This is a genomic window from Geomicrobium sp. JCM 19037 (assembly GCF_000698105.1).
Lineage (GTDB): Bacteria > Bacillota > Bacilli > Bacillales > Marinococcaceae > Geomicrobium_A.
Window position 1 is genome coordinate 1 of the sequence record NZ_BAWZ01000009.1, and the last position, 52,400, is coordinate 52,400.

At 47.9% G+C, this 52,400-nt stretch carries 79 protein-coding genes and 4 pseudogenes; 6 read left to right on the top strand and 77 right to left on the bottom strand.

The window, feature by feature from the left end; genetic code table 11:
- From JCM19037_RS06690 to JCM19037_RS26880, 27 genes and pseudogenes are all read right to left on the bottom strand, one after another.
- On the bottom strand, window positions 1-450 hold a 450-nt coding region (locus JCM19037_RS06690; RefSeq protein WP_042399211.1), incomplete at its 3' end, for a hypothetical protein.
- 98 nt (window positions 451-548) lie between these two features.
- Window positions 549-674: a hypothetical protein gene (locus JCM19037_RS28305; protein ID WP_255357867.1), complete on the bottom strand. Its 126-nt coding sequence runs from the start codon at window positions 672-674 to the stop codon at window positions 549-551.
- Window positions 674-1,234 (bottom strand): putative phage tail protein, encoded by a 561-nt coding sequence (locus tag JCM19037_RS06695; RefSeq protein ID WP_042399214.1) that lies wholly within the window; start codon window positions 1,232-1,234, stop codon window positions 674-676. The genes JCM19037_RS28305 and JCM19037_RS06695 overlap by 1 nt, the downstream gene beginning before the upstream one ends.
- Window positions 1,221-2,294, bottom strand: a complete 1,074-nt coding sequence (locus tag JCM19037_RS06700) for a baseplate J/gp47 family protein (protein ID WP_052363626.1) — start codon at window positions 2,292-2,294, stop codon at window positions 1,221-1,223. Before JCM19037_RS06700 ends, JCM19037_RS06695 begins: the two co-directional genes overlap by 14 nt.
- Complete coding sequence (locus JCM19037_RS06705; RefSeq protein ID WP_042399217.1) at window positions 2,294-2,731, bottom strand: DUF2634 domain-containing protein; 438 nt, start codon at window positions 2,729-2,731, stop codon at window positions 2,294-2,296. The genes JCM19037_RS06700 and JCM19037_RS06705 overlap by 1 nt, the downstream gene beginning before the upstream one ends.
- The gene (locus JCM19037_RS06710) at window positions 2,731-2,994 is read right to left on the bottom strand and encodes a hypothetical protein (protein WP_042399220.1); all 264 of its coding nucleotides are present in this window, start codon (window positions 2,992-2,994) and stop codon (window positions 2,731-2,733) included. The genes JCM19037_RS06705 and JCM19037_RS06710 overlap by 1 nt, the downstream gene beginning before the upstream one ends.
- A 12-nt stretch (window positions 2,995-3,006) precedes the next feature.
- Window positions 3,007-3,312 (bottom strand): M23 family metallopeptidase, encoded by a 306-nt coding sequence (locus JCM19037_RS28985; protein ID WP_052363627.1) that lies wholly within the window; start codon window positions 3,310-3,312, stop codon window positions 3,007-3,009.
- A gap of 274 nt (window positions 3,313-3,586) precedes the next feature.
- On the bottom strand, window positions 3,587-4,528 hold the full coding sequence (locus tag JCM19037_RS06720) for a hypothetical protein (protein WP_042399223.1): 942 nt from the start codon (window positions 4,526-4,528) through the stop codon (window positions 3,587-3,589).
- A complete protein-coding gene (locus JCM19037_RS06725; RefSeq protein ID WP_042399224.1) occupies window positions 4,528-5,193 on the bottom strand; it encodes a LysM peptidoglycan-binding domain-containing protein in 666 nt (221 codons plus the stop codon). The genes JCM19037_RS06720 and JCM19037_RS06725 overlap by 1 nt, the downstream gene beginning before the upstream one ends.
- Window positions 5,183-7,552: a tape measure protein gene (locus JCM19037_RS06730; protein WP_052363628.1), complete on the bottom strand. Its 2,370-nt coding sequence runs from the start codon at window positions 7,550-7,552 to the stop codon at window positions 5,183-5,185. The genes JCM19037_RS06725 and JCM19037_RS06730 overlap by 11 nt, the downstream gene beginning before the upstream one ends.
- Window positions 7,530-7,757, bottom strand: coding sequence for a hypothetical protein (locus tag JCM19037_RS06740; protein ID WP_042399231.1), 228 nt, complete (start codon window positions 7,755-7,757; stop codon window positions 7,530-7,532). Before JCM19037_RS06740 ends, JCM19037_RS06730 begins: the two co-directional genes overlap by 23 nt.
- Before the next feature lie 2 nt (window positions 7,758-7,759).
- Window positions 7,760-8,134 carry a hypothetical protein gene (locus tag JCM19037_RS06745; protein ID WP_042399234.1) on the bottom strand — a complete coding sequence of 125 codons (375 nt, stop codon included), beginning with the start codon at window positions 8,132-8,134 and terminating at the stop codon, window positions 7,760-7,762.
- Between the two features lie 48 nt (window positions 8,135-8,182).
- Window positions 8,183-8,623: a phage tail tube protein gene (locus JCM19037_RS06750; RefSeq protein ID WP_042399237.1), complete on the bottom strand. Its 441-nt coding sequence runs from the start codon at window positions 8,621-8,623 to the stop codon at window positions 8,183-8,185.
- Between the two features lie 27 nt (window positions 8,624-8,650).
- Window positions 8,651-9,712, bottom strand: a complete 1,062-nt coding sequence (locus tag JCM19037_RS06755; protein ID WP_042399240.1) for a phage tail sheath subtilisin-like domain-containing protein — start codon at window positions 9,710-9,712, stop codon at window positions 8,651-8,653.
- Window positions 9,666-10,208 carry a hypothetical protein gene (locus tag JCM19037_RS06760; protein ID WP_042399245.1) on the bottom strand — a complete coding sequence of 181 codons (543 nt, stop codon included), beginning with the start codon at window positions 10,206-10,208 and terminating at the stop codon, window positions 9,666-9,668. The genes JCM19037_RS06755 and JCM19037_RS06760 overlap by 47 nt, the downstream gene beginning before the upstream one ends.
- Window positions 10,209-10,293: 85 nt before the next feature.
- Complete coding sequence (locus tag JCM19037_RS06765; protein ID WP_042399248.1) at window positions 10,294-10,584, bottom strand: hypothetical protein; 291 nt, start codon at window positions 10,582-10,584, stop codon at window positions 10,294-10,296.
- 1 nt (window position 10,585) lies between these two features.
- A complete protein-coding gene (locus JCM19037_RS06770; protein ID WP_152548977.1) occupies window positions 10,586-10,897 on the bottom strand; it encodes a hypothetical protein in 312 nt (103 codons plus the stop codon).
- Between the two features lie 29 nt (window positions 10,898-10,926).
- Window positions 10,927-11,325: a hypothetical protein gene (locus JCM19037_RS06775; protein WP_042399253.1), complete on the bottom strand. Its 399-nt coding sequence runs from the start codon at window positions 11,323-11,325 to the stop codon at window positions 10,927-10,929.
- 15 nt (window positions 11,326-11,340) lie between these two features.
- A complete protein-coding gene (locus JCM19037_RS22260; protein WP_052363629.1) occupies window positions 11,341-11,808 on the bottom strand; it encodes an Ig-like domain-containing protein in 468 nt (155 codons plus the stop codon).
- A 12-nt stretch (window positions 11,809-11,820) separates the two neighbouring features.
- Complete coding sequence (locus JCM19037_RS29200; protein WP_307189750.1) at window positions 11,821-12,051, bottom strand: DUF5309 family protein; 231 nt, start codon at window positions 12,049-12,051, stop codon at window positions 11,821-11,823.
- Between the two features lie 71 nt (window positions 12,052-12,122).
- Window positions 12,123-12,917, bottom strand: a pseudogene (locus JCM19037_RS06785) (DUF5309 family protein); the annotation flags it as partial.
- Window positions 12,918-12,931: 14 nt separating this feature from the next.
- Window positions 12,932-13,621: a phage scaffolding protein gene (locus tag JCM19037_RS06790; protein ID WP_042399256.1), complete on the bottom strand. Its 690-nt coding sequence runs from the start codon at window positions 13,619-13,621 to the stop codon at window positions 12,932-12,934.
- Between the two features lie 76 nt (window positions 13,622-13,697).
- On the bottom strand, window positions 13,698-14,501 hold the full coding sequence (locus tag JCM19037_RS22265; protein ID WP_052363630.1) for a phage minor capsid protein: 804 nt from the start codon (window positions 14,499-14,501) through the stop codon (window positions 13,698-13,700).
- A 90-nt stretch (window positions 14,502-14,591) separates the two neighbouring features.
- Window positions 14,592-14,915, bottom strand: coding sequence for a hypothetical protein (locus JCM19037_RS22270; RefSeq protein ID WP_052363631.1), 324 nt, complete (start codon window positions 14,913-14,915; stop codon window positions 14,592-14,594).
- A gap of 143 nt (window positions 14,916-15,058) precedes the next feature.
- Window positions 15,059-16,162 carry a phage portal protein gene (locus JCM19037_RS06800; RefSeq protein WP_052363632.1) on the bottom strand — a complete coding sequence of 368 codons (1,104 nt, stop codon included), beginning with the start codon at window positions 16,160-16,162 and terminating at the stop codon, window positions 15,059-15,061.
- An 18-nt stretch (window positions 16,163-16,180) separates the two neighbouring features.
- Complete coding sequence (gene terL / locus JCM19037_RS26875) at window positions 16,181-16,897, bottom strand: phage terminase large subunit (RefSeq protein WP_238544587.1); 717 nt, start codon at window positions 16,895-16,897, stop codon at window positions 16,181-16,183.
- The gene (locus tag JCM19037_RS26880) at window positions 16,894-17,925 is read right to left on the bottom strand and encodes a hypothetical protein (protein WP_238544588.1); all 1,032 of its coding nucleotides are present in this window, start codon (window positions 17,923-17,925) and stop codon (window positions 16,894-16,896) included. The genes terL and JCM19037_RS26880 overlap by 4 nt, the downstream gene beginning before the upstream one ends.
- Window positions 17,926-18,064: 139 nt before the next feature.
- On the opposite strand from JCM19037_RS26880, the gene JCM19037_RS06810 reads away from it, so the two are divergent.
- On the top strand, window positions 18,065-18,613 hold the full coding sequence (locus tag JCM19037_RS06810; protein ID WP_042399504.1) for a tyrosine-type recombinase/integrase: 549 nt from the start codon (window positions 18,065-18,067) through the stop codon (window positions 18,611-18,613).
- Between the two features lie 600 nt (window positions 18,614-19,213).
- Here JCM19037_RS06810 and JCM19037_RS06815 read toward each other — a convergent pair.
- The 13 genes and pseudogenes from JCM19037_RS06815 to JCM19037_RS06880 all read right to left on the bottom strand — a co-directional run bounded on the left by JCM19037_RS06815 (window position 19,214) and on the right by JCM19037_RS06880 (window position 24,967).
- The gene (locus JCM19037_RS06815) at window positions 19,214-19,468 is read right to left on the bottom strand and encodes a hypothetical protein (protein ID WP_042399259.1); all 255 of its coding nucleotides are present in this window, start codon (window positions 19,466-19,468) and stop codon (window positions 19,214-19,216) included.
- Between the two features lie 117 nt (window positions 19,469-19,585).
- Entirely contained in the window at window positions 19,586-19,753 is a 168-nt protein-coding gene (locus JCM19037_RS25620; protein ID WP_193744687.1) for a hypothetical protein, read from the bottom strand.
- 265 nt (window positions 19,754-20,018) lie between these two features.
- Window positions 20,019-20,483 (bottom strand): hypothetical protein, encoded by a 465-nt coding sequence (locus tag JCM19037_RS06820; protein WP_042399262.1) that lies wholly within the window; start codon window positions 20,481-20,483, stop codon window positions 20,019-20,021.
- A gap of 361 nt (window positions 20,484-20,844) precedes the next feature.
- A complete protein-coding gene (locus JCM19037_RS06830; protein ID WP_042399266.1) occupies window positions 20,845-21,156 on the bottom strand; it encodes an ImmA/IrrE family metallo-endopeptidase in 312 nt (103 codons plus the stop codon).
- A gap of 243 nt (window positions 21,157-21,399) precedes the next feature.
- Window positions 21,400-21,642: a hypothetical protein gene (locus JCM19037_RS06835; protein ID WP_042399269.1), complete on the bottom strand. Its 243-nt coding sequence runs from the start codon at window positions 21,640-21,642 to the stop codon at window positions 21,400-21,402.
- Complete coding sequence (locus tag JCM19037_RS06840) at window positions 21,642-22,142, bottom strand: BC1881 family protein (RefSeq protein ID WP_042399271.1); 501 nt, start codon at window positions 22,140-22,142, stop codon at window positions 21,642-21,644. The genes JCM19037_RS06835 and JCM19037_RS06840 overlap by 1 nt, the downstream gene beginning before the upstream one ends.
- 138 nt (window positions 22,143-22,280) lie before the next feature.
- Window positions 22,281-22,709: a hypothetical protein gene (locus tag JCM19037_RS06845; protein ID WP_042399274.1), complete on the bottom strand. Its 429-nt coding sequence runs from the start codon at window positions 22,707-22,709 to the stop codon at window positions 22,281-22,283.
- Complete coding sequence (locus JCM19037_RS28310) at window positions 22,706-22,903, bottom strand: site-specific DNA-methyltransferase (protein ID WP_255357868.1); 198 nt, start codon at window positions 22,901-22,903, stop codon at window positions 22,706-22,708. The genes JCM19037_RS06845 and JCM19037_RS28310 overlap by 4 nt, the downstream gene beginning before the upstream one ends.
- A gap of 206 nt (window positions 22,904-23,109) precedes the next feature.
- Window positions 23,110-23,537 (bottom strand): annotated as a pseudogene (locus tag JCM19037_RS29925) (DNA methyltransferase); the annotation flags it as partial.
- Between the two features lie 201 nt (window positions 23,538-23,738).
- On the bottom strand, window positions 23,739-24,065 hold the full coding sequence (locus JCM19037_RS06865) for a DUF1140 family protein (protein ID WP_042399279.1): 327 nt from the start codon (window positions 24,063-24,065) through the stop codon (window positions 23,739-23,741).
- The gene (locus JCM19037_RS06870; protein WP_042399282.1) at window positions 24,046-24,309 is read right to left on the bottom strand and encodes a hypothetical protein; all 264 of its coding nucleotides are present in this window, start codon (window positions 24,307-24,309) and stop codon (window positions 24,046-24,048) included. Before JCM19037_RS06870 ends, JCM19037_RS06865 begins: the two co-directional genes overlap by 20 nt.
- The gene (locus JCM19037_RS06875; RefSeq protein WP_042399284.1) at window positions 24,309-24,671 is read right to left on the bottom strand and encodes a DUF2493 domain-containing protein; all 363 of its coding nucleotides are present in this window, start codon (window positions 24,669-24,671) and stop codon (window positions 24,309-24,311) included. The genes JCM19037_RS06870 and JCM19037_RS06875 overlap by 1 nt, the downstream gene beginning before the upstream one ends.
- Window positions 24,671-24,967 carry a sigma factor-like helix-turn-helix DNA-binding protein gene (locus tag JCM19037_RS06880; protein ID WP_052363634.1) on the bottom strand — a complete coding sequence of 99 codons (297 nt, stop codon included), beginning with the start codon at window positions 24,965-24,967 and terminating at the stop codon, window positions 24,671-24,673. Before JCM19037_RS06880 ends, JCM19037_RS06875 begins: the two co-directional genes overlap by 1 nt.
- A 181-nt stretch (window positions 24,968-25,148) precedes the next feature.
- Between JCM19037_RS06880 and JCM19037_RS06885 the strand changes: the two genes are divergently transcribed.
- Window positions 25,149-25,367 (top strand): hypothetical protein, encoded by a 219-nt coding sequence (locus JCM19037_RS06885; RefSeq protein ID WP_042399290.1) that lies wholly within the window; start codon window positions 25,149-25,151, stop codon window positions 25,365-25,367.
- Between the two features lies 1 nt (window position 25,368).
- Window positions 25,369-25,761: a hypothetical protein gene (locus JCM19037_RS24075; RefSeq protein WP_042399293.1), complete on the top strand. Its 393-nt coding sequence runs from the start codon at window positions 25,369-25,371 to the stop codon at window positions 25,759-25,761.
- Here the strand turns inward: JCM19037_RS24075 and dcm (JCM19037_RS29930) are convergent.
- The 6 genes and pseudogenes from dcm (JCM19037_RS29930) to JCM19037_RS06920 all read right to left on the bottom strand — a co-directional run bounded on the left by dcm (JCM19037_RS29930) (window position 25,683) and on the right by JCM19037_RS06920 (window position 28,765).
- On the bottom strand, window positions 25,683-26,756 hold the full coding sequence (dcm, locus tag JCM19037_RS29930) for a DNA (cytosine-5-)-methyltransferase (protein WP_373900539.1): 1,074 nt from the start codon (window positions 26,754-26,756) through the stop codon (window positions 25,683-25,685). The genes JCM19037_RS24075 and dcm (JCM19037_RS29930) overlap by 79 nt on opposite strands.
- A complete protein-coding gene (locus JCM19037_RS29935; protein ID WP_081829134.1) occupies window positions 26,647-26,991 on the bottom strand; it encodes an HNH endonuclease in 345 nt (114 codons plus the stop codon). Before JCM19037_RS29935 ends, dcm (JCM19037_RS29930) begins: the two co-directional genes overlap by 110 nt.
- A gap of 308 nt (window positions 26,992-27,299) precedes the next feature.
- A pseudogene (gene dcm, locus JCM19037_RS29940) lies at window positions 27,300-27,722 on the bottom strand (DNA (cytosine-5-)-methyltransferase); the annotation flags it as partial.
- Entirely contained in the window at window positions 27,685-28,176 is a 492-nt protein-coding gene (locus JCM19037_RS26895; protein WP_081829120.1) for a DUF3310 domain-containing protein, read from the bottom strand. The gene JCM19037_RS26895 and the pseudogene dcm (JCM19037_RS29940), both read right to left, overlap by 38 nt.
- Window positions 28,173-28,358, bottom strand: a complete 186-nt coding sequence (locus JCM19037_RS06915) for a hypothetical protein (protein ID WP_042399297.1) — start codon at window positions 28,356-28,358, stop codon at window positions 28,173-28,175. Before JCM19037_RS06915 ends, JCM19037_RS26895 begins: the two co-directional genes overlap by 4 nt.
- Entirely contained in the window at window positions 28,355-28,765 is a 411-nt protein-coding gene (locus JCM19037_RS06920; RefSeq protein ID WP_042399300.1) for a hypothetical protein, read from the bottom strand. The genes JCM19037_RS06915 and JCM19037_RS06920 overlap by 4 nt, the downstream gene beginning before the upstream one ends.
- Before the next feature lie 62 nt (window positions 28,766-28,827).
- Between JCM19037_RS06920 and JCM19037_RS06925 the strand changes: the two genes are divergently transcribed.
- The gene (locus tag JCM19037_RS06925) at window positions 28,828-29,187 is read left to right on the top strand and encodes a hypothetical protein (protein ID WP_042399304.1); all 360 of its coding nucleotides are present in this window, start codon (window positions 28,828-28,830) and stop codon (window positions 29,185-29,187) included.
- Here the strand turns inward: JCM19037_RS06925 and JCM19037_RS06930 are convergent.
- The 25 genes and pseudogenes from JCM19037_RS06930 to JCM19037_RS07025 form a co-directional block, all read right to left on the bottom strand.
- A complete protein-coding gene (locus JCM19037_RS06930) occupies window positions 29,184-29,489 on the bottom strand; it encodes a 3D domain-containing protein (protein WP_052363636.1) in 306 nt (101 codons plus the stop codon). The genes JCM19037_RS06925 and JCM19037_RS06930 overlap by 4 nt on opposite strands.
- Window positions 29,490-29,788: 299 nt before the next feature.
- Window positions 29,789-29,932, bottom strand: a complete 144-nt coding sequence (locus JCM19037_RS25625) for a hypothetical protein (RefSeq protein WP_193744688.1) — start codon at window positions 29,930-29,932, stop codon at window positions 29,789-29,791.
- A gap of 1 nt (window position 29,933) precedes the next feature.
- A complete protein-coding gene (thyX, locus tag JCM19037_RS06935) occupies window positions 29,934-30,698 on the bottom strand; it encodes an FAD-dependent thymidylate synthase (protein WP_052363637.1) in 765 nt (254 codons plus the stop codon).
- Between the two features lie 469 nt (window positions 30,699-31,167).
- Window positions 31,168-31,557 carry a haloacid dehalogenase gene (locus JCM19037_RS06940; RefSeq protein WP_042399306.1) on the bottom strand — a complete coding sequence of 130 codons (390 nt, stop codon included), beginning with the start codon at window positions 31,555-31,557 and terminating at the stop codon, window positions 31,168-31,170.
- On the bottom strand, window positions 31,554-31,820 hold the full coding sequence (locus JCM19037_RS06945) for a hypothetical protein (RefSeq protein WP_202963223.1): 267 nt from the start codon (window positions 31,818-31,820) through the stop codon (window positions 31,554-31,556). The genes JCM19037_RS06940 and JCM19037_RS06945 overlap by 4 nt, the downstream gene beginning before the upstream one ends.
- A complete protein-coding gene (locus JCM19037_RS06950) occupies window positions 31,780-32,286 on the bottom strand; it encodes a hypothetical protein (RefSeq protein WP_042399312.1) in 507 nt (168 codons plus the stop codon). Before JCM19037_RS06950 ends, JCM19037_RS06945 begins: the two co-directional genes overlap by 41 nt.
- Complete coding sequence (locus JCM19037_RS28320) at window positions 32,276-32,407, bottom strand: hypothetical protein (RefSeq protein ID WP_255357869.1); 132 nt, start codon at window positions 32,405-32,407, stop codon at window positions 32,276-32,278. The genes JCM19037_RS06950 and JCM19037_RS28320 overlap by 11 nt, the downstream gene beginning before the upstream one ends.
- On the bottom strand, window positions 32,401-33,051 hold the full coding sequence (locus JCM19037_RS06955) for a PhoH family protein (protein ID WP_042399314.1): 651 nt from the start codon (window positions 33,049-33,051) through the stop codon (window positions 32,401-32,403). The genes JCM19037_RS28320 and JCM19037_RS06955 overlap by 7 nt, the downstream gene beginning before the upstream one ends.
- Before the next feature lie 17 nt (window positions 33,052-33,068).
- Entirely contained in the window at window positions 33,069-34,109 is a 1,041-nt protein-coding gene (locus JCM19037_RS06960) for a ribonucleotide-diphosphate reductase subunit beta (protein ID WP_152548978.1), read from the bottom strand.
- A gap of 11 nt (window positions 34,110-34,120) precedes the next feature.
- Complete coding sequence (locus tag JCM19037_RS06965) at window positions 34,121-34,339, bottom strand: hypothetical protein (protein ID WP_042399317.1); 219 nt, start codon at window positions 34,337-34,339, stop codon at window positions 34,121-34,123.
- Between the two features lie 18 nt (window positions 34,340-34,357).
- On the bottom strand, window positions 34,358-36,658 hold the full coding sequence (locus JCM19037_RS06970; protein WP_081829121.1) for a ribonucleoside-diphosphate reductase subunit alpha: 2,301 nt from the start codon (window positions 36,656-36,658) through the stop codon (window positions 34,358-34,360).
- Between the two features lie 18 nt (window positions 36,659-36,676).
- Window positions 36,677-36,904 (bottom strand): hypothetical protein, encoded by a 228-nt coding sequence (locus JCM19037_RS06975; RefSeq protein ID WP_042399321.1) that lies wholly within the window; start codon window positions 36,902-36,904, stop codon window positions 36,677-36,679.
- A complete protein-coding gene (locus tag JCM19037_RS06980) occupies window positions 36,885-37,160 on the bottom strand; it encodes a hypothetical protein (RefSeq protein WP_042399323.1) in 276 nt (91 codons plus the stop codon). Before JCM19037_RS06980 ends, JCM19037_RS06975 begins: the two co-directional genes overlap by 20 nt.
- Before the next feature lie 239 nt (window positions 37,161-37,399).
- A pseudogene (locus JCM19037_RS29945) lies at window positions 37,400-37,813 on the bottom strand (crossover junction endodeoxyribonuclease RuvC); the annotation flags it as partial.
- Window positions 37,794-38,087 carry a hypothetical protein gene (locus JCM19037_RS06990; RefSeq protein ID WP_042399330.1) on the bottom strand — a complete coding sequence of 98 codons (294 nt, stop codon included), beginning with the start codon at window positions 38,085-38,087 and terminating at the stop codon, window positions 37,794-37,796. The pseudogene JCM19037_RS29945 and the gene JCM19037_RS06990, both read right to left, overlap by 20 nt.
- Window positions 38,084-38,230 carry a cortex morphogenetic protein CmpA gene (locus tag JCM19037_RS24985; protein ID WP_152548979.1) on the bottom strand — a complete coding sequence of 49 codons (147 nt, stop codon included), beginning with the start codon at window positions 38,228-38,230 and terminating at the stop codon, window positions 38,084-38,086. Before JCM19037_RS24985 ends, JCM19037_RS06990 begins: the two co-directional genes overlap by 4 nt.
- The gene (locus tag JCM19037_RS06995) at window positions 38,227-39,255 is read right to left on the bottom strand and encodes a hypothetical protein (protein ID WP_042399334.1); all 1,029 of its coding nucleotides are present in this window, start codon (window positions 39,253-39,255) and stop codon (window positions 38,227-38,229) included. The genes JCM19037_RS24985 and JCM19037_RS06995 overlap by 4 nt, the downstream gene beginning before the upstream one ends.
- 1 nt (window position 39,256) lies before the next feature.
- A complete protein-coding gene (locus tag JCM19037_RS07000) occupies window positions 39,257-39,436 on the bottom strand; it encodes a hypothetical protein (protein WP_042399337.1) in 180 nt (59 codons plus the stop codon).
- Between the two features lie 4 nt (window positions 39,437-39,440).
- Window positions 39,441-39,743 carry a DNA polymerase gene (locus JCM19037_RS28325; RefSeq protein ID WP_255357870.1) on the bottom strand — a complete coding sequence of 101 codons (303 nt, stop codon included), beginning with the start codon at window positions 39,741-39,743 and terminating at the stop codon, window positions 39,441-39,443.
- Window positions 39,680-41,623 (bottom strand): DNA polymerase, encoded by a 1,944-nt coding sequence (locus JCM19037_RS07005; protein ID WP_052363640.1) that lies wholly within the window; start codon window positions 41,621-41,623, stop codon window positions 39,680-39,682. Before JCM19037_RS07005 ends, JCM19037_RS28325 begins: the two co-directional genes overlap by 64 nt.
- 13 nt (window positions 41,624-41,636) lie before the next feature.
- Window positions 41,637-41,792: a hypothetical protein gene (locus JCM19037_RS25630; protein WP_193744689.1), complete on the bottom strand. Its 156-nt coding sequence runs from the start codon at window positions 41,790-41,792 to the stop codon at window positions 41,637-41,639.
- Entirely contained in the window at window positions 41,793-42,065 is a 273-nt protein-coding gene (locus JCM19037_RS07010; RefSeq protein ID WP_052363641.1) for a hypothetical protein, read from the bottom strand. It abuts the gene before it with no gap.
- Between the two features lie 118 nt (window positions 42,066-42,183).
- Entirely contained in the window at window positions 42,184-43,836 is a 1,653-nt protein-coding gene (locus JCM19037_RS22295) for a hypothetical protein (RefSeq protein WP_052363642.1), read from the bottom strand.
- 54 nt (window positions 43,837-43,890) lie between these two features.
- Window positions 43,891-44,688 carry a hypothetical protein gene (locus JCM19037_RS07020; RefSeq protein ID WP_042399342.1) on the bottom strand — a complete coding sequence of 266 codons (798 nt, stop codon included), beginning with the start codon at window positions 44,686-44,688 and terminating at the stop codon, window positions 43,891-43,893.
- 321 nt (window positions 44,689-45,009) lie between these two features.
- Window positions 45,010-45,558, bottom strand: coding sequence for a hypothetical protein (locus JCM19037_RS07025; RefSeq protein ID WP_042399344.1), 549 nt, complete (start codon window positions 45,556-45,558; stop codon window positions 45,010-45,012).
- Window positions 45,559-46,741: 1,183 nt separating this feature from the next.
- Here JCM19037_RS07025 and JCM19037_RS07030 point away from each other — a divergent pair.
- Both JCM19037_RS07030 and JCM19037_RS07035 read left to right on the top strand, forming a co-directional pair.
- Window positions 46,742-46,933 carry a helix-turn-helix transcriptional regulator gene (locus tag JCM19037_RS07030; RefSeq protein WP_042399346.1) on the top strand — a complete coding sequence of 64 codons (192 nt, stop codon included), beginning with the start codon at window positions 46,742-46,744 and terminating at the stop codon, window positions 46,931-46,933.
- Between the two features lie 19 nt (window positions 46,934-46,952).
- Window positions 46,953-47,162, top strand: a complete 210-nt coding sequence (locus JCM19037_RS07035; protein WP_042399348.1) for a helix-turn-helix transcriptional regulator — start codon at window positions 46,953-46,955, stop codon at window positions 47,160-47,162.
- A 107-nt stretch (window positions 47,163-47,269) separates the two neighbouring features.
- Here the strand turns inward: JCM19037_RS07035 and JCM19037_RS07040 are convergent, their stop codons facing one another.
- From JCM19037_RS07040 to JCM19037_RS07070, 6 genes are all read right to left on the bottom strand, one after another.
- Window positions 47,270-48,196 (bottom strand): toprim domain-containing protein, encoded by a 927-nt coding sequence (locus JCM19037_RS07040; protein ID WP_042399350.1) that lies wholly within the window; start codon window positions 48,194-48,196, stop codon window positions 47,270-47,272.
- 349 nt (window positions 48,197-48,545) lie between these two features.
- Window positions 48,546-49,943 (bottom strand): DnaB-like helicase C-terminal domain-containing protein, encoded by a 1,398-nt coding sequence (locus tag JCM19037_RS07045; protein WP_081829123.1) that lies wholly within the window; start codon window positions 49,941-49,943, stop codon window positions 48,546-48,548.
- The gene (locus JCM19037_RS07050; protein WP_042399352.1) at window positions 49,880-50,260 is read right to left on the bottom strand and encodes a hypothetical protein; all 381 of its coding nucleotides are present in this window, start codon (window positions 50,258-50,260) and stop codon (window positions 49,880-49,882) included. Before JCM19037_RS07050 ends, JCM19037_RS07045 begins: the two co-directional genes overlap by 64 nt.
- 246 nt (window positions 50,261-50,506) lie before the next feature.
- Window positions 50,507-50,794 carry a hypothetical protein gene (locus tag JCM19037_RS07055; RefSeq protein WP_042399355.1) on the bottom strand — a complete coding sequence of 96 codons (288 nt, stop codon included), beginning with the start codon at window positions 50,792-50,794 and terminating at the stop codon, window positions 50,507-50,509.
- Window positions 50,791-51,447 (bottom strand): DNA replication protein, encoded by a 657-nt coding sequence (locus JCM19037_RS07060; protein WP_238544590.1) that lies wholly within the window; start codon window positions 51,445-51,447, stop codon window positions 50,791-50,793. The genes JCM19037_RS07055 and JCM19037_RS07060 overlap by 4 nt, the downstream gene beginning before the upstream one ends.
- A gap of 651 nt (window positions 51,448-52,098) precedes the next feature.
- Window positions 52,099-52,293 (bottom strand): hypothetical protein, encoded by a 195-nt coding sequence (locus JCM19037_RS07070; RefSeq protein WP_042399363.1) that lies wholly within the window; start codon window positions 52,291-52,293, stop codon window positions 52,099-52,101.
- Between the last annotated feature and the right edge of the window lie 107 nt (window positions 52,294-52,400).

A 52,400-nucleotide genomic window follows, 5' to 3' on the forward strand; every position in this document is an offset into this window, starting at 1 on the left:
TACTCGGTCAGACATTTCCTGCTGTAAATTGAGCAGAGCCACATCGCGATATAAAGCGTCTACGGTCGTTTTCTTGCCGATACGCTCACCTTTGTATATGAGGTTACCGTCCGTGTCCTCGTTGAGTTGATCGAGGTATATCTTATTGTTGTGGGTGTGATGGATGCCGGTGTTGGCGACGTGCTCATCAAATGACTCCCCGTCCGCCATACGCCTCCACTCACGCCACTCTTGACGGTCACTAGCCCAGTTGCGGTACATGAATACTGCGTCGCTATCAGTGCTTAAGAACGTCTGATAAGCGTAGGCGTTGTCTTGCTGATAATTTGTCGTGACTAGACCGTGCTGCGTCGGCCAACCTGCGTCGGGATTCCATGTGCGGAATGTAGTGATTCCGAGTGGGTATGAAGATGGTGCGTCTGTTGCTGAAGCGAAATCCAGTTCGAGCATGTTTACTGCTTCGCTCGTCGGATCGGGAATTCCGTCCGCAACGGTATCAATATATGTTTTCGCCTGTTCATACGCTTTAGTTGCTTTCTCTTGCGCACCTACCGTGTTTCGACAACGGCATCCAATGTATCGTAATTATCGTTAAAATATTCCCGCTTTACATGTTCGTTTCCGCTACTAAATTTGCGCAAACCTAGTCGTTCTGTATTTTGTCCGTCGGGCATTAGTTATCCCTCCATGTTTCTAATTCGTCCCACGTCAGTGTTTCCACAAAATCCCACGTTAATTTCTCTAACTCGTCCCACGTAAGATACGTAAACTCAAACTCAACCGCAAGATGCGCCGGTATAATCTCGCGCAACGCACGTTCAGTGTCCGCTAAATTTGACGGTACACCACGCGTTCCGACGAACGTAATTGTGACGGTGTAATCTGCGTAATGTTCCGTCACGTCAACGGCCCCGCCGTCGTATGATTCCGCTACCTCTTTAATGTGCGCAACAGTAGCGATACCCGCGCCACGCATACGCGCTCTGATGTTCGACCGTCGTTCCGCGTAAGTTAAGCCGTCACCATCAAGCGCAAATACACGCTCCCAATTGGCGAGACCCCATGTCGCAGTATTGACGCTAAATTGCAGCAAGAGATCACGCGTATCGTCTTGGAGACGCTCAAACATAACGGCTTCCGCGTCGATAATGGCGCGGCTTTCCCGTAGTTCACCGTAATACGACGGCATTGAGTCATACATACTTTGCGCAATGTCACGTTTATACTGCGCCATCTGTAAACGTCACCTCGCCTTTAACTGCGACTTGGTTTACGTCCACTTCGATATTACTTGCGCCGCCGTTTACGGTTAAATCCGTATAGTCAACGACACGCGGCACGCCAAGTAATATCGACGCGATTTGCGTATAACGGACGAGCGTATCTTTAAACGCCAACGTAGACAGATATTCCGTTAGCGCCGTACTAAATTCCGTGACTACTTCATCAACGTTACTGTCTCGCGCAACATGTATGGTAGCCGACACGTTAATAGGCACTTCTTCCGCCGGCTCTACGTAAACGTCTGCGTTAATCGGACGCTCCGCTTCGATATGTTCTTTTACCGCGTCGATAACGTAATCCGATGGCGCTGTTGCTTCTGTATCCAAGATAACGACTAACACCGTGCCCGCGCCGTGATAGGTCGGGTAAACGAGCGCATCGCCTACGCCCGGCACTTCAAGCGCCCACTGGCGATAGTGTGCGGCATTGCCCGACGTTACCGGCTGTCTTGCGCGCTCAAAATAGCGTTGCCGTAAAGATTCGTCGTCCTCTTCGTTACTGCCACCGACAAACTCGGAATCATTACGCACGGATACCACGTCAAATAAGTCGCCGACTAGCGCCTCAATTTCGCCCGGTCCGATATTACCGCTAAGACCACCCCGTTGCGCAGTTACAACGACTTCGGCAAAACCAGCGTCATTAAGCGTAACGTCGGCATCCGTCGTAAAGTATATCGGCGCGTCAGCACCCGCAACCACACGTGACCCCTGCGGCACTAATTGCGCTGGCTCACCGTCAAATTGTACGATACCTTTTGCGGCGACGGCTGGGCGTCGGAATACGCCGAGGTCAACTGTAAGGCGCGCAAGATGGCTACCTTCGGATGTATCCGTAAACCCTAAGCGTTCCGTGGCGTCGAGTTCGATATATGCGTTCTGCAATTCCTGCGCGGCTGGCGTCGCTAAGTCATAAGCGACCGCACCTTGCCGTTTATCGATGTCTTCCGGCATCATTTCGAACATTTGCGCAAGTAGTCTGTCCGCCGTAAATTCGTCGTATCGTCCCACTATAGCGTCACCTCCTCGTCAATAAAAAGACCGTCAACAGTGGCGACGCTGAGGTTAACGTACACCGCGTCTTGTTGACGGTTAATTTCGTTTATAGTTACGGATTCTATCCGGTCATCATATATTAATGCTTCGCGCAACATACGGGGAATTTCCGACTCTAATAACGCGTCTGTCGTGTCTGTTGCGCCCAAAAGATCATACAGCTCATTACCGTAATCTTCGTCGTAAATGGCGTAACGGTCGCGCGCCGTGCCGAGCGCTTTACGTATGTATTGGCGTATGGCGGGCTCGCCGTCGATCGGTCGGCAAATGCGTCCTTGCGCAAAGTTAAGGTGATAAGTCCGCGACGTCTGTATCGTGTCTTCGGCGGCTTCCTGTTCCGCCATGATGTCATCTAAAAATATCGGCTCGTTATCCGGTGTTAGTGGCGCCATTAGTAGCTCACCGCCCGTCCGAGTACATAAAACTTTTGCGCATTAAAATCGCAATAAACTGCCACGGTGTCGCCCGCTGTAACGTTGCGTGCTTCGTATAAAAACTGTAAGTCTTCGCGGTCTAGCTCCAAGTCGTCCGTTAACAAACGTATGACTGGTGTCGGCGGCGCCTCAATGACGCGCGCATTTTGTATCGATTGTCCTTGCGTTTGGATCGCGGCAGTCTGCATACATTGGACGATATTTTCCGCCCATCGCTCCATAAAGACGCCTCCTTAAAAGTTTATATAGTTGCGCGGATTGACCGCGTTAGATTTTGCATTATTCCACGGCCCGCCGCGGTGTATCTCAAAATGCAGATGTTGACCGGTAGACTGACCGGTGTTGCCCATTACGCCGATTTGCTGTCCTTGTGCCACGGATTGACCGGTGCTTACTCTACGACTACCGCTACGCATGTGTGCATAAAGAGTCTCGTATGTGCGCCCGTTAATCGTGTGACGCAGTATGATCGTCTCGCCGTAACCGTTCATCCAACCGCTTCTAGTTACCGTACCACCCGCAGCCGCACGTATCGGCACCTGCCCACCTTGCGCAAGTCAATGCCGTTGTGGCGCCGACCGTTACGCATGCCGAAATTAGACGACACGCGGCCGGCTGACGGGCGGATAAAGCCGTTTGAACTGCTGCCACTGCCACCCGAAATACCGCTATTACTTGGCGCTGCTGGCTCCGGTTGTCTTTCCGGTTCCGGCTCTTGCGGCGGCTCATATTCGATGCGTTCAACGTCTTGATTTCGTTGTACGGTTAGTGACATGGAGTGCGTACCGTCTCCGCCGTAATTGTGCGTATCGTCTAAGATGTAATACCACCGTGTGCGCGTGTCATGCGCGACCGTACGGCAATGCCCGTATTACTAAACGCGCCTTTAATGCCGAGTGCCGTAAACGTAAGTTCGGACGACTCCCCTCGTTGATCGCGCAATAACTGTCGGGCGAGTTCGCGTAATTCGGACGTTGTTTTCGCCTCATTGTCGCTTTCGACCGTTTGGAGGAGGCCCCACTTTTTGCGTCCGTCCGCGTCAGTAGCTTCGCCATATTTCTCGTATGTATCGTTATAAACGCGCACGCGTGTCGCGGTGTCTTCGATGCTGTGGCTGTATGAAAGCGTCTCAAGGTTACGCCCCGGATCGACAACCATCCATGTGACGTTTTTCTTTCGCTCAACTAAACTGACACGCCCCTTGTCGTTAAACAGGCGATACGTCTTGCCGGTTTTCTTCTCCGTTTCCGTGAGCGCAATAATCATAATTTCGTATAGTGACTTCCCCTGGAATATCAACTTTTTTAGGCGATGACCAGTGTCATCGATTTCACCGACCGGCACGTCAAAGTCGCGGCATAACTTACGTATAATTTGCGCGGCTGTTTGATTGCTAAATTTAGCCGACGTCTGATTGCGCTCCAAATACCAGTTGTAATCGTAAGCGCTAAAGCTAATGCCGCCCTCTTCGTCTTCCGTATAATTGACGACGACACCGCGAAAAAGCTCGTCATTGCCGTCGTAAAAACGCGCTTCGCTGCCGTTGAGGTCGCGCAATTCAAGCTGTGGGCGTCGTCCGTTGTTCGTATTAATAAACGAAACGGTTAACTGGCGCATCGCTTGGCGGGACGAGCCGCTTAACGTTGCGCCCGTCCAAAATCCCGCCAAGTCATACGTTTTGTCGACTACTTTAACTACGACGCGTGCCCGCCTAGTTGCGCGATAAAGTGTGCGCTCTTCCGTTTGTGTCGACATTACGGGATCACCAACTTTTGACCGGGCTGTATGAGATGCGGATTACCGCCGATTAACTTACGGTTGGCGGGTTGCTCGTAAATCTGACGCCACTTGTTCGCATCTTTAAGTTCATCGAGCGCAATAGCCGTCAATGTGTCGCCCCGTTTAACGGTGTACGTGCGCGGCTTCGGTTTGTCTTCCTTCGGCGGACGCTTATCTTTCGTTGCGCTATTGCCGCCCGGCGTTATTTCGCGGATTTCCTGCTCGACGAATTCTTTGAGTTCGAAATCCACGTAGACGTCGCCCGGCGAACCGAATCGTTCGAGTTCATGCGGGAAGGCGCGGATGGTAACGTGCGTATTAATGTCCGCGCTACCACCCGTAATAATGAGGCGCGCTTGCGGTGTACGTTCACGCCATTCTTCAAACTTGGCGAGCATGTCCTTCGGCTTCATAAACTGCGAATAGGCGCAATATAACGGATTGTATTCGTACGGCAGAAATGTCGAAAAACTGTACGTTTTGAGTCCGCGAAAACCTTGTACGGTGTATTCGCCCAATTGCGCCACTTGTACGTCGGTAAAATCGTAAGGCGTCGACACCTGTATAGATTCCGGCAACACCGGCAAACGGATACGGAAGTCGCCCCGCTGTAACCATATTTCGATCGGCCTATCTTTCATGAGCGCCCACACCTCCGTTTTGTACTTTCATTAGCCGGCGCGCAATAGAATCGCCGATTTTGTCAATGTCATCATCGTTACGGACGTGATAAACCGGATTGTATATGTTAACGTCGCCACCGCCGCGTCCACCTTTACGATAAGCGTCCGCTTCTTGGCGGTTAAGCACCTTTTCGCCTTTATGCAGCAAATAAGGCGCGTTGTTGTACGGTACGCGGTCTTTACCGTGGTAAGCACTCGTAGCCCTTGCGTCGCCAGCTCCGCTACCAAATCCGCTCGTAAAGTTACTGATGGCGTTGCTTCCGAATTCACGTAAAGAACTTACACCACCGACCGCCATATCGAATACCTTTTTTACGACGCCGGTTAAACCGTTAATTGCGCCAGTGATTCCGTCTTTTATACCGTTAATCATGGAGCGTCCTAATTCCTTCGCCGCGTTAATGATATTAGCGATTCCGGCGCGGATACGACCCGGTATTGACGCGATAAATTCTGCAATTTTTCCAGGTAATTGTTCAATCCATTCAATCGCGTTGTCATACGCCTCTTTAAACCACTCACGCATATCCGACGCAAATTCTTTCACGCGCTCAATCGCATTTACCGCCATCTCGACGATAAAATCACGAATTTGACCGGGTAGTGCTGCGATGGCTTCGACCGCATTTTCACGTGTCGTCGTAAACCATTCGTAAAAATCGAGCGCAAATTGTGTGAGACGTTCAACCGCCCAATCCCGCAGTTGTACCAATAATTCGAGTATTCTGCCGGGCAGTTCGGAGAAAAACGTAACAGCTGTCGTAACTGCGTAACCAAACCAGTAACCGATTGTTTCCGGCAAACCTTGTAGCCATTCGACCAAACCCGTCCATAATTCCTCGATTTTTTCGAGCGCGCCGTCTTTAAGTTCGTTAAATTTTTCGATGGCTTTATCGCGCATTTCAAGCAGCCATGTTGCCACTTTGACCGCCATTTCCTGCACCCATTCGACGACGATTTCGTAGATTTCCGCCACTTTATCGCCTAAGTCATCCCAATTGCGCACAAGCCAAACAATGGCGGCGACTAGCGCAACAATACCGAGGATGATCCAGCCGATCGGGTTCGTCAGCAGAACTTTAAATAGTCCGAGTGCGGCAACTTTTAATAGTCCGAAACCTTTGACGGCAAGCGCGATGGCTTTACCTAGTATCGGGCCGAGGAATTTTCCAATAGCGCCAAATACCTTTAGCAACGGCGGGCCAAACTTCGTGGCGAGTGCGCCAATAGTTTTACCGAGCCACATAAACGGCTTCATCAGCATCCCAATTGTTGAAAATACGAAAAGTAGGGATTTAACGAATAAACTAAAACCGACCGCTAATGGACCGATAACCGACAATAAGAGCAACGCTTTACCGATAAATTCTTGCGTTCCTTGATCGAGATTCAAAAACCATTCTACTAATTCGCTCACTACGTCACGTACGTCGCTTAATACGGATACCATTAATTCACCCGCCGGCTGTAATATCGGCGATATTTCGTAAAGCAGGTCGATTAATTCTTGACCCGCGTCTTTCAACGTGTCAAAACCGCCACTAGCGAGCATGTCTTCACCAATTGATCCAAACGCCGCTTTTACATTCGCCCATATCCCAGGCAAAGTATTCGCAAAGTCGTCCATCGCGCCTTCGAAACCGTCAAAGTGCTCGCTACCCTCTAGTAAATTATCGCCAAGTGCTTGCAATGCATCACGAACTTCGAGTTCACCTTCGGATAACATATCACGAACTGTAGCAGCATCTTCGCCAATTTCTTCGCCGATTCGTCCGAATATATCACCAGCTCCGAGTGTACCAAACATTTGCGCCACATTAAGGTCGATGGTGTCTCTTGCTAACGCCTGCCCAAATATATCGCTAATACGCCCGGCCATCGACTGGTCGCCTTGAAATGAAGCCATTTCCATCGCCACATTAGCGTACAAGGTAGCGTCTTCCTCTGTATGTCCATAACCGAGATTTTGTCCGATCATACTGGCAACATCGTTATAAAGATACGATGTACTATCGGCTAAGTCATATACATTTTGCATGATCCGCTCAAGACCTTCGCCTTCGCCCACCATTTGTTTGATTACGTTTTGCGCCTGCTCCATACCAGTGAGACGTTTTATCCCGCCAGCCAGCGCACCACCGAAGAAACCGGTAAGTGGCGCAAAAGTTTTCGTCGCTTCTTTGCCCCAACTGCCGATGTCATTCGCAGTCTTGCTGATGCCCTCCGCTGTCTTTTTAAAATTTCCAACACTTTTTGCGGCGTTATTCATACCGCCCGAAAATTCGTCGTAAAGTTTAAGCGTCGTCGCCAGTTCCATTTGCGCCACCTCCTTGATAACTGCGATTTATTTTCGCTTTTTTCGGTTTATTCTTTTTTGACTCTGCTTCTTGCCGCTCGTTCTCAGCGATATTTGAAGCTAACCAAAACGCTAGTATGCCGGACGACTTGCGATACACTTCATCGGGAGCTACGTGATGCGTCTGCACGATTGCATGTATTTGATGCGCGTGATCGTCCGACATAATTAGTTTTTTGCTTCCGCAACTTCCTCCGCTGAGGCTGCGCCGAATCCGCTTAGGTTTTTAACTTCGTTTCCAAGCTGCATAATTTCGCCCGGCAGAAAGATTGATTTGATTGCGGCTTCCCGCGAACTTACGCCTAGTTCGTCCAACGCCGCTCCAGTGATTTCCGGCTTAACTAGTCCCTCCGAAATTAGGGCAATCATAATCTTAATTTCGTTGCCCGTGTTGCCGGCAGATTTATGGTCAAACTGTGAAATAATCGACTCAAACTCGTCCATTTGCACAGCCTTGATTTCGTATTCATCACCGTTAATCGTGATTGTTTTATGTAGGTTTTTCTTACGATCTAATAGTTTTTGTAATGTTGCGTTTGTCATTTAATCGCCTCCAATAAAATTAGCGCCCCGTAAGAGGCGCAATGTGATTTACTCCAAGCCTTGAATAATGTCTACGTCTTCAAAGTTAAATTGAAATTCTCTACTAATTAGTGATCCTACCTCATAGTCAATGATAGGTAGGTTTTCGTATTGCACGCCCTTAAAGCGGTAGATTCCTTTACTTCCGTGATCCGCCGAGCCTACTTCAACGCGCAACTCTGTAATATAGTTTAAAGTCCCATCGTCCGACCCTTCTTTGATCTTCTTAATAAGCGCGTCATTAGTATGGTGGACAGTCATTGCCCCCGTACATTCAACACCAGTCGGTCTTTTCGCTTTTTTATTTGTACCTGCGCGCAACACGTCTTCATAGTCCTGTGTGCATTCAGCGTTAAACGATGTTGCCTCGTATAGCCAGCGCCCTTGATCGTCAAACACTTTGGCATTTGCGCCGTCCAAAATTAAGCCTACATCAATCGGTTGGTTCATTTATGTAACCTCCTTATATTTTCAAAATTAGCCTTGACGAGACACCGTGAGCATGACGCGCTCCATGCTGTATACGTCCGTATAATCCACAACAAAAAACGCCACATCTTTCTGCGGCGGGTTTTCTGGGTCAACGTATACGTCTGCGTCCTGGATGATATTTTCCTGTTCTAACGTTTCAAGGTAGCGCAACATCATAGTGATAGCTGTCATCCGCCCCTCTTCGGTATTATCAAGTTGAGCAACGACGTTTTCGCGAAGGATCGCTGGTAAATCGTTAAGTACCGTGTGTCTCGCGCTAACTGACCGTACAAAAGCGCCGCTAGTCGCGATACCTTTCTCGACCTTCACTTGCGCGCCGTCTTTAACAAATGTAAATGTTCCGGCTTCAAGCGCCTCAATAACTTGCGCGTTTCTAAGACGCTTTGTTACGTCGTCCGCTAATACTTGCGCAAAGGTGAGTGTTTGGTTTAACGGGTTGCCCGCGACTAAGCCTGCAACATATGGCGCGAGTTCGGACGGCGTGAGATCGTTCTCGCCGCGCACTAAGCCGGGGCCAATATTAATGACGTAATCGTCGTCAAGTTGCTCACTAAACGTATTAATTCCGTCCATATCTTCGTCAATGCCTGCGACAAACCAAACGTGCTTGCCTTCGCCCTTCCAATTATCGACGGCTAGCGCTAGTTCCTGTTGTAGCTCTTTATCCGCTACACGGTCGAGCGTCAATACATTAAATGGCTCTGTTTCCAACGCGTCAATTACCGCGTCATAATTAACTCCTGAACTGCCACCCTCTTCTCCGTCTTCTCCGCCTGATGCTTGCGGCACCGTATAAACAACGACTTGGCTGGCGCCTCCTTGAAATGCCGCGCGAATTGACGTTACATTGTCTGCGCCAAACTTATCTGCGGCTTCTGTCACCCTCTCGACCGTATAAAACTTTCCGCTGTCAACGTCGCCGCCGTAACTTAACAACGGGATAGCGACGATGCCGCGTGGGCCGCCTTGCGGCATGACTTCGGCGTTATCTCTAAAACGCTCATATACGCCCGGTCTGATCGGTAAATTGCTTGCGCTCCATGACATTAATTATCCTCCTCATTTTTTCGCACACCCGTTTCGTTAATTTTGATGTGCATCGGTAAATCGCGTGGTCTGCGCAATTCTGTCGATATAATACCGACCTTGCGATGTTCCCCGCTTCTGTTTGTGCTATGGTGCCGTATGTTGAATCTTTTAATATAAGCCGGCCACCACTTTCTAACGGCAATTGCAACCGTAAATTAGCCGCGATCATACGTCTCAGTCGCCTAAACTCGACCAATGATTCTTGACCTTTGCTCCAACCGTCTGATTCATTCGTAGGGATACCGCTAAAGTAAACAACTTCGTAATCAATCCGGTCGACGTAAAACATATGCGACTCGCCGGAAGCTGGTTGCGGACCTGTGTCACGCACGCGAATATCGCCCTCTTGTGGTTCTTTCGGTCCGTTTTCAATATAAATACGCGAAGCCGGAAAGACCTCGCGCAAGAAATGTTCTATCGCCATATAGTCGTCAACAAACGTTTCTTCTGCCATTACCAACCCTCCTCGCGCACGGCTTCTAATACGCGCTGATGTATACGATTTAGGTAACGTACGCCGTTGCGCTCTAGTGGATCAGTTAAGTATTGATTGCCGCGGATGTTATGTTGGTAATACGCATAATTAAACCCGTGTCGATAAGCGTTCGAGTCATGCGTCCTTCTAACGCGTCTTCATCTACGCGATCAACGAGTATATTCGGACGAAGGACGTTTTTATCAACTGGCGCGACTTCGCGTGACTGTCGTTGCCAATCGCGCATAGATTCGTGTAATCCTCGGACTGCGCCTCGATGTGCCGCTTCAGGCGTCCGTTGCAGCGCACGGCTTACGGCTGCATCATCAACAGTAAAACTAAAGTTTCGCGCCATTTTAGATATACACCACCGTAATAACCGACTTACCGTTAAAAAAGCGCACCGGCTCGATACGCTTCGGGTTGCCTTGCGTTTTACGTCCGAGTTCGTCTTCGTACAAAATGTGGTCGTTATACTTGATGTCCGCTAAACCTGCGAGCATAATTTCCGCGCTGTAATTCACTTCATCGCCGACAGCGTTCGTTGTCATACCGCTCTGTTCATCGACACGGCAAGGTAGCGTCCATGTTTCGCTAGTCGGTGGTGTCCCGCCCCATCCACCGTCATTTCCGCCAGTATTACGCGTAACAATTACCGTTTGCTTCATCGGTGGTCGCATTTATAACACCGTCCATTTCAGACGACTGCCGTTTGGCTTACGATGTCCAATAATGCTGTAAACACGTGTGGAATCATCTCTACAAGCGTCTCTCTCGACCAATCCTTAAAAGTCGTACTTAATCCTCGTATTGCAAAAGAAGATATACCTTGTTGCGCTAATTTGTTTGTATCGTTATGCCGAAATGCAAGCGTCGCGCTAAAGTAATATACTGCTTCGACTGGTATTTCGATTAACGGGTGCTCGTCGTCTTTGAGAACTAGCGCAAACAAATCTAATAAAGTTTCTTCGGCATTATTGAGGCACGCGACTTTAAACGGCTCTTCACCGTCAAACCAATCATCGTTATCTAACGTATTCCATCGGATATATTCGTCAGCTTCTTCAATATTCCAATTATGCTCAGCGTATGACATTGCGCCACCTCCTTCTTAATCTTCCGAAGGAGGGTCGGCTCCTTCGTCATCGTCGTCATCTTCCGGCGACTCCGGAAGTTCCGACTCAGTAACAGTCACATTCGCACTTGCCGAAACATCTTCGTATTCCGCCGTAATTTGCGCTGAGCCTGCGCCTACTGCGTCAATATTGCCGTTACTGATTTGCGCAATATCACCATTAGACGACGACCAACTTGCGGTGCTTGTTACGTCTTCTTCCGTGCCGTCAGATCTCGTAGCCGTTGCGGTGAGTTGGCGTGTCGCGCCCACTTCGAGATTGTTATTTCGCGGCGTGACAGCGATAGAATCGTATGCAGATCGTACTTGTTTCGCGGCGGAAAGACCGTCAACGACCGCTTGTACGCCGGCGTCAGACGTAGAAAAAACGCCATTGTCAAAACAATAGCGCTCGCCGTCTACGTAAAATGCTAACTCTTTATATTTCGATGTATATTTCGCCAATTAGATCAGCCCTTATTGCGCGTTTTTGATACGAGCGTGTGCGGCTTCTTGGACGAACTCAAGCGTATATTCGCCTACGATCATACCTTTGTAGTAGTCGCCTTGCTTACCGAGGAATTCGTGTGAGAATTCACGTCCTTGTAACGGGCGGATACGCATACGGTTCTTGTCGACGAATAACACTTCGCCTTTTGCAAGGTTATCGTTGATAGAAACTGGGAACTCGCCGAAATCGGTCGTAATAAAGTTGACGACTGTACGCGGGAATTTTCACCTTGATTAAGACGCACTACCTCTTTATCAAACTTAGAGATAACTCGTTTTTGCGCAGCAGGAACAATAATTTCATAGTTTCCGCCATTCTTAAATCCGCCTTTATGGTACACATCTTGAATCGAGTCACTGAGAATGTCGTGCGTTAATTGTTCCCCGTTATCTAAGTCTGTGACGTTAGATTCGATGAAATTACGTGTACCTCTCATTAAGCGCTTAGTTCCGTCTTCATATTTGACGCCGTTAATGAGCGCTTTTTCAAGTTGAAGCGCAAGCTCTAACTGTTTCTTCGCTTGTTCATAAGAATAAAGATCGTCGATACCGTAGTTTGCTACTGCCGCAGAAGTTCCAGTGATAGATACACTATCATCGAAGATTTGAGTTACGTTGTTCTTTCTAACGCGTGGCTTAAAGCGTGACTCTCTCGCGTCTGCACCCTCTTCGCCCTCGACGAACATTACTTCGATATGCGCTCCACTTGCGATGCTTTGTGCATCAGTCCCAGCGTGTCCACGTACAACAGTTAGTTTTTTATCGCCAATATTAACGCCTGTAACCAATAGAAATTCCTCGTCAATTTTTACGATTTGATTTACACGAAATGGCTCTGTATCAGTAACACCAATCTCTGTTGCGCCCGCTTCTACACCTTCTGTAGTGTCAGCGTCAAATGAGTACATCTTATCTTCAAACCAGCTTCGTTCTACGTCATTCACTGACTCACTGAAACCGAGCATAGCAAGCATTGGTGTTTGATGTGGGTTAAGCAATAGAAGCTCATCTTGGATAGATTCTCGTTTACCTACGATTTCTCTTGATAGAATAGTTTGTGGCATTATAATTCCTCCAATTAATTAGATAGTTGTCTTTTAAGTCTTGAATAAGCTGCTCTGTCTTCCGTTCTACCTGTCTCTTTCGCTTTCTGCGCCGCTTCTGCTAACAATTGTTCGCCCGATTTATCGGTTCCCTGCCCGCCATTAGACGCACCACCGCCGACCTGTTTCGGCTGCGGCGTTTCTTTCTGCGCAAGTAAATACGGCTTACTTTCCGTAAGTTGCGCAATAACTGACTCAACGCCTTTTACCACGCCGTCTTCGCCGACTTCCACCGCAGATAAATCCGCTAACTTAATAGCATCGTCTATGTATGCGATATTCGCCGTCGTTGCTTGCGTAATAAACGCGTTGTTAATGCGTTCTTGCTTAACCTGTTCTTGATACGCCGTAAGCTGTTGTGACATTGCGTCTTTCTCCGCTTGATACTTTTGCGCAAGCTCTTCCGCACGTTCCTTTTCGGACATTTCCGCGAGTCGGCGCTCTTCCGCTTCTTTTTCTAAATCGCCTAGTTTCGCTTTCATGTCGTCATAGTCGCCGTACTTTTTGCGTTCGCGTTCCAAACGTTTCGCAACAATATCGTCAAGCTCTGCTTGCGTAAACGACTTCGTTTCTTCTGCGCTTGTCTCCGTAGTTTCTGCCGACGTTTCGGTCGTTGTTTGCGCTTCTGTTTCGTCTACTTGCGTATCTTTAATTTCTTCTGCCATTTCGTACCTCCACCGTTTTTAAGTCCGTCGACTATTAATTGACCGACCTTTTTACGTCATATCGTAGGACAATAAATTAACGCCAGTCAGGATCGCTGACCGGCGTAATTGTACACGCGCAATTCGGATGGTAAAGACCCGCCGAAACTGCGTCATCTAACGTTGGATAAGAAGAATCGCCCGCTTGACCAATGCGTAATATTTGACCGCCATACTGAGCACAACGATCACACGGATCAATACCGTTAAGCACTTCGACGTATAACGCTTCGCTTTCCTCCGCTTGGTTTACCGTTGCCTCGCGGTGTGTTTCCGCCATCTTCGTTCGTACCGCCATTTCTGTATACGTACGCAAGCCCCACTGTCTGCCTGCGCGGTCAACGATAGCCATATCTGCGCTACGGTTAAGTCTGCGCATGATGTCCGCGCGTTGGCTCGTTATTGCTTCGTTACTGCGCATTGTTTCACGCGCGACTTTGCGTACTTCTTGCTTAACGTGTCGGCGCGTATTATAAGTAGCGACAAGCAAGTCTTCCGTACCACTCGCGATTTGATCGGCGACAAAAGTACGGTGTAGGCGGGAAGTACTTGCGCTACTTATAGCGTCGCGTGCTTCCGCGGTGCTTGCGTAAGTGCCTAGCGCAACTAACGCTTCCGTGCGTCCTTGTTCGTAGATACGACGCACACCCGTTTCGAGTTCGCCGACAGTGCGGCGATCAACTTCGTCTAATATTGCGCTAACTTCCGCAATCAAAATGCGCTGCTCTCTGCGCGTCATGGTGGCGTAATCAGCTTCGCGGAGTATACGCCTTACCTCGGACTCGCCAACGCCTACTATGGACGCCACACGTCCGACAAATAGATCAATCGTTTCGCGCATTAATTGCAGCCTCCATTACGTTTGTCTTTCGCTGTCCAAACGCCGATAACCGCGGCGACGTAAAAACTGAGCGCAGTGTATCGTAACTTATTAACCACCTTCCGCATCATCGTCGACCTCCTCCGGTACAGCGTCAAATTGGCGGAATACCGACGGTGACGCAACTGGCGGTGCTTCCCGCACTTCGTCCGATTCAATTGCGGCGAGTATTGCGTCAGCTTCTTCGTCATTAACGCCGTCTAATCGCTTAATAGCGCGTGATTGGTCGAGAGTTGGGCGACCGTCTGTTCTTATGGCGGCAATTTCTGCGTCTTCTTTTTCGTCGCGTGGTACGCCGTCTTTCCACTTAATCACTGGTGATACAGGTGTGTAGTCTACGAAATCTTCAACGCCTTCATTTGCGTAAACTTCCATATGCTGCGCAAGCCATATCGCATTTCTGAGCGCAAAGTCAACGTTGACACGGATACGTTTAACCTTCGATGTGATCGGTAAATAACGTGATTTAATACCTGCGTTTCCGGTATGTGACGTGCCACCTGCGTTGTTACCTTTGCCTATGACGGACGTGCCGAATAACCAGTCGGGTGTTTCGAGCTTTTGGTAAAGTAAGCCGATATAATAATCGAGTTGGCGGAATGCGCTTCAAGCTGTGAATTCCACGTCATGTAACCCGGTGTTATATCGTCCTTTTCGACCTCAAAAATTACACCGCTGGACGAATGAGTTAATTCGCTAGCGTCGGACGGCGGTGCGTACATTGCAGGGTCGCTATGTTTCCATAGAATATAGTCGATCTGCATAAAACGATCCTGTATCGCTCTAATAATCCCCTCTACTTTTTCAATCCCACCAACGCCCTGCCATCGGTCGTCTAACGACTTGTGCGGTATATGGTAGACACACATGTAGTCGACGCCAGTTTCCTCTATTTGCGTTTCCTGTACTCTGTCGCCAATGAGATACGTCGCTACGGCAACGCCATACTCTTTGTTTGCGCTGCTTGGCTTTAACCTAAAGCGATCACGGATAATATAGCCGTGTAAATGGCGTTCAACGTCGAGGTAGTATTCTTTTTTCGGCAAGATGCCGCCGGTACTTACTTCATCGACTTTTGCGATGTTTACCGCCGAAAATTGCTTTACGTTGTTCGGCGCAACTTCCGGGTATACATCGGGCGCAAATACATGCTCGATAATCGGCTCTAATTTCGCCGACTGCGGAATGGGTAGCGCTCTTTCCAGTAGTTCAGTGAAGTCTTGCCGATAACCGTAGCGAACTTTAATCCACGAATCGCCGCGTATACCGCCGCCGATTACAAGCTCATGGACGAGTTTATCTAAATCATTGTTTTGCGCGATTTCATCGACCTTTTTACGTCCCACTGCATCAGCGTCGTGCTTTGCGTCGTATGTCGGCTTTTCGCCAACGAGCATATCGGCAGGCTTAGTAATTAATGTTTCGATGATGGTTATCTCCGTAAACAACGCTTCTAACTGATCGGCTTGCTCACGCTTACCGCTTTTGCGCAATATATCTACAGCACGCTTATACGTTTCGAACGACTTACCGTCAAATATCATAGCCATACGTTTGTATTTTGCCAACCGTTCGATTGACTCGTCATCGGGAAACTTTTTGCCCGGTTCAAATAACGCCATGTAACGACCTCCTTCCAATTAAAAAAACGCAGGCTTATCAACTACGCGTCGCCTACGCTTCTTTAGTGCACTTATCGACATCTCGGTTCCGTCCGGTCCGTCATCGTAATACTTCGTTCCGTAACGCTCAAACTGCTCGATGAGGACGGCGTGATTACGACTGAATTGTATTTTACCGATTTCTACATCGCCTTGAAGTGATTCAATTCGCAATTCCTTTTTATTGCGCTGATATATCTTCTTAACGCGAGTGTTTGCCGGGTAACCTGCCGAATTTAGTTTGTTGCGCAAATCATCAACGATATACTCTTGCGCTGCTTGTGCTTCCGCCGCGATTACGTCCGGCTGCCACTCGATTACTTTCTCGACGACCTTCTCGATGAAGGTTGGCGGTTTAACACGCTCAACAAACGAGTCAATAATGAAGTAGGTATCTGTCGGCTTATGGCGCGCAGTAACAATTAATGCTGAGAAGTCGCCGCGTTCTTTACCCATTGCCACGTCTACTCCGAATCCGATGTCATAGTCGCGATTGTTCTTAAAGTCGCTTTCTTTTACGATGATGTCGTCTGTCCAATATGTAAATTGATCGGGGTTAAATATCATGGACTCTTCATCGATTGGATTATTCATATATTCCGTATTAAACGGTTTAGAGCCTTCATCCCATTTAAATTTCATTAGTTTTAGAATAGGCTGTACCTCCGGCCATAATACTTTTACGCCTTCCTTCATCGCTTCTTCGTTTTGCGCAAAGAATGCCTCGCTTCGTCTTTTCGATTAGGGTTTTTACGGTCTTGATAAATTTCCCGACACTCTTCCCATAGATCGCCGTTAATTGGTGGTTCTATAATTGCCCTATAGACCTGTGTTTTAAAGTCAGAACGTTGGTAAAGTATCCGCATCAACAAAGCATCATGATGTACTGTCGTCCCCATATATACGTAAGCTGTTTTCTCGCCTTTTGGATCGCCTAACGGCATCACTACTGCACTAAACCATTCTCGGAGTTTCTTACGTTGTTCCGGCGTACCGGCGTTCGTTTTCTCATCCTCTAAGTCATCACAGATAATTAAGTCAGGGCGCGTACCATTCCAGTTACGACCTCGCAACCTCTGCCCAGTGGATGACGCTTGTACAAGAGAGACCATGTGTTTCTTTTTATCTCGCTCATGCCACGCGATAAATTCCTCGCCATTATCTTTAATATTCGACTGATCGCTCGGTGACAAAAGCCCGCCAAAGTCAGCGCGCAACTTATCGTTAAATTTCAGTTGATTTCGAATCCACTCCATATTTGCCGTAGACACATTCGGCGTCTCCGAAATGATAATGATGTATTTGCGCAATCTATATACGATCTCACGTATCGGATAACCTTTCGAAAGGTATGACGATTTCGCATGTGCTCGCGGCGCTGCTACGGCGGTTTTGTCGTTACGCCTAACGTGCGATACTTCGTCCATTTCCACGCATATGTCGCGGTGGAATTCCGGCGCTTCGTCTAGTGTAGCGAGATCAAATCCGTCCCAGTTGCCGGGGTTTCCTGGGTTGCGCGTTTCGCTAAAATATTCCCACGCGAAATATAAGAGATCACCTTCCGCTCGCTGTATCCGTTTGAGACGCGTTAGCTCTTCGAGTGTTTCTGCGTATGTGTACGCCAAGTCATCCGGCAAGTCGTCCACCGACGGAAAGTTAACGTCAATCGTTTCGATAATTTCGGTAAGTTCGTCTATGTATTGTTTGCGCTCAGTTGCGGTCAACCAGCGTTCGTTAAGCCATGCGATATTGCGTCACTCCTTTCGTTTAAATTTACGTCAATATAACGTCGAATAACGCTTGCAATTGCGTTTGAATTGTGCGAAAATGAATACAACATAACGAGAATAGGCGGTGGCACTTATGAACGAAGTACAAGCGATAAAAAGCGTACGTCATATTAACCGCATTAAAAAAGCGCTACATGGGCGCAATAAGCTACTGTTTATTGTCGGCATTAATTCCGGCTTGCGTGTGAGCGACATTCTACCGCTACGCGTCAAAGACCTCCGCGATAAAGATTACGTCGACATTATCGAAAAGAAGACGGGCAAGCGTAAACGGTTCGCGTTAAACGCCGCAATAAAGAAGGCGTCTAATGAGCTAATAGAGCCGTCTGCTGACTCCGAGGACTTCGTATTCAAGTCGCGCAAGGGAAACGGCGCTATCGGACGCGTACAGGCGTATATCGTGCTTAATGCTGCGGTGGAACGTGCAGGCTTAGCCGATAAACTCGGAAAAATAGGCACGCACTCTATGCGCAAGACTTTCGGCTACTTTGCGCACAAAAACGGTACAGATATTACGTTGCTAATGCGTATCTTTAACCACCGCGACCAGCGCGAGACGATGCGTTATCTAGGTATCGAGCAAGACGACATTGACGCTGTGTATGCGAAAGTTAATTTATAATAACGTTGCAGGCCGCCTTGACGGGCGGTCTTTTTACGTGTAATATCCGAAGTGAAATTTTGATAATCGCGCAGTAGACGTACAAGAACCGGTGCATAACAGACCACCCCTTAGGGGGCAACCGAATCACCTTCTCGCCTCGGTTTCTCCATGAATACGTTATACATTATGTTGAATAACGTATAAAACAAAACACGCGTTAAGTTTAATACGAATATCAACGAAAGCCTTGCGCTACAAGTGTTACGGCTTTTCTTTTCGCTCACTTTGCGCAACATATAATATACAGTCGCAAACATGCGTTGTAACAACGTTCTTATTTCGCTCACTTTGCGCAAGTTATGTATAAAATACTGCATAAATAACGGCGGTATATGATAGCGGACAGCCAGCGCCAAAGTGTTCGGAGGGGCCGCGCGCCAGTGGGTCGTTGCAGGCGCATGAGCACCGGACGGCTACCGCTACCCTACGTATGCCTCTACACGCCCCACTACACCACTGTGCCCGCCTACCTATCCGTAGGTAGTCCCGCTGCCCTACCGCTTACTACCGTCCCCACACGTGCTCATACCCCGCGTTGCTTCCTATATGTATACTCCCTTACTCCGCGCTATCGGTATTGGACTTATGTTGCGCAATCATCTGACGCACACTTTCCATGTCTTTTGGTCCGCTATCCTTCGACTCTACTTCGTGTTTTTCCGTCAGCATTCCGAGACTCTGCAAGTAAGTACGAGCCATAGCTGCGTTATGTTCTTCGGTAATTGCGTCAACAATTGAATTATAAACCTTCGGTAGATCATCGATTGTATTCGTCACGACTTGTTTCTTAACCGCATCATTAAAATGGTCCATCTTTCGCCATTCTTGTAACGTGCTTCGCGCAATACCTACCGCTCAGCTATTTCCTCATACGTTAAGTTGGCGCGTTGCGGTTGCGCTAATAGCGTTACGGCTGCGTGTTGCTTCTCGCTAAGTTGTTTCTTCGCCATTGTGATACGCCCTCCTCGGTACAAACTCTTCAACTGACGCCATCTTAACGTCGGAGTCCGTAATTTCAATCCTCATGTATGGGTTTTGATTTTCGCGTAGCCAGTCAGATATTTCGGTTGCCTGCGTCAATACTTCGTTAAGTTTCATTTACTCGATCCCCTTTCGTATTCGGCGCGGCGGTCAGATTACCACGCACGCCTGTACTTTCGTACTTATTCTTTTAAGTACCTTTGCGCAAGAAAATATATGTATAAATAAGGTAGCAGTCCGTAAGGGCTGCAATTACTTGTTTCTCTTTTACTACTTGCTCTTTTAAACCTTTCTATCTTTACACGGGTTGTACAGACCGTTTCGAATAGGGTTGTGCAGCCCCCTTCGAATAGGGTCGTACAGACCTATTCGCTATACTAAGCTAAAGTATTCCCCTATAATCCGGTACTCTGCGTTCCCCGTCCGCACTCACCACGTAACCTTCCGCATCAACAAACGCCGCAAACGACACGCGATACCACACGTAATGTTTCATATTGACGCAAACTTTACGCCTTTCCGTTAACAGCCCGTTCGCCATCAGTATTTGCGCAATCTTTCGTTGCCTTTTTTCGGTGATGCCCGTCATCGCGTAAAGCCGTTCTTGCGAAGGAAAGCTGTATCCATAACGGTCATTCAGCGTACCATCCTTGCGCCACTTATTACCGTCAATGTACGACAGTAACGCGTAGTAAAACGTAATCACGTCGCTATGCTTGCCGCGCGGTGTGTGCGCCTGCATCTCGGCAATGATCCGCGGAAAGACGAGCCGCATTAAGTCGCGGTTATAAATTTCGTAATTTTCAGCGTCGAGCAACGCTTGTTTGTCGTTTGGTAGGTCAATCATATCGCGTCATCTCCGTTCATTTATCGTTTGTTGCCGTTTAATTTATACTGTAGTTAACGTAAAGAGCGTTGTTTATACGCTTCGTACCCGCGCAGGGTATGCGACAATCTATCTGTTTGCGCAAATTGCCAAAACTGGCGGCGCGTCTTCGTATGTAGTCCGGTACAAATAAAGTCATGTCCGGACGCTTTTAGAAAGTGGTATAGATTCGTAGAATAGCAGTAGAAGAAATCGTTCATATAGCGCTCACCCTTTCGTTCGTTTACCGCGTTTTCTAATGCGCGTATTCGCGCTTTTACTTCGTTGTCTTTCGGAAAATTTTCGGCTTTTGTAAAAGTCACCTTAAAGTCTCTCGCAGTCCTCACCCGCCGTACCGCTCCACGTCCGCAATCGCCGCTAATTGATCCGGTCGATTATCGCAAAGAAAGCGATGCAATACGATGCCGATGCGGTTTACGAGTTCTTCGTCTTGGTCATCGAATCCAGCTTCCGCGAATATCGCGTGCGCAAGTTCGTGCGTTAGTACTTGCGCTTTACGCTGCGGCGGCAGTTCGTTATCGACGACAATACGCTGTAGGTCGTAACGTATTTCGCCTAGTAAGCCGTCTTCCTCCGGCTTTTCGAAATAAACGTCGTAATCAATGCCGCCGACGTTGTACGTTAATGCTGGCATATGGAAGCCTCCTTATATTTGCGCAAATGAACGTAAAAAAGACCGCCCCAGTGACGCAGGCAGTCCGTAACTATTCCCGTTTCTTTTTTCGGTATCTATAATCGTAAAACTTCGCATGGTGTCGCCGGCTAATACCGACAGCTTCTCCGTTACGCCACGCTTTAAAACGCGTCCATAGGAATGATATTTCGTGCCACGTTAAATATTCGAACCAGCGATTCTTATTGCGATAGTATTTCGGCATTAAGTTGCGCCCACCTTCCGCAAAAATTCGTCAATATCGGTAACAAGCGTAAACTCGCCGAACCAGTAGTCCTTCGCGATCAGCCAGTCATATTCGATACCGGGCGCAGATAGACGGTGAATGCCCATCGGCACGCCTTCTGTTGCGCGAAGAAATTCGATCACTGTACGGTTATCTAAGCGTTCTTTATCAGCGTAATGCCAAGCGTAACCGTTGCGTACAGCTACATAATGATGCGCCATCAGTCCGTCACCACTAAGATACGCGCCGGTCCCGTTGTTGTTACACCTTTTTTAGCCGTATGTACTTGGTACGACTCATACGGCTCAACTTCGTATTCCTCTACGCCCATACGTCGCGCAAGTTCTGCCGTTAGCGCTGCGGTGGATACTCCGTCAAAGTAACGGAATTGGTGTATCATTTCGCCAGTTGTATCGTTAATCACGACGCCGACATCCTTAATTTGTGCGTGAGGCTTAACGCGATATTGCGTTTCCTCCCGCGACAAAACACGCTCTCCTTCGTAAACCTTCTGTATTCTTCGCGAAATCTCATCACCGATACGGTCGAGGTCTGCACCGCTATCTACCGTATAATTTACGTTAATCGTCGTACCACCTTGCGCCTCGGCTTCGCGTACAGACTGCGTTGCTTGGCGCGCCTCGCGTCCAACCGCCTTCAATTGCTTGATTGCGTCCTCTACATCTACGTTAATCTTAACGGTTACTTCGCTATTAGCCATGTGTACCGCCTCCTATTTAATTTAACGCCCACCCTCGCCTATAAGCGTAATAGCACAGACCTTCGACTCGGGCGGGCTTCAATATTATTCGCGTAAACTTCCCGTCAATCTTCTAATACAGCTAATCGGTACTTTTTCCTATATGTAGTACGTTTCTACCGGTTGAATCTTCGTAAATTCGTTATACTTGCGTTGCCTTTCCGCATTCTCAGCGCGCGCATGTTTATTGACGTACCACTCTTCGTAATAGCTCCGTTTTCTGCGGACTGGTTTACGATGTTGTCTACCGTCAGTGGCGTAATCTTTCGCCATTTCTAACGGCAATTCTTTTTTTGCGCGCCTTAACGTTTGGCTTTCGCTGTGAAATGGCGTCTCAAGGAACGTCATTTTGTCCGCATGGCTATAACGTAGTTCTTCGCGCAATATGTACGAATTCAGCGTATCCATTTCGCCGCCAGTCAATTTGCGCTCGTTCAAACGGGCGTCCAGCAGAAACGCCTCTACGTCCGCCATGCGTTGAGTACGGTCTTCTATGTTACGGTCGATTACGTCTTGTACCGTTGTCATTGCGTCACCGCCGTTTCTATACGCTGATTAGCTATCTCTATATACTCTTCCGAAACTTCAAATCCGATATAGTTGCGCCCGTTTAGCGCCGCCATTTTCGCCGTTGTTCCGCTTCCCATAAACGGGTCAAGCACGGTATCACCTTTATTACTAAACGCCTTAATAAAAAAATCAGGGAGTTCTTCAGGAAACACCGCAGGGTGATTTGACTGTATTGTATGTTGATTAGATTTTTGTGGGATATGTAAGTGATTGGAGGCAGCGAAACCTTTGATTTATCCATATTGCTAGTTGTCCTTAGTCCGGCAAATCCACTCCCGTTTTTGCTTGCGTTAGCTCTTTTTCTTTTAGCTCTTGAAACACTTACGTCTTTTATAGGAGTTGCTACAGCATAAGGATTATGCGTAAATTTCTTCTCTTTTGAAAAATGATAAACGGGCTCAAAACCATTTTTAAATCTACCGCTAAATTTTCCAGGAACACCATTCTTTGTCCACGTGAACTCATCGACAAATCGCCAATTTTGCACTCTTTTAAGCGATAAAACAAGATCCATTACGTATAAAACTCTCTCACCATTTAAACAATGCGGTTTTATATTTATAAAAAATGAGCCGTCGGTTTCAGCACTCTTTTCAACTCTGCGGATATAACCATAAACCAATCAACATACTCTGTGTGATGAACACCTCCATATACTGATTTACGTCTTTCTGCATAAGGAGGTGAAGTAAAAATTAAGTCAATACATTCATCAGGTAATTTTCTTAATCCGTCTAAACAATCTTCTTTATGAATTATATTCAAATCCATATTACCACTCCTCATTCATAAATTTGACATCAATTAACCGGAAATTCCGCAACTCTCCACCCATTTTTGCGACTACAACGGGATACGCGAGAACTCCTCCAGAATGACCCCCAACCATTGGCGATCTACTCACTGGCTCAGAATACTGATATATTCCTATATATTCGGCTTTGAACCATTCCTTTTTAATTCGTACACAACAAGACTTGTACACAACTAAACTCCCCTTTCTCTATATTCCGCCAGCACGCCCGCATATTTGGCGCTCATAAACTTAAAGCGGTCTTGATGCAAGTTGTCCGACCATCCCGTAATGGCATCCAATTGCGCCATCTCGTTAAAGCCACGCTCAATTTCCGCGTAATAATGTTCGATTCCTGCCGCTGCACGCCAGTGACGCATCGTACGTACTTCTGCGCCATTCTCCGCCGTTTGTAAAGCGGTATCGGTGGCGCGCTCTTTTTTACGCTGATTTGCCGCGATGTCCGTGACGATCTTTTTAAGTATGATTGCGCAATAACGCCTAAGTAGTTCTTTTTCCATACGCCGCCTCCTCGATTACTATGCCGTGTTTGCCTACTTCGTCCGCCGCCTTTAATTTTGCCCACGCCTCGTCTAAGGTAATGTCGTATGTCGCGCCCGTATAGCGCTCCTCTGCGAAATTGTAATGCGTCAATGTTGCGCCAATCTTTATTGCGTGGGGCGTGCGTTCTTTAATTAGCGCCATTAACGTCTTCTTACGCGTCGGAAGTGCGGTAATATTAAACACGTCCGGATTAGTCGCCATTAGACCGCCTCCGTATCAAATATAATTACTCGTAGCCCTTTATTACGCGCTTCATCGATCATATTCTTAGTACCACGGCTTTTACCGTCCCAAAACGCAGCAAGCGCGTCAGCATTCGCCGCCATTTCCCTGTTTCTAATTGGACCTGCCGCTTTACCGTGTGTTGACCAGTCCGCTGGGTATTTAACAATAATAAGACCGCGCTCATCAGCGTAACGTTCGCCCAACGCATCGGCTCCGCTTGCTCCTCCGGAAACAATCGCTATGTCTTCATTACGCTCATATAACGCCCAGTCTAATCTACTTCGTAAGAACTCATAATTACTGAAATCACGCGAACCTGCCACAATAACTCGAAACATTAAACCGCCTCCCCTTCGTAATAACCTTCGCCGTGTCCGCTCCAATAATAGTAAACCTCCGCGATTTTACGCACCGCCCCCTCGGTAAAGTCGTGTACCCGTCGATAATTTGCGCCCATCTTCGCACCCGCGTCTACTAACGTTAAGTCGCGCAAATAAACGTAATGTAACGCCTCCGCCTGCCGTGGCGACAATTGCGCGCGGGCTATCGCCGTTTCTAAGTCGATCAATATGTCGCAAGCCGCGTAATCGCCCGACGCTTTGCGTAGTTGCAACGCGTGGTAGTCACCGAGCAATTGCCGTACCTGCTTCGGCGTATTTAGCGCGCCGTATCGTTGCTCATGGCGCTTGTGTTGCGCCTGCTTGTCGTATGTGGAAATGCCGATATAAACCGCCTACCTCTCGTTTATTACGTCTTAGTTTCGTTGACAAACGTTGGGTTGATCACTACTATTGAAAGAAAAGGTGGAAACTTTTATGAAATTAGAAGACTTAGCTACTGAATTTCACAAACATGACGAATTCCCAAAAGACGTTGACGGCCGCAATGAATGGCGCAATAAGTACGCTAGATTTATAGAAATGGCATATTACCACGCCGAGGAAAACGGGATCGCCAAAGAAAAATTAGATAAAACGGTTTTAAGTATTACCGATAAATTTATTTATGTTATGAGCAAAAAGGAGGAAATCTAATATGTCGATAAAATGGATCAGCGCCGAACCCGCACGCGGCGCCACGATAACGATAGACTCTGCGCGCCGTATTACGATAAGCGCCGGCGCAACGGAAGTATTAAACGTAAGTAAGGACGGTCAATTTGCGCTATATGTCGGTTATGACAGCGTTAATAAGCGAATCGCCCTCGCCAAGCCGGACGTTGTACGCCAAGCAGAATTACGACCGTACAATTTCGACCGCCGCCGTTATGCTTATGCTAAGAAACTAACGCAAGAAATCGGTATTGCTGACGCTGACTTACCGTTACGCTACGAATACATTGGGCGTGATTATTCCGGTGATCCGAAAGGCGTACATTCGTTTGGCTTGGTCGGACACACGGCGCCAGATGAAGCAGGTTCAATATGACGTAGCAACGCCGGCATTAACGCATCAATAACGTTGACTGTGACGGCATTGCCCGCTTGTTTATAACGTTGACTGTTCGATATGCCGGCGTCTTCCACCGTTGCGTGTGCGGCGTCTGAGAAGCCTTGTAAGCGCCAAGTTTCCAACGGAGTCAGTTTTCGGATGCGATAGCGCGGGTACGCACCGACCGCTATGTCATGACGATCCTGCGCCGTAAGCGTAAAAGATTCTTCACCGTCTTCCTTAAATCTGCGTCCGTTTTGGCGTTTATTCGGACGGTCAGGCGTAAGTACAGGACGCGTTTCTTCTACTACATGTGTCCTCCGACCTTTGCCGACATCTCCAGGCGAAGTACCTTTAGTGTAATTAGCGTCGAGACAATAAGAAATACCGGCACCTTGCGAGAATTGTTCAACCGCAATCTTCGGCTCGCGATGCCCACCGCCTATTGTCGTAAGCGTCGGCGCATAAACACGCTTGATCGAGTCATTTCCGCGCAAATCAACGTGTCCGACCATTTGCGGTTCTTTTGACGGCTTATATGTATCGCTTAATTGCGCCACCAATTTCGCCGTTTTTTCCTCCGATAAGTAATAACGCTCATCCACTTCCGCTTCTAATATGTCCGCTAACTTCGTCGTCACCTCTTTCTGCGCAGACCATTCGAAATTAAACGTCTTTACACCGTCATATTGCGCTATTCTGCGCTTACCTTTCGCGACTACGTTCGTCCCTTCGATTCGCCAATCTTGCGCAGTTACGAGATCGTCACGTACAGCAACGATAAAGATACGTTCGCGATTCTGTGGCATGCCGAAATACTTCGAGTTAAGTACGTTAAAATCAACGGTATATCCGATCTCATTTAGCGCTGTGGTTATAATATCAAGTGTTGGTATTGAGTAAGTATTTTTCTTCCTTTTTATCAAATCTGACAATACCTTTTTCAGTAAGTTCTCCGATAAAAAGGAATGCTTGGTGATGTATACGATTATGTTTGCTTCCATCATTGCAAAGGTGGAGGTTTTCAATTCGGTCATCATTCTTTCGACCGTTAATGTGGTGTACGACCTCTCCGTCTGTAAGTTCTCTCCCGATATGCTCTTCCATAACCGCTCGGCTTCTTTTAACGTAGTCTCCACCTTTTCTAATAAAGACATATCCTCGATTTTCAAACTCTCTATTGAATGTAACAGCCTTAGATTCGAAGCCAAGTCTTCTCCTTTGCATACGAACTGCCGAATCTGTTCTTCCGGGCAATTTTTTAACTTTTTCATAATCTGTGAAATTTGGGTTTCTAAGAACTTCAATCTCTTCATCAGACCAAACCTTAGATAACTCTCCGCTTCTTCTATAGTAAAATCCGCCATATTTTTGTAAGATGTAGTAGACTTGCTTATCTGTAAGTCCAATTCGTTCGCCAATCTCTCTCGCAGATAATTCGTGACATTTTTCTTTACAATATCTGATCTCTTCCTCTGTGAATTTTCTTTTTCCCAAAAAACTTCCCCTTTCGTCAACTGATACTCAATCACTTTTTCTAAATCCGCATCCGATAAATGACCGACGAGTCCTTTTACGTTCTCAAGTAGCGCAATTTTCGGCTGTTTTGCGCGCATGATGCGTACAATTTCGAAAAACAGTGTGCCACGCGTATCGTCTGCGAATCCAGCGCGTTTGCCTGCGACGCTGAAACTTTGGCAAGGGAATCCACACGTCATAATATCGTGATCCGGAATATCATGCGCGTATATTTTGGTGATATCTCCATGTAAGTGATCGCCACCGTATAGCGCCGTATAGGCTTGTTGCGCAAATTTATCGATCTCCGACGCAAACACACATTCACCGTCCGCCTTATTTAACGCCTGCTCAAATCCACCAATTCCGCTAAATAACGATACATATTTAAATTTCGCTATATCAATCGACCTCCTTCGCTTCTGCTTCGTCCTGCTCACGCGCTTCCGCCGCCTCTGCGCCCCACGTCAGATATACGGCGGCTTTCCGCAAGTCCTCCGCGCCGTTCTTATGGCGGTAGCGCAAGCAATATTTCAGCACGTTGCCTAAGCAATAACTTTCGAATCCGTCGCCTAGCGCGTCTTTAATTACGTCGATGGCTTCGTATTTGCCGGCGTTATAATGCGACGGGCTGTTCACGACGTCTTGTTTCGGCACTAATTCGCGCGCAGGTTCCGCCATTTCGAACAGTTCTTCGATAGGCATTACTCCTTCTTTCGCAACCGTTTCGTCAATCACTTCGCAATGGTTCCGATGAATACCGAAACCTCCGTACTTTCCGTTTTTAATGATGTAGTAATCTATCGCTTCACCAACATGATCTAATACCTCGAAAACTCCGCCTACATAACCGTCATACCAACATTCACTACCGTCCGTAATACGTACTTTCATCCGACCACCGCCTCCGTAATATTTGCGCTACTTACCGCGCACTCAACGCTACAATTCCGCTCGCCATCGAATAGATACGACTGCCCACCTTCGTAGATTTCCCCGCCACAGTTTGCGCAATTATCCACTATTACGTCATCGTCAGGCGGCGCAAACCTTGCGTAATCTTGGCGGTCAATCATCGTAACGACCTCCTCGCTATTTCTTGCGCAAGTTGTGTCGTTGTGTAGGTGCTGAGTCCGTTGCCTTCCGCTAGTTCGGCGACGTCCTCTAGGCGCTCCTCTAACGCTTCTAGGTGGCGTTGTTGGCGGGCTAGTTGCGCTTGAATTTCGGTGGGCGCTTCGTGAATTTCGTATGGCTCTAAGACGGCGTATTCGTATCGGGATATGTGGCCATAGAGCTTACATATCGTAAGACCTCCAATTTCATTGACTACAACAGTCATAACCGTACCTTTTTCGTAGGGTTTAGCTTGTTGAACATCGCTCGCATCGACGATAATAATCAATTCGCCCTCTTTTGCATCTCGATCAACCTTGCGCCATAATTTACCGTCGTGTTCGAGTAGTTCTGCTTCCGCTTTAACCATTTACACATCGCTCCTTTTTCGTTATAATACGAACAAATGTTCTTGAGAGGCGGTGCTGTCCGATGAATGCCGAAGAATCTACGTTAATCCACGAATACATTGCGCTCGGTTACGCCTTAAAGACGCTACGCCGCGACGCACAGTTGTTTGAAAGTGATGCTTCACCGCACAAGTTCAACGACATGTGGCTCGCTCTTGCGCAATCGGCCGTAAGGGACGCCGGCAAGCGTATGGCTACGCTCAAGTACGAAGTCCGAAAACGCGGCATTAAGGTCGAACGCCTCGCGCAGACAAAAGACGTAATCGTGCCGTACGAAATATGGGTGCGCGGCAAGGAAACGAAGATACAGTTTTATAGCGTCGCCTTGTCGCGTAACGTGCGGGCGGAAATCGCGAAATACTTGGTGGCGTCGGCAGATTAGTCGACCACGCGCACGCCGACCGTTTGACGTCCCAATTGACGCGCCTTGTCCTTGTCGCTGACGAGTATGTCGATAATCCGCCCGTTGATCGCGCCTCCTGTGTCCGCTGCCACCATACGTTCCGTGCGACCGTCCTCGTAACGAACTTCCAGCGTCGAGCCTAGCGCAATTACCGATGGGTCAACCGCAGCGACGCGTTTACCTTGGTGATGCGTTGTCTCACTTACGTCAATACCGGTCGCTGTGACGCCGATACAGCCGGTGGAGCAGTAAGCCGTGTAGAATGTCGCTTCGAACGTCATATATTGCGTCGTATACCCGTCAGCTTCGTCATAAGCGCTCGATTCCGCCGTAGATACTGTTTGCGCAATTTCTTCGACCGCTTCGTCCTCGGTGGCGACTTCGTACGTATGTGTGCGCTCGATTGACGTCTCAGTGCGATCAACGTGCGTAAATTCGTATGTGATCGGTAAGTATACGGTCGCTGGCTTGGGCTGTACGTGCTGTGAAGGATGATATGCGTATAGTAGCGTTGCGACTGCGACTACTAGCGCTAGAGTTAGCGCAAAGTGAAAATACCGGATAAGCTACGCCTCCTCAATTATTTCCGTGACTTTCTAACTGGAATTTCTACGCCATCAATTATCTCCTTACATTTGCGCATAAAGTCGATAACGCGGTAATCTTCACGTTTCCACGCCGTAACAATTTCTTCGTATTTCTTTGCTTTTTCCTTATCGCTCATATTATGCCTCCTCGAAAAATTGATCCGTCCACGGTTCGACCGCTACGACTTCTTTGCGCAGTTCCTCAGCTAAATCGGTAATTTCCGCCTGCGCTCCGCGTCCTTTGCGTCGCTTACCGTAAAAGTCGAGCAAGGCGCGCAAATTAGCTGTCATAACGAGACTACATGCGGCGGCTTGCGGTAGGACTGCGCGTGCGTCTTCGGGCGGTACGCCGGCTCGCCTCAAACGATCATACGCATGTTGCGCATCGTGCATCGCATCTTCAAAATATTCGGTTGCAGTGCGTTCCACATACGCTGGACCGAAATCGTTACTAGGCGCAACCTTTTCGTCAGTTATTGTCGCGGGCGTCACGTAATCAAAGCCGCCGCTCTTATCACCGCTACCCATTCGCACATAACGCTGTGACTGAACGCTGAACGAAAATCCGACGCGGTGTCGTGTAAGTTGCGCAAGTAAAGCACGGCTGACGCCTTCCACGGTGAACGTAAACGTTAAATGTTCGACGGTACTAAGGTGCTTACTGCGCATGATGTGGCGGATCAAACGATCCGCGTCCGTACCGCCTTCGCCATCTGATGCGGCTTTGCCGAAATAACGTGCGCCTTCGTTAGCGACGATTTCCGAAGGTTTTCCCGGTGAATAACACGTACGGATTGCGGTGAGTGCTACGGCCTGTCCGTCAGTTGCGCGTAAATTGTGTAAACCGAGTTCCGACCGAAATTTATCGCTTAGTTGCGTGTGTGCCATTAGTTGTACTTTCAATTAATACGCCCTCCTAAATTATCCAAATATTCTTCTTTACATTAGGAAATATCTATTGTATTCTTTTAGTCAAAGATAGTTAAAGTCAAATTATAGGATGTGTAGAGATGTCTAACTTGTCAAAATTAATAAGTTCTTTAAATAAGTATTTTACTGATCTAAGTTACACTACTAGCATGAGTAGTCAGAATGATACGTCAGATCCTAAATTCGGTATGGTTGAATTTAGACGATACTTCTACAAGGATATTGGTGAAGTTGATAAGCCTACAGCTATTTAGATGACCTGCAATATAATGCGAAACAAGATGATCTTAATCTATACAATATTGAGGTAGATAAATTTTTCAGGGATTTATTTTCTCCTAAACCGACCCATGACGGTATTTTTGATGTGGATTTTATGATTACCCCACCAAATAATTTAGACAACCAAAAGGAAATCGCATTACACATTGAAGTATTATATTTAAATAAATAATTGACGCTCAATCTCCGCCTCTAACAACGGCTCTGGCGCAATAAATGACGGTGGTTTTAACACCTTACCCGTTGCTTGGTCGTAACGCGGTTGTCCGTCCGCCCATAACTTCGACATGTTTGCGTCATGTACGATCTCGAATAATTCCGCAGGCCGTACGCCCATTTCGACGAGCGTACCTAGCGCAAGGTAAATGAGGTCGATCATGGCGTCAGCTTGGTCGGTAACAGAAGCCGCGTCACTAAACTCGTCAAGCTCCTCGCGCATATAGCCGTATCGTTGTTGCGCCCGTGCTTCGTCCAATTTAGCAGGCTTTTCCGCAACCGGATGACCAAATTTGCGATGAAACTCCGCAACGTCTGCGTATTGTTTATTCATTCGCTCACCTCTTCGTAAGTTTCTTCGAAAATGTCCGGCTTACACGGATATAACTCGGTGCGCACGCCTTTGATAATATAGTCGCCCTCATCGACGCGCATTTCGCCTTCTAGCGTAAAGATCGTTAGTGGGCGATCAAGTCCTAACGGTAGATTAAGCGCCCCGATACCTTCGTCAATTTGCGCAACCTTTTGGTCGTTATCGCCCGTCCACTTTACGGCTTCAATCACGACCGGTTTCTTCCGGTACTTCTTCGTCATCATCGCCCGCCTCCAATTCGTATTCTAATTGCGCGACCATCGCACGTAGGCTTTCTAACTTGCGTTCTTTCTCCGTCTTAGGTGGCGCCCAGTCGGCGTATAACACGTCGTCACCTTTGCGCACGGGACGTTCTTCCGCAGTCTCGATATTTTCAATTGTTGCGCAGAAGCCGCCCGCAAACATCGACATGTTAAACGCTAACGGTTCGCCGTTTTTTACGATCAAGTTATGCGCGTATCGAACGGCCCTGGCTATATCGTCGCCCTCACCTTCGTGTTCCTTTATTTTCGGAATCATACGATCTAGTAAATAACGCAGATGGAACGCTTTATCTGTTGTTGCGCTCATGTCGTCAAACCCGTTGCTAGACTCGATTAAATCGTCGATCATCGACTCTAGTACGATCGACCAATCGTTCGCATACTCGCCCAATTCCGCTTCTAAATCTGATGACCATTCATCCGCCATTAAAGAACCGCCTCCATAATCTGCGTATTAGTTCTGCCGCCAGCCAATACCAGCCGTAAAGTATTAGCGCAATAGCCAAGACGCCTAACGCAATTAACAACCACTCGACTGCGTTCACCACGTTAATGCGTCCGCCTTTTGCGCTAGTTGACCGCGGAAATTGCGCGTTAGTTCGCATACGTTGGCGTACGGCTCGTCGCGGAAGTGTTCGAGATATGGTACAAAACCGCTTTTTGCTGGCTGCGGTAGGTCGCATTGCGCATGGTGACCGATCATAATGACGCGGGAACTGTCGTGCGCCCTCGTCAAAATTTTCTTTAAATCACCGCGAGTCAGATTTTGCGCCTCATCGATAATAATTGTCTTACGCTTAATATTCGTACCACGCATGAATACGTGTGACTTCGCTTCAATCCACGTTTGATCGTTAATCAGATCGGGATTGTCTTCGCGCCATAATGAAAAACGCGGGTCTTCGTTAATTTCATCGAGCGCGTCGAGTAGTGGCGTAATGTACTTCGCTTCCTTTTCCTCGACGCTGCCCGGTGTATAACCGAGCGATCCTTCTTGGACTGGCGCAAATAGATACAGCAGTGGATCGCCGAGCATATGAGCCGCCGCTACAGCTAGCGTTGTCTTGCCTGTACCACTGCGCGCATTGACGATAGTCAGGAGGTTATCGAAAATAGAGTCGACATAAATGCGTTGCTCGTCCGTTAGTTTCGGTGCGAAACCGTAAAATAGCGTATCCTTCGGTAATGGCAAATTAGTCCGCCTCCTCGTTATAGTTCGTCAAATCCGTTATCTGCGTCTACTTTTTCGTAACTGCGATTCCTCGCTTCGAAGAAATCCGTCTTCGTGCCGTCAAAATTATCGACAAATGCGGTGATCCACGGCATAGCGTTCGCAGTTGCTTCGGGATACAGCGCATCCAGCCCGATCATTTTCAGCATCTTATTTGCGCGATACTTAACAAATTGCGCCATTTCGTCGTTATCAATGCCGATAATGTCCGTCAATACTTCGTCGGCCCAAGCGATCTCTGACTCGGTGGCAATGCGGAATTCTTCGTAGATAAACTCCGTAAGCTCGAACGTTAGTAGCGTATTGTTTTCGCCGAGGACTGCACGCAATAGTTCCGACATGAATTTTCCGTGTACGAGTTCGTCGCGATTAATAAACGAAATTATCTGCGACGTGGCGCTCATCTTCTGTTGTCGCGCAAGGTTGTAGAAGAACGCGAATCCGCTGTAGAAGAATAAACCTTCGAGAATCATCGAAAATACGATCACCTTAACGAGTCTCTCCGGCGTAGGCTCGGCAAGAAAAGCGTCATACGCCGCCATCACACGTTGATTACGCGCAATAATCGTTCTGTTTTGTCGTGCGTCATCGAATATCTTGCGCTGTTCTTCGTAAGAAAAGAGTGACGAAAGTGCGTACGAATACGACTCGTTGTGTACGACTTCTTGCTGAGCAATGACGGCAGCAATGGCGTGTACGGAATCGTCCGTTACGTACTCACTGACCGCGTGTATAAGGCGTGCTTGTGGCGTGTCTAATGTCGCAAGGAGACCGATCGTTAGTTTATATGCGTTTAATTCCGCGGGCGTTAGCGTTGTTAGCGAGCGTGCATCAGGTGCCATCGATACCTCTTGCGGAATCCAGTAGTTGCCGACAAGTTCGCGGTACGTACGGTAGAATGACGGATAGGGAATGTCGTTCCAGTTCAGTATGCCCGACGACTTTCCGCCGATAATGGCGGTCGGTCGTACGGGATTTTGCGGCTCCATGATCGATACTTTCTGTAGTTGTTCGGTCAAACTATCGCCTCCTATAAAAGTTCATGTATCTTATAAATAACTTCTCGATTATCAGTCTCCTCCGCCCATTCATACAACTCGTCCAAGACTTTATTTGAGGGATTTTGGTCGATATAAACACTAATTACGGCAGTTGCATCTTTATCCCCAAAAATTTCACCGAACTCTATATGCGCCTCTTCTGCTCCACTCAACTTAGCGCTATCGTATAATTGTTTTATTCGCTCCATACCGCCACCTCCATTTATTTAACCCGCGCACCACTCGCAAGTTTCGATGTCTACGTTCTTACTCCGAATATAATAAATAGTTTTCGTCCCTTGACGCCACGCGTCCATATACAGCTCCAATAGCTTCGTCGCCTTGATCGCGCTAGGCACGTACAAGTTAAACGATTGCGACTGGTCGATGTGGCGTTGCCTCGCAGCATTTTGCGCAATTGACGCATGTTGGTCGTACTGTACCGCCGGCTTATAATAAAAGAACGTCTGCGGCGTTAAGCCCGGCGACACGACTTTAATGCGATGTCCCTTGCGCTCCTCAACGTATTCCGGCTGAAACACCGGATCAATTGACGCGGTACTGCCCGCAATCGCTGCCGTTGACATGTTCGGCGCGACCGCCATTAAGTTGCCGTTACGGATGCCCGTCTGTACGACTTGTTGCGCAAGCTCCGCCCACTTAGCGCTCCATATATGCGCATTACCGTCATTTGGCGGTAAATAACCGCGATCTTCGAAGTACTTACCGGTCGACCATTCGCTGCCCTCAAACTCCGGATATGCTCCTTTTTCTTGCGCCAAGTCTGCGCTCGCTTTAATCGCCAAGTACGCAATTTGCTCGTAAAGTTCGTCGGCGTACGCAACGGCTTCCGGCTTTTCCCAATCGATACCCTTTTGCGCAAGTAAGTGATGCCAGCCGAACGTTCCGATTCCTACGGCGCGGAGTCTTTCGTTCGTGTGGCGCGCTTGCTGTACCGTGATCGTATTAAGATCGATCACGTTGTCGAGCATACGCATCTGAATCGGCACAAGGCGCTCTAGTACGTCAGCACCGACTGCGCGCGGTAAATTGATAGACGATAGATTACACGTAACGAAAAGGCCCGGTTTCTTTCGTACAATAATTTCATCGCCGGAAAGTTCCTCGCTAACTACCGTCGTTGCGCTCATTGGCTGAGAAATTTCCACACATAAGTTTGAGCTATATACCATTCCGAGGTGTTTGTTCGGATTCTTACGATTTACTTCGTCCCTGAAAAATTGGTACGGTGTTCCTGTCTCAAGTTGCGACTGCATGATCCGCTTCATCACGTCAATCGCTGCGACCTTCTTACGGCTAGTCAATTCTGTCGACTGTACGCATTTTTCATAACGATGGCGAAAAGTACCACTACCTTTACGCTCGTCGTATGCGTCCTCTAGCGAAAAGCCCATTACGGTGCGTACCTCATGCGGATCAAATAAGTACCAGTCGCCGCGCTTTTCTACCGCCTCCATGAATAAATCCGGCAAGCATACGCCCGTAAAGATGTCGCGCGCTCGCTTTCGGTCGTCGCCGTTATTTAGGCGCAAGTCGAGGAATTCCATAATGTCCGCGTGCCATACGTCCAAGTAGACGGCGACTGCACCGCTACGTGAACCGAGCTGATCGACACTAACGGCCGTGTTGTTTAGCTGGCGTATCCAAGGAATACAGCCTGACGAAACGCCCTTATAACCGCGTATCGATGATTTAGCTGCGCGTACTTTGCCCATGTAGGCTGCGATGCCGCCGCCGTTCTTGGACAACTCCGCAATATCTGTATTTGAGTCGTAAATGCCACGCAACGAGTCGTCAACGGTATCTATAAAACATGACGAAAGTTGCCCGTGTGACTTGCCGGCATTGGCTAACGTCGGCGTAGCGACCGTCATGTACAGGTTGCTTAACGCCCAATACGCTTCTTTTACGTGTGCGACCCGTACGTCCGCGGGCTCGTCCGACATTAAGTGCATCGCAATTACGAGCCAACGCTCTTGCGGTAATTCAAAGACGGCACCGTCATAACCACGCGCAAGATATCGTTCAGATAACATAAGCACGCCGAGGTAGTTCAGCAAGTTGTCGCGCTCCGGGTCGATAATAAGCTCAAGCTGCATAATTTCCGTTTTGCTATATTTGCGCAATAAGTCGCCTGAATAAATGCCGAGTGCCGTCAGTTGCTTTAATAAGGCGTAAAAGTTGCCGTACTTGGCGTAAGAGTCGTAACAGCGCTGTACGGACGCCTCTTTGTATAGCTTGCGCAAATAAATGTAGGCGGCGACGTACGTCCAGTCCGGCTCTTGAATCGACGTGCTTTCGGACGCTGCAAGCAACAATTGCGCCGTGATCTCTGACGCCGGAAATTCGTCACGTGCCGTAATCGTGCGTATTAGCTTTTGCGTAAGTGGCGCCGTATCAAGTTCCGGATAGCGCCGCGCTGCCGACTGGATAAACGCGTCTAGTCGCGCTTCGTCGAACGGCAATTGTCGTCCGTTTGGTTTCGTGATGATCGTTAGTTTCGTCAATGTATCGCCTCCGCTTTTTTATTCGCTGTAACGTAGCCATCCGCGCAACTCCTCAACTGCTTGCGCTAGGCTACGTCTTTCTACGCGTTTTGTCGCCAGCACGCGTTCTCTTTCTGCGATTTCTCCGTCTAGTAAATGTAGGTCGGACTCATACGCTTCGACCACTTTGCGCACTTCCGACTGATCCGTAAGCGACGACTCAAACTCTGCGACGCCGACTGCGCTATCATCCGTCCAGTCCGTCATTTTTGCGCCCTCCTTTAACGACTATCGCTACTGACGCGGTTAAAAACGAAACAACTGCGTAAACGCCCGCTACATTATCCGTAAATCGCTCGGTGCCTAATAGCGTATTAAGACCGCCAGCCGCTAAATTGCCGACGAGTAGCTCGAATACCATGCCGAGTAAGTACGACAGTGCGAACATCCCCGCTGGCAGTAATAGCGCAATTACGATTATTACGAATAGACCGCCGAAAAAAGTTGCGATTGATTTACCCATTTGCGCCCTCCTCTAATTCGTTTATTCGGAATGATTGGTACGAAATTACTAACATTAAAATTACTGTGTACCACCAATCGTACTCATGTTGCGTAACAGCAACGCCAAACGCGAGAAGTAGGAAAATTATCGACACTGCTTCATCATTCCGCAACCACTCCTCGTTTTATTAAATACGCCAATCCAACCGCCACCGCATCGCTTTCGTCATCGCTCTTAAACGTAAAGCCTTCCGCCAAGCCGAAACGCCGCCTTACGCCTGCCTCTACTTCCGCTTTGTCCGCGTTACCCTTGCCGGTCGCCGCCATTTTTACCTGAGTAGGCGTAACTTCATCCGCGGCGTCAATCACGTAGCCATATTGCGCTAATGCTTGGTCAATCGCCGCCCATGCGCCAAATACCGTCTGCGTCGAACGCTTACTACGCCCCTTCGCAAAATGCTCACGTACAACAACGTCAAATGGTCCGTGTTCTTGCGCAATCTTAGTGGTAACTGCGCCGATGTATGCGTAGCGTTGACCGTCCGGTGTGTCGGCGTTAGTCTTAACGGAATCGACGTGGCGTACGTGTAGCTTGACGCCGGACTTTAGCGTGCGGGCTTCGATGACCGCGAAGCCGGGGCTAGTCGATATGTCAATCGCTAGAATGCGTATGGTAGACCGCCTCCCCTAGCTCGAAATAAAGATGTCCGTATCCTTCTCCGCTTTCGTTGGCGAGATCAATTCCTAGTCTATCCTGTAGGGTCGCAATTGCGTCCATGAATTCTTTCGCTTTATCAACGTCCATTAAGACAACTTTGCGCGCACCTTCTCCTTTAGATCTCTTTACATCTATTTCTTGGATAGGTATATCGTAGTTTTGTAAAGCCGTAATCTTATTACCATCCTCGCCATATACTGTCACTTCTGCGCCAGTTACTACTTTCATTGTTCCGCCTCCCCGTCGTTTAACTTGCGCAAATAATACTGCCACATGGAGTTAAGCTCTACGATGCGATCGACGTCATGTTCGTAAAATGCGGTTTGTAACTTGGATTTAAATCCACGTGGCATAACGTGTGGTTGCGTCATAACTGCGCCTCCCCGCGTACATTTTCGATAAACGCCAGCGCATCAGTGTACGAGCGCTTTTTAAATTCCGGCAACTTACTCCGCCTAGCCTGCGACGCTTGGTGTCTTAATTCGTCCACCTCTGTATCCGTCAAACTTAACGCCGTCGCCGTCTTGAAGTTGTTAAACGTCCATTGCGAAGCGTCCATCGGCAGTGGCTCGTCCCCCACTATTGACCGGTTAACTTGCGCAAGTCTATCCAATAGCGCCGTTCGATCTTCGTCCGTAATAGCTATGCCAAACGCGCGCACGTCCGGCGTCTTGGCGTAATCTTCCGGCGTCATGCCCCACGATTTATGCGCAGTATTTACGTACAAAATAACGTAATAGTCGACGTTGTACATAATCGAATAACCTACGCATTGCTTGACGTGCTTTTCTTCCGCTTCTTTCAACGAATAAAGCGACGTACGCGCTGCGGTCGTTTGCTTCGACTTTACTTCGAGTCCGACGCGCAAGGTATGACCGTCTTCACTCACATAACGCATAATCCCGTCGCATGTGCCGTAAAGGTAGAACGTCTGTCCATTGTGCTCGATCGGCGTATTGCGCTTGGCGAAGTCTTCAAACACCGGCGTGCCGTCGTCATTGCGCTCGAAATCAAAACGTGCGTCCGGCATGTTACGCGCGGCTGCGAGCACGTCACGCTGGATAACGTCGCCGACCGCCGTCCCGATTTGAGTCCAACGCCCTTGATGCGGTTGTTTCGGCTGGCGATCCTTTTTCGCGCGCTTCGCCTTTACGTAAAGTTCGCGCGGGCAAGAAGTCGCGGAAGACGGCGAAAAGTACGGGCGTTGCGGCCATACGTTTTTAGCGTCGGCATACCAGCGATGGATTTGCGTATCGAGTTCGTTGTCCCATGTTTCCGGCTGTGAATGCCAAGCGTCGAGTTGTGCGGCGAAGTCTTGCGCAATAGTATCTGCGATGGCTTGGCGTTCGTTTGCTACGACTTGATTGCGTAGTAAAGTGGCGGCTGTGTTCGGCAAATTATCGCTCTCCCTTCACACGGAAACTCTGAATATTACGTATATTAAAGTGTGTGGCGATTCCACCGTCGAAATATACCGTCAATAACCCTTGCTCTTTCGCTTCAACTGTCACATTATTAAAGCGTTCGTCTGTACCGTCCATAAACGTAATAATTATCCATTCTACTCTTTCGCTCATATAGTCACGCTCCTTCTGCGTTTTTAAACCATTCGTCCACCGACACACCGTCGCCCCATCTTCGCGCTAGCTCAATGTCGGTCTTATTCGGTACGTCCCCGAACTTATACGTATTAACCATGACGTCTTCGAAGTCCCCAATGTCTCCTCGCGTAACGGTGTCCGGCACTAGCAAGATCGCTTCGTCATGGACAACGCACCACATACGCCAACCTTTGCGCAAACATAGACGGTACAGTTCGATCATCGTACGTTTTGTCTGTATTGCGCTCGTTCCTTGTATAATTGCGTTCGGCCCTTGTCGCATCGCACGGCTAATGGACGCGTTATGCAGACGTTGTTTTTCGTATGACGGATCGTAATATTTGCCGTACGGAATAAACTTCCGCTTATTTTTAGCGTCGGGTAGCGCCGTTTACGTTGCTGTCGATCCATCCATACGTAACCGTGTTTCGTCGCAAATGCTTTCGTTTCGTCAATCCACCGTTTTACATACGGCATTTTTTCGAAAAAGTCATCGAGAAAAACGCGGGCTTCTTGTTCGCTAATACCTAGTTGTTGCGCCAATGTTTTCGGGCCGGTGCCATAAAGCGACGCGAGCACGCCGGTCTTCATCGACTTACGCTCGAATGTACCGTCTCCGCATTCTTCAATCGGTTTTTCGTAAACATCCGCAGCCATTGACGCATACACGTCGAGTCCTTTGTTATACGCCTCTACTAGCGTCGGCTCACCGGTCATGTGTGCGGTACAGCGTACTTCTTGCTGCGACCAGTCCCCGGAAAGGAGCGCATAGCCGGGCGGCGCAACGAATAACTTACGTGCTTTCTGATGCTGATTCTGCAAATTTACGCCACTTCCACCGCTACTAAACCGCCCAGTTGCCGCGCCATTTTGATTGAACGACGTGTGTAGTTTGCCGGTCTTAGCGTCGACCAATTGCGGCAAGGCGTTAATGTATGTCGAGTGTAGTTTCGTAAGCTCTTTATAGCGCAATAACTGTTCAATGACCGAATGCTTTTGCGCCAATGGTTTCAGCACCTTTTTAGCGTCCGTCGATTCGAGCTTCTTCCCGGTAGCCTTTTCGAGCGCTGGCTTTAATTGCGCCGGACTATTTAAGTTGATACCGTCCAACTTTTGCGCAAGTGTAGTAGCGAGTCCGTCTATCTCCGTCTGTAATTCCGCGCCATACGACGCAGCAAAGTCGAGATCAATGTCGAAGCCGGTGCGCTCCATATGAACGATCACATCCGTCAATGGCGCTTCTACAGTTTCGTAGTATTCGAGTACGCCTGACATTTGCGCTAAATGCTTACGCTGGAAGTCACGTAGTTTTAGCGTAATGTCACCGTCCATCGCCGCATAAGCCGTCGCTACTCCTAAGTCTTCAACGGAGTCAAAGCCCGCTTTGCCGAATAACTCACCGTATGTCCACGAGTCCGTGCCGAGGTACTTTACCGCTAATTTCTTTAACGCAAAGGACGTTTCATTTTCGTTTAGCAAGCGCATCGCTTCCTGCGTATCCCACGCAAAGCCGCGCAAGTTAATGCCGTCGTTTGCGAGCATATGAATATCGAATTTACCGTTGTGAGCGATCTTTTTTAGCGCTGCGTCTTCGTAGTACGGTTTTAGCGTGTTAGTTACGAGTCTATGCGGTAATTGCGCATCGTCCGTGCGGTGTTTCGTCGGGATATAAGCGTGTACGTCTGCGTCAACCGCGCTAATGACGTGCCCTACGATATAGTCACCGCCCCATATGTCAACACCCGTTGTCTCTACGTCAAATACAATTTCATCTTCCGCATCTAGTAACGCGCAAAGCCATTCGAGGTGTCGCTCAGTCCGAATTATCCAATAGTTAGACGGCATTTCGTCGACCATATTGCGCAATTTGTCAGCGCGTTTACGATCTAGTAGCGCTGGGTATAACCGAAGTGCTTCCGCCTTGCTGAATTTCTTCGGCTGTCCGCGCTTATTGTAACGGTCGGCAGGGTCACGGTCGATTTGCCCCGCCCCCATTGCCGCCTTTACTTCGTCCAATTTGCGCCTGTCCAACGCGCTAAGTTTCGTTGCATAAATTCGCGTCCATGCTTCGTCGATGGTTTCTGTTGCTGCTAAGGACGCGTCTTTCCGCTTGGATACCGCTTTTGACGGCGCCGCTTTAGCTTGCGTTTTGAGTTCGACCATGCGCCGCCCTCCTTTACGATTCTAAGTCGTCTGCGGACGTCCAATATGTCTCGCCATCTTCGTCTCTAACGCGCACGTCTGTACCGTATATATTTCGCTCAACAGCTAAGACTGTCACGCGTTTAGTAATCGTGTATTCCTCGCCTCTTACCGGACTAACTTGCGCCATTTACGCCGCCTCCCGTTCAATTTTCATCGTAATAAACCGTTTCGCTGCGCCTGCTTCAACGCTACTGTATTCCCACTGCCCGGTACATTCCGTCATATAAAGCGTATCGCCGAGTACGCCAATTATGTAATCACAATCGGCAGGCTGATACGGCTCGCCACTCGCTTTTGCTGCGCGTATAATGTAATTTACCGAACCGTCTTCGCTAAACTTACGCTGTCGCATCGTCTTAATTTGCGCCGTTTTGAAGGCACGCGTTAAAGGATCGCGCATAACAACGTCATATACCTCGTCAACGACGGGCTGGGCGCATTCCCAGCCGTGAGCCATTAACGTTGCGACAACGGTAAGTTCGGATAACTTCCCGGTGATTTGTGCGTGATTTCCGATGTTAAACCACCTCCGCTTCTAGGACGTCAGCGTGCGTCGTTGTACTGCCGTCTTTGTGGCGCAGGGTGACCGTCTTTAATTGCGTTGTGGCGGCTTTTTTAAAATGAGGTAGCTTGTTTCCGTAAATAACGTACTCGTCACCGTCATCGTCGATAATAATCGGATCACCGCAGCCATCGTGACCAGTAACTGCGTACGTTTTACCCACGCTCACATAAGCGCGCTCTTTGACACACTCAACGGTATCGCCAAATTTAAGCGCACGGGCGGTTTCTTGCGTAAGCAGTCGCGGTGTTCCCTCAACCTTGCGCAATTGGTCAGCTTGTGCGTAACCCATAGCACTGCTTGAGCGTTGTACTTTGTAGTCTCCTTCATCATCCGCTTCCTTAGCGATTTTTACGTGTTCACCGTCAGTAAATCCTCGCAGATAGCGCTCACCACCGCCGTGGATAATTTCGACTGTATCGCCGACTTCTAGCGTTTGTTCATCCGAAACAAGCTCTAATTGCTCGGGCAGTGCGTAAGCTCCGTTAATATCGATGCGTCTTTCGTTACGATGAGAACCGCCGCCATAATTAGCATCGCCCGGCAGTGCTTTAATTACGTACACGTTACCGGTACTTTTGCCAACAAGTGGCCATTCGCCGCCTCCGCTTAGCAACTTAACCTTGTCGCCAGCTTTAAATGATTGCGTAGTTGCCGGCTCGACTAACGGTTCCAGCACGACGTATTCGGAATGAAGCAGGCCTATGCTAAATTCGCTGCTGAAAACTCCGTTACTGTTTTTATTCACTACGGTAAACACGTCGCCATTACCGTAGTAACCCCCCGTAATACTTGCGTTAGTAACCTTAATCAATTCGCCCTTTTCCGCATGACGTTCGAATTCCCGGTAAACGACGCCTTCGTGCGTAGTTGTCGGAATTTTACGCAACTGTGACGCTTTATGAATATCACCATCATCCTCGCCGACAGCTTTCGTTTTGTACGGATAGGATCGAAACGTTCTTACTTCCGTAATTTCAACGATTTTACCTTTGTTTCCGTGTCCATCCTGCGTAACTTCCGCGTAGTCGCCGACTTTTAGTGTCGGTTCGTCCGCCTTTGTAACGCCGACCTTTTCGTATACCTCGATCTTGTATCCGCACGTATCGAGTTCGTCGTCGTCATCATCGATAACTTGCGGATCACCAAGCGAGTCAACCTCCGTCACCTCGTACGGCTTTTCTCCGGTTAAGTACGACTCTAACTCGCTCTCATCCGTAAACACGACGTAATCGCCTTCGGCTGCTTTGCGCTCGACTTTACGATAAGTGTCGCCTTCGTACGTTAAAGTGTCGTCTTGCTGTGGCGGTTGTGGCGCACGGCTAACGATTTTGTACGCGAGGTGGTCGTGCCGGTCAATAAAACGTTTGTCACCTTCATCATCAACGATATACGCGCCTCTCTCGTTCTCTCTAACCGTGTATCGATCGCCTTTGTTGTAATCGCGCTCGTGATCACCCGTAGTCATCTCTACGACATCGCCCGCTTTTGCGCCGCTTGTCGCCGCCGGTTCAGTCGTTTCTTTTTGCGCAAGTTGTGTCTGTAGTTCCACGATCTCGCCGATTGTACCTTCGATAACATTACCGTTTTCCATCGTAATTTTTACCAATAAAAGCACGCTCCTTTAGCATTATTATTTGCGTTGCACGGGTGGCGGTTGTTTTTAGAACGGAAGGTCTTCTTCCGAAATGTCCGCGGGTTCGTCCGGTGTTTCGGCGCCGTCTTCTTTCGGCTTCGCTTGTTCCGCGTCATATCCGATAAGCGTTACGTCGAATTTCATAATATCGACGAGGTATTCTAGCTGTTGCTGTTCGCTAGCTTCGTAATTTAGCCCCTCGAATAGTGCATCGTCAAACGGTTGTCCGACAGCAGCATCGAAATTTTTACGTTCCTCTTCCGTCAAGTCTTCGTCCATATCAATAATTGGCGTTAATGTTACGGTAGTACCCGTAGATTCGCCTTGCTTAGATAGCTCGAACGCCAGCTTGCCGATCTTCTTTTCGTATTTAAGAATCGAAGTCATAATCGCTTCTGCTTGTTTTTTCGTAACGTCCACAACGAAATCTTTGCCCGTTGCTAAGTCGTGAAATCCGTAGATGAATTTCTTTGATGGGTTATACTTGCGCGCTTCCTTCTTTAACTCTTCCTCTTCTTCTTTATCGCTTGTTGCCCGCGCCGCCTCGAAGTAATATTGCGCAGCTTTATCCCACGGCGTTGCATTTTCGGTAATGAATCCTTTAGCGTTTCGCGTCGGCGGTACCTTCGGCACAAACGAGTTGACTTTTTCCGTTGGAATTTTAGAAAAGTGTCCGTAATTATAGTATTCCGCTAAATCTTCCGTGCTTTTGACTGCTACGTTGTAGCTATCGCCGGACTTAAATTTTGCAAACTCCGCATCATTAGTACCCTCGCTGCTCGATTTCAACGACTGCAATGCCGCTGCTCCTTTAACGACTGTCACGTACACATCGCTCCTTATTCGTATTAATAATTACCGCAGACATGGCGCAAGCAACGTATGCATCCGTCAATTGCGCTCTTACTGCGCTGCGGTCGGACTACTTTGCGCAACAGTCTGATAGTGACCGGCACATTTTACGGGTGATCAGCCCGACCGATGTATCGTACGACTCTTGTGCTAAGCATTACGCCCGCGTCGCGGCATCAACGCAAAACATCGTCCACACCGCGAGGCCGGCGTAAGACCGGCGTTACTTAATCCCGTTCGATCAGCGCAATCAACGCCAGCCCACCGAGCATGAACACGCCGACCAACGCCGCGCTAAACATGCGCAGATACCTCGTCTTTCTTCTGCTGTAATTCCGCCTGTTTGTCCGTTAATTCGCCGGCGACTGACCGAAAGTAAGCGATCTTGCCGTCGATTAACGCCTTTGTCTCCGGATTATGGACGCGTAACTTTTTAACGTTACATTGCGCAATTTTCAGCTCAATTTCGGCGACTTGCCGTTCAATGGCGCGGAGGTCTTTCGTGTAAGCGCGTAATAAAGCGTTGGCTTTACGCTTGACTGCGCTAAGTAATTCGGACGGTAAAGCTACGATGTCGTAAGGTTTTTGCATGTCAACAAACCTCATCGGCATTTCACCCTTGTGACATGTTATGACGTAACCGTTCTTTCCAACGACCATAGAAACGTTGCTTTTATCGTGATAAAAAATGTGACGATTTTTACTCTCATTCCCCGCACCAATATATCTCGCAGTAGTCATTAGTTGCTTTAAGTGGTTTGCGGCAGCTTGTCGGGAAATCCCAATCCGTTCCACAGCGCGATCTACAGCGTGGTTGGTAACACCTTTAACTGCAATATTCATCCGACACGCACCCCTTTCGGCAAGTTTCGTAAGTAATCGGCGGCGTCTTCGTCCGGGCGGGGCGCGCGTTATACGTGATAATAGCGTCGAGTTGCGTGCGGTCAATCATATTTGATGTCTTAGTCCCACTTAATTTTGTAAAATTGTATAAATTCATTGGAAATCGCTCCTTTTATACGTTTATTGTTGCGCAATGTTGGGTAAAGTAGTAATATAATAAGTGAAGTTGTTATATTAAATTTTGTTGACATCTGCGATTGCAGTCACCATAAACATATTTATTATGGTATAAATTAATAATAAGGCGTACTTAAATAAGGGTTTCATTACCTCTTTAATTTTTTCGCGCCTTTGGTTAGAATGAAAAGGAGCTTACTGGCATAAAAATTATTACGCCAGCCATATAGCTCAATTGGAAAGTTGGGTTAGCCTGCCAGCTTAACTCGACACTTTTTTCCAAATCTTTGGATGTGCTTTCGCATCGTTTCGGGTTTCCTATCTAATTTGCCTGCCAGCTCTTTAGATAATTCCGAGACGTTGTGGAAGCCATCTGCCCATGATTCTAAAATGAATAAATTCGTACTATCACCTTCTGCCAGAAAGGTGATTTTTTATTTAGGATCTCTTCTTCTCCATCTCCCAACACGATTTGTTCAACAGATATAGACTTTGACTCGATTAACTCGAAAGGATTAACTGAATCTTCTTCTACTGAAAATTGTGATTCGTTTTGAACTTTTTTCCTTTCTTCCTTGTTTGTTTTGTTTCTTGAGCCGATAGCTCGTCCATCATCGCATTGTTTATTGCTTTCTTTATAAATGAGTCCGGATTGCCTTTGTTCCTGTCGAAAGTGTCAATACAGTAATTCAATTGCCTAAAGCATCTTTGTTCAAAGTTTGTCTCGTCATTTAACTTCCACCAAATCTTGTACGTAATGTCGTTGATGTAATTTAAATAATTCCTAAGTACATCATCTAAAGTGTTGATTACCGTCTCTTGCTCCTTCTACTAGTTCTGTCAAACTTAATTCGGTCATTTGATTCCTCCTCTGTACTGTATTAAACCCTAGCTTTAGAATATTTGGGACAACTTGCTAAACATTTCTATTTATTTTTTAATATTCTTACGTTAAACTTTAAATTAGATGTTGGCATATGTCAACATATGAAAAGGAGGAACATATGTGATTGATTTTGAGCCTTTGTTTACAACACTTGAAGAAAAAGGGATGAGACGTACAGATTTAAGAAAGATAATTGATGGAACAACTGTTGCTAAACTTGGTAAGAATAAGTCTGTTACACTAGATACTGTTGATAGAATTTGCTTATATTTAGACGTTCCGATTGAAAAAGTGGTGCGCATTAACCGATAAACTAATAGGGTGGTGCTTAATGTATAGAGTCGGCAAATGCCGGCTTGCTGAACACTTATATTCACGGGGAATGACTCAAACTGACTTAGCTATAAAGACTGGTTACAGTACTAGCACTATTAGCGACTACATAAACAATAAACGTAGGATGGGCATCGAAAGGGCGATGAATATTTCGTCCGCTTTAAATTGTAGCATCGACGATCTTTATGATTGGGTCAAAGAGTGATCCCTTTTTAGCAGGCCGGATTCAGTACGAGTGATAGTTCGCTCGTATGCCGGCATTTCCGCAATAGCGGATTGCTATATAATTATTACGCAAGCACAACGCTCTACCTACGCTATCCCTGCAACTCTCCGCACCTGCTTCGCATTCATAATATACGATCTCAACTCGTCCTTATTCGAGACATCATTCGCATCTTTATACTTTGCCGGAAACCCCGCCACTCTGACGTTAATATGCGGATAATTGTGAAGCTCCGCAATAATCCGCCTTTTAAGCGCCTGCCCCGCATCGTCATGATCCGCCATTATGGTAACGTCCCGTACACTACTTTGCGCAATCAATGCAGCCTTGGTGCTGTTAAATGCCGCGCTGCCGACCGCTACTGCCGGAAAGCCTGCGCTCATTATATAGAGAGCGTCAATTTCGGCTTCGACCATTATTATAAGCGAAGGTCGTCGTTTTTGTAAGATGAGATTTCCGTATATAAGATTGCGGATAGCTTCGCCGCCCTTAGCGTACCAAAAGAATTTATTTGTAATACTGCGATACTTCACGGCTCTGAGACGTCCGCGTCCGTCATGCCAGGGTATTGCTATCGCCTTACCGTTTTGCTTAATGCCCATATAAGCCGATACACGCGGATCAACGCCTCTGCCGTATAAATACGTAGGCTTGTCGGTAAAGCCCGTGAGCGCGTCGTCAGCCAACACGATCGGCTTGCGTGGGGCGTGCGTTTTCAAAGGACGGAAATTTAACGCTTGCTGTTCGGCGCTGGCATACTTGTTGCGCAAATAAAGGGCTGTTTCCCGTTGGCTTTCACCGCGTAAACGAGCAAGTAGCTCAATAAATCCGCCGCGTTCGCCTGTACCGCTGTCGCCCCATACGCCGGCCGCTGCGTTATCTGTCTCCGTTAGATAAACGTAAAATGACGGGTGCGTATCATCACGAAACGGTGACTGTGCAATAAGGCGGTCGTCCGACCATGTGGCGTTGTTAAAATCGTAATCTTCTAATTCTGCGCGGATGTCATACATGGTGGCGATGCACCTCATTTCCAGCTCATAGTTATTTTACCACAATAGATTGTGAGAGTGAATGTCCCTTACCACTATAAATTGTGTTGGTTGTGGATAAGTGCTTTCAATAAAAATCATACGAGTTTTTTATTTTCCTTTATTTTTCGCCCCAACAATGTTTCGGGAGAAGAATAAGACAAAAACGTTAAAAGTTAGCAATTACAAGACCAAGTAATTATTTTGATGGTAAAGTCTACTTTTGAGCAAAAATAAATCAAAAGACCTAGTGTCTAATTCCATTGTATTCCATTTTTATTTTTAAATTAAGTGGTAAATGCGTCCAAATATACCCAAAATATGTCAATTATTAAAATTGCTTAACTAACGCCTCTTCTGCGCTAATTTCCCGCACAACGCCAACGCCCGGATAGTATAGTAGTTCCAACGAAACGCCCTCGCCACCATCACGTCCTTTACCTAAAGATATTTCACCGTGCCCTTTAACGGTATCGATTCCGAACACACTCGCAGCATCTTGAAGTACCGCCTTCGTCTTCATGATGTCTTTTCGGGTTGGGACGGAAAGCTCCCGTTCGCCTTCGTCATTTTGTTGCTCAGTCTCTTCATCCGCCTGCGTAATAACGTGCATTACAGTTTGCGTATAACCTGCCATCCCTCGCAACTTTTGCGAAGTCTTTGTCGCAGCTCCACCCGGTGTTTTGTCCTCGTTACGTTCGTAGTTCATCAGATAAAACGGATCGATCATTACGACATCAGCTTCGTACTCCTCGATATTCTTGCGCAATTCTGCCGCCGACCGATCTGTAAAGCCTTCATCATCCGTCGCTCTTACGATAATATCGCCTTTTAAATGCGCGTCTATGTTGGCGAGGAAACTACGAAACTCTGCCTCAAATTCTGGCGTTAAGTCGCCATGTCTTATTGCGCGGCTGTCAAAACCGGCTGCGACTTGTCCCGCGTCGTCAAACGTTACTTGGCGCAATCCTAGTCGACCACTCAGCGATACGTAAATACGCACCATGACCTCGTACCACGACATTTCGAGCGACCATACTAGGCAAGTGGCGCCGTCCTGCGCAGCTTTAACGATTTCCTCTAGCACCATGATCGACTTACCGCGTCCCGACCGCCCGTACCACGTATACATATTTGCGCTGGCATAGCCGCCTATTTCACGGTTAATCGACGGAAAATGCGACGCCCATATGCGGTTCGATTCCCCTTCTTTTCGACGATCGTATTCCGTTTCGACTTTCGCAGTGTCTTCCTTTGCGCTCGTTCCTGTTCGACTACGAACGCTTGTTCCCATTATAGCTTCTTGCGAACGCTTATGCAATTGTTCTAGCAAATTTTTACCGTTGCCTTTTTCGTGTTCACGCGCCAAGTCGTTCATAATCGCTACAAACTCGCGCTCCTGACGCTCGGCCTTAATACCTTGCGCAAGTACGAACATGTTGTCGGTAACGTCCGGCACATAAGCGTCATCAAACGCTGGTACTTCGGCAATTAACGTAGCATATGACGGCGCTTGGTCACCGTTGGCTTCCGCATAATTAACGACGTATTCGTATGCTTGGCGTTCGGTTTCTGTTGCAAAGTCGGCGCGTTCGATGCCGTACTTGCGTAGCTCTTTTACGGAATTGTCATCGCAGACTTTCGATAGTATGAATGATCCGTATGCTATGAAAAGCGCCTCCTTTCGGCTTTTAGCGATTCTAATAGCGTTGCGTGGTACGTTAAGCATTCGTCGATGTCACTGAGCGTGTCGCTATATAACGCCTCAGTACCGAGTATCTTGCGCAAGGTTAACGCCTTACGACGGTCATCCAGCAGCTCGTCGATTAACGCCTCGACATGCGTAATCTTGCGGTCGATTTCGATGTGCGGCGGTGGCTCAGGCAACCGCGATTCCGTTGTAGGCAACACAAATTCGACGGCTTGTGGCGCTCCTTGCGCTAGCATTACGTTTACAGTCGGTGGTTCTTGCGTTGACTGGCGGTAAAGGACGTAGCCAGCAGCGACGAGTCCTACAGTAGTAAAAGCGTATTTAATTAGTTTCATCTAAATCCCCTCCCACTTGTATTGTTCCACGCAACTAAATGTTTCCGCATATTTTTCGATGTACAAAACCAAGTATCAGGCCGAATTATGCAATTATTGTTATCACACTTAATTAATGGTCTACCCATTATGCGAGATAGCACAGGTGTTTCACTGCAATATGGGCACGCTTTTAAAACATAATCACTCATCGTTCGCAGAAAATCCGTACTATCTTACCGTAGCGCCGGGAAAGTTCCTTCATTCCTAAACCTCCTCAAAGTAACCGATCTCTTTGTAAATCTCATACATTTCGTCGAAAGTGTTTACTTGGTTTAATTCTTCCATTACTGACTTTTCAATATAATAGTTAACGGACGCTAATTCTTTATAATTACGCTTGTACCCACCCATCGTCACACTTCCGTCTCTAGCGATGGATGTACCGCCCATTTCTAAATCACCATCTACCGCTATAAGCGCTTTTATTAGATTAATTCGTTTCGCACTATGCTCAAAATCCATTCGCCGTTTTAGCTCTTTTTCGCTTATCATTTCGCCTTCACTCCTCGTTTAGATTCGCCACCGAACGGTATCTGCAACGTATTCATGCGCACTCTGTCCGCCAAACGCGCTTCACCGAAAACGTCCGCAAGCTCGTCCATAGCGATATTAGACGTATAAACCGTCGGCAATTGCGTGACGACTCTAGCGTTAATAATGCCGTGTAAGTCCGCTCGAAACGCCTCAGTGACGCCACGTACGCCTATGTCATCCAAAACAGCGAACGGCGCGTGTTTCGCCTTTTCCATCGACCGGTAATAAGCCAGGGCCGCACCTTGCGCAATGTCCTCCGGTATATGCGAACGATTAAATTGCAAATATTGCGACTGCCATTCGTTAACGTCGAGAAAGTACGCTAACTGTTTCGGCAAGTTTTCGTTATTACTACGCGCAACTAAGTAACGAGCCGCCAACCATTCATTTATTAACGCGGCTGCCGTCGTCGTTTTGCCGGTGCCGGGGGACGCGCTGTATAAATAAACGCTACGTATTTCGCCTGCCGAGCCGCTAAACGTATCGACATAACGACGCAGGTCAGCGTATTGTTGCGCTTGGTCTGACGCCGGCGGTGCGTTTGATAGCATGGTGCGTGCGTATTCGGGCGGTAAGTTTGCGTTTGTGTGGCGACCGGCGGCGCTGTGCATGAGCGTGTAAGGTCCGCAAAGTACGTTACAGTGTTGCGCTTCACCGGCTACGCTACAGTGTTGCGCTAAGATACAGCGTTTTTCTAATGTCGTCATTAAAGCGCCTCCTCTTCGTCATCGAGCCAATTATTTAAGATCGCGTGCTTAGTCGCTTCTATTGCGCCAACGAGCTCACGATCACTTACGCCGTCGGGGCTGTCGATAACAAACGAGCCGTCGTCTTCGATTGTTAACGTGATGCGCCAGTCTTCGGATAGCGTTCAAGCGTGCGTGTTCCGCGGGGCTTACGTATTTGCGCAATTATTCGACCTCCTTTATCTCTTTAAGGACTCCTAGTTCCCTACCGCCAAAATCTAAAGAACTTCTTCCACCGTATTCAGATAATACGTGTACACTTTCGCCATTTTCAATAGCTGTTACCCACCCTATTTCATATCTGCCGTCTTTTTCTTCACGAATCTCGATTGGTAGTATTTAAATCAATAAGCCCGTAATCCTCCACTTCAACTACATTAACATTGCTCAGATGTTTATAATAAGGTTTAATCATCGCCCTTCGCCTCCTTAATCCATCCTCTTCCTGAGCATCTCTCACAAGGGAAATGCCAAATATCAATACCTTCGCCGTCGCATTTTGGGCAAGTGCGATTATCACTCATCACCCGCCGCCTCCGATACTACTCTCTTTTCAATGCTAATCGCTGTAGTGCATCCACACTCACATTCGAAAGTTGTGTCATCTAAAAAGTCCATTACAACCTCATTTTCTCCAGTGAAAACAGCAACAGTACTTGTCACTTCTTCTTCGCATCCCTCGCAGATTGTCTTATAAGTCTGTACGATCACTCACTCCGCCTCCTCCGCTACATATTCATAATTGCCTGTGCTGTCGTGTAAACTGTTACGATCATCCCTACCACCATTCCAAGGACAAATGGAAATATAAAGCGATT

Bases quoted from the DNA above. Each gene is read 5' to 3' on its own strand.
- JCM19037_RS28305 (WP_255357867.1), bottom strand. From the start codon at position 674: ATGCCCGACGGACAAAATACAGAACGACTAGGTTTGCGCAAATTTAGT.
- JCM19037_RS06695 (WP_042399214.1), bottom strand. From the start codon at position 1,234: ATGGCGCAGTATAAACGTGACATTGCGCAAAGTATGTATGACTCAATG.
- JCM19037_RS06705 (WP_042399217.1), bottom strand. From the start codon at position 2,731: ATGGCGCCACTAACACCGGATAACGAGCCGATATTTTTAGATGACATC.
- JCM19037_RS06710 (WP_042399220.1), bottom strand. From the start codon at position 2,994: ATGGAGCGATGGGCGGAAAATATCGTCCAATGTATGCAGACTGCCGCG.
- JCM19037_RS06720 (WP_042399223.1), bottom strand. From the start codon at position 4,528: ATGTCGACACAAACGGAAGAGCGCACACTTTATCGCGCAACTAGGCGG.
- JCM19037_RS06725 (WP_042399224.1), bottom strand. From the start codon at position 5,193: ATGAAAGATAGGCCGATCGAAATATGGTTACAGCGGGGCGACTTCCGT.
- JCM19037_RS06730 (WP_052363628.1), bottom strand. From the start codon at position 7,552: ATGGAACTGGCGACGACGCTTAAACTTTACGACGAATTTTCGGGCGGT.
- JCM19037_RS06740 (WP_042399231.1), bottom strand. From the start codon at position 7,757: ATGTCGGACGATCACGCGCATCAAATACATGCAATCGTGCAGACGCAT.
- JCM19037_RS06745 (WP_042399234.1), bottom strand. From the start codon at position 8,134: ATGACAAACGCAACATTACAAAAACTATTAGATCGTAAGAAAAACCTA.
- JCM19037_RS06750 (WP_042399237.1), bottom strand. From the start codon at position 8,623: ATGAACCAACCGATTGATGTAGGCTTAATTTTGGACGGCGCAAATGCC.
- JCM19037_RS06755 (WP_042399240.1), bottom strand. From the start codon at position 9,712: ATGTCATGGAGCGCAAGCAATTTACCGATCAGACCGGGCGTATATGAG.
- JCM19037_RS06760 (WP_042399245.1), bottom strand. From the start codon at position 10,208: ATGGCAGAAGAAACGTTTGTTGACGACTATATGGCGATAGAACATTTC.
- JCM19037_RS06765 (WP_042399248.1), bottom strand. From the start codon at position 10,584: ATGGCGCGAAACTTTAGTTTTACTGTTGATGATGCAGCCGTAAGCCGT.
- JCM19037_RS06770 (WP_152548977.1), bottom strand. From the start codon at position 10,897: ATGAAGCAAACGGTAATTGTTACGCGTAATACTGGCGGAAATGACGGT.
- JCM19037_RS06775 (WP_042399253.1), bottom strand. From the start codon at position 11,325: ATGTCATACGCTGAGCATAATTGGAATATTGAAGAAGCTGACGAATAT.
- JCM19037_RS06790 (WP_042399256.1), bottom strand. From the start codon at position 13,621: ATGGCAGAAGAAATTAAAGATACGCAAGTAGACGAAACAGAAGCGCAA.
- JCM19037_RS22265 (WP_052363630.1), bottom strand. From the start codon at position 14,501: ATGCGCGAAACGATTGATCTATTTGTCGGACGTGTGGCGTCCATAGTA.
- JCM19037_RS22270 (WP_052363631.1), bottom strand. From the start codon at position 14,915: ATGGAAGTTTACGCAAATGAAGGCGTTGAAGATTTCGTAGACTACACA.
- JCM19037_RS06800 (WP_052363632.1), bottom strand. From the start codon at position 16,162: ATGGCGTTATTTGAACCGGGCAAAAAGTTTCCCGATGACGAGTCAATC.
- terL (WP_238544587.1), bottom strand. From the start codon at position 16,897: ATGAAGGAAGGCGTAAAAGTATTATGGCCGGAGGTACAGCCTATTCTA.
- JCM19037_RS06810 (WP_042399504.1), top strand. From the start codon at position 18,065: ATGAACGAAGTACAAGCGATAAAAAGCGTACGTCATATTAACCGCATT.
- JCM19037_RS06815 (WP_042399259.1), bottom strand. From the start codon at position 19,468: ATGGACCATTTTAATGATGCGGTTAAGAAACAAGTCGTGACGAATACA.
- JCM19037_RS25620 (WP_193744687.1), bottom strand. From the start codon at position 19,753: ATGAAACTTAACGAAGTATTGACGCAGGCAACCGAAATATCTGACTGG.
- JCM19037_RS06820 (WP_042399262.1), bottom strand. From the start codon at position 20,483: ATGATTGACCTACCAAACGACAAACAAGCGTTGCTCGACGCTGAAAAT.
- JCM19037_RS06830 (WP_042399266.1), bottom strand. From the start codon at position 21,156: ATGCCAGCATTAACGTACAACGTCGGCGGCATTGATTACGACGTTTAT.
- JCM19037_RS06835 (WP_042399269.1), bottom strand. From the start codon at position 21,642: ATGGCGCATCATTATGTAGCTGTACGCAACGGTTACGCTTGGCATTAC.
- JCM19037_RS06840 (WP_042399271.1), bottom strand. From the start codon at position 22,142: ATGGCTAATAGCGAAGTAACCGTTAAGATTAACGTAGATGTAGAGGAC.
- JCM19037_RS06845 (WP_042399274.1), bottom strand. From the start codon at position 22,709: ATGACAACGGTACAAGACGTAATCGACCGTAACATAGAAGACCGTACT.
- JCM19037_RS06865 (WP_042399279.1), bottom strand. From the start codon at position 24,065: ATGGAAAAAGAACTACTTAGGCGTTATTGCGCAATCATACTTAAAAAG.
- JCM19037_RS06870 (WP_042399282.1), bottom strand. From the start codon at position 24,309: ATGGCGACTAATCCGGACGTGTTTAATATTACCGCACTTCCGACGCGT.
- JCM19037_RS06875 (WP_042399284.1), bottom strand. From the start codon at position 24,671: ATGTTTCGAGTTATTGTGGCAGGTTCGCGTGATTTCAGTAATTATGAG.
- JCM19037_RS06885 (WP_042399290.1), top strand. From the start codon at position 25,149: ATGAAATTAGAAGACTTAGCTACTGAATTTCACAAACATGACGAATTC.
- JCM19037_RS24075 (WP_042399293.1), top strand. From the start codon at position 25,369: ATGTCGATAAAATGGATCAGCGCCGAACCCGCACGCGGCGCCACGATA.
- JCM19037_RS29935 (WP_081829134.1), bottom strand. From the start codon at position 26,991: ATGCAAAGGAGAAGACTTGGCTTCGAATCTAAGGCTGTTACATTCAAT.
- JCM19037_RS26895 (WP_081829120.1), bottom strand. From the start codon at position 28,176: ATGAAAGTACGTATTACGGACGGTAGTGAATGTTGGTATGACGGTTAT.
- JCM19037_RS06915 (WP_042399297.1), bottom strand. From the start codon at position 28,358: ATGATTGACCGCCAAGATTACGCAAGGTTTGCGCCGCCTGACGATGAC.
- JCM19037_RS06920 (WP_042399300.1), bottom strand. From the start codon at position 28,765: ATGGTTAAAGCGGAAGCAGAACTACTCGAACACGACGGTAAATTATGG.
- JCM19037_RS06925 (WP_042399304.1), top strand. From the start codon at position 28,828: ATGAATGCCGAAGAATCTACGTTAATCCACGAATACATTGCGCTCGGT.
- JCM19037_RS06930 (WP_052363636.1), bottom strand. From the start codon at position 29,489: ATGACGTTCGAAGCGACATTCTACACGGCTTACTGCTCCACCGGCTGT.
- JCM19037_RS25625 (WP_193744688.1), bottom strand. From the start codon at position 29,932: ATGAGCGATAAGGAAAAAGCAAAGAAATACGAAGAAATTGTTACGGCG.
- JCM19037_RS06940 (WP_042399306.1), bottom strand. From the start codon at position 31,557: ATGAATAAACAATACGCAGACGTTGCGGAGTTTCATCGCAAATTTGGT.
- JCM19037_RS06945 (WP_202963223.1), bottom strand. From the start codon at position 31,820: ATGATGACGAAGAAGTACCGGAAGAAACCGGTCGTGATTGAAGCCGTA.
- JCM19037_RS06950 (WP_042399312.1), bottom strand. From the start codon at position 32,286: ATGGCGGATGAATGGTCATCAGATTTAGAAGCGGAATTGGGCGAGTAT.
- JCM19037_RS06965 (WP_042399317.1), bottom strand. From the start codon at position 34,339: ATGGAGCGAATAAAACAATTATACGATAGCGCTAAGTTGAGTGGAGCA.
- JCM19037_RS06975 (WP_042399321.1), bottom strand. From the start codon at position 36,904: ATGACGGACTGGACGGATGATAGCGCAGTCGGCGTCGCAGAGTTTGAG.
- JCM19037_RS06980 (WP_042399323.1), bottom strand. From the start codon at position 37,160: ATGGGTAAATCAATCGCAACTTTTTTCGGCGGTCTATTCGTAATAATC.
- JCM19037_RS06990 (WP_042399330.1), bottom strand. From the start codon at position 38,087: ATGAAAGTAGTAACTGGCGCAGAAGTGACAGTATATGGCGAGGATGGT.
- JCM19037_RS24985 (WP_152548979.1), bottom strand. From the start codon at position 38,230: ATGACGCAACCACACGTTATGCCACGTGGATTTAAATCCAAGTTACAA.
- JCM19037_RS07000 (WP_042399337.1), bottom strand. From the start codon at position 39,436: ATGAGCGAAAGAGTAGAATGGATAATTATTACGTTTATGGACGGTACA.
- JCM19037_RS28325 (WP_255357870.1), bottom strand. From the start codon at position 39,743: ATGCGACAAGGGCCGAACGCAATTATACAAGGAACGAGCGCAATACAG.
- JCM19037_RS07005 (WP_052363640.1), bottom strand. From the start codon at position 41,623: ATGGTCGAACTCAAAACGCAAGCTAAAGCGGCGCCGTCAAAAGCGGTA.
- JCM19037_RS25630 (WP_193744689.1), bottom strand. From the start codon at position 41,792: ATGGCGCAAGTTAGTCCGGTAAGAGGCGAGGAATACACGATTACTAAA.
- JCM19037_RS07010 (WP_052363641.1), bottom strand. From the start codon at position 42,065: ATGCGCGATCCTTTAACGCGTGCCTTCAAAACGGCGCAAATTAAGACG.
- JCM19037_RS07025 (WP_042399344.1), bottom strand. From the start codon at position 45,558: ATGAATATTGCAGTTAAAGGTGTTACCAACCACGCTGTAGATCGCGCT.
- JCM19037_RS07035 (WP_042399348.1), top strand. From the start codon at position 46,953: ATGTATAGAGTCGGCAAATGCCGGCTTGCTGAACACTTATATTCACGG.
- JCM19037_RS07040 (WP_042399350.1), bottom strand. From the start codon at position 48,196: ATGTATGACATCCGCGCAGAATTAGAAGATTACGATTTTAACAACGCC.
- JCM19037_RS07045 (WP_081829123.1), bottom strand. From the start codon at position 49,943: ATGCTTAACGTACCACGCAACGCTATTAGAATCGCTAAAAGCCGAAAG.
- JCM19037_RS07050 (WP_042399352.1), bottom strand. From the start codon at position 50,260: ATGAAACTAATTAAATACGCTTTTACTACTGTAGGACTCGTCGCTGCT.
- JCM19037_RS07055 (WP_042399355.1), bottom strand. From the start codon at position 50,794: ATGATAAGCGAAAAAGAGCTAAAACGGCGAATGGATTTTGAGCATAGT.
- JCM19037_RS07060 (WP_238544590.1), bottom strand. From the start codon at position 51,447: ATGCACAGCGCCGCCGGTCGCCACACAAACGCAAACTTACCGCCCGAA.